This window comes from Planococcus sp. RAB007_Raresut (assembly GCF_057369535.1).
In genome coordinates this window covers 1-57,671 of the sequence record NZ_JBXYIF010000004.1, presented here as the reverse complement: position 1 = coordinate 57,671, position 57,671 = coordinate 1, and the positions used below count along the sequence as shown (strand labels likewise).

Sequence of the window (57,671 nt, the reverse complement as noted above, 5' to 3'; positions counted from 1 at the left end):
GCCCGTGGATGATGAGTTGCTGGATGTTTTAGGTGAGTGGCTGGAGCGGTTTAAGAAGTGAAATGGATTTTGGCGGGGTTAGGGTGAACGTTGATATAAATTTTTGAACGGCGATATATTTTGCTGAGCGTTGATATAATTTTTTGAACGGCGATATATTTCGCTGAACGTCGATATAATTTCCTGAGCGTTGATATCCGCTATTATCAGGGCAGTCGACGGGGAAAAAGCAGGCGGAAACAGGGAGTTCACATGGATTAAGTCCACTCTTTGTTGAAAGAATAAGATCAAAACCCCAATTACATGCTTTTCGCAGGCGAAAAGCGAAAAAGACTAGAAGAAATCAGCGGGAAATTGGCGAACGCGGATATAATCGTTTGAACACGGATATAATTTTTCGAACGCGGATATAAATCGCTGAACACGGATATAATTTCTTGAGCGCGGATATCCGCTTCCAACACGACATCTGACTAAGAATAAGCGCTCAGAAAAACGAGTATTAACTTCTAAAGAGACACACATACTAAAAAAGTTAAATTCAAAAGACAAAATGCATGCTTTTCGCAGGCGAAAAGCGAAAAAAGCAGAAAAAATAGTGAAAAGCCGGTCGCTAGCTGACTGGCTTTTCTTTTTTTATATAAATAGTTATATTTACTCGTCTCGCTGTCAGCAATTTGTAATTTCTTAACAAATTTCAATTCGATGTTCCATATTCTGTTTAAGCCCTAATTCCTGCGGGAAGAATTTCTTATCGTACATATTTGAGGGGGAAGTATTTTGGATCGTTTTTTGCAGGGAATCGCTGATTTTTCAGCATGGTTATGGGGGATTCCGCTCATTACCATGTTATTGGCGGCGGGTCTTTATATGACTTTTAAGCTTGGCTTTTTTCAGTTTCGTTATTTCAGTTACATAGTGGGACAAACGTTTGGCAGCATGTTTAAGAAGCCGAAAGGCGAAGGGACGGTCACGCCGCTGCAGGCTTTGACATCCGCGCTGTCTTCTACGATCGGAGCGGCTAATATTGTCGGTGTGCCGGCGGCCATCATGTTTGGCGGACCCGGTGCTATTTTTTGGATGTGGGTCATTGCTTTGATCGGTATGGCTTTGAAGTTTTCTGAGAGCGTGCTTGCGGTAGAGTACCGCGAGATTAATGGGAACGGCGAGTACGTGGGCGGTCCCATGTATTACATGACGAAAGGCTTGGGGATGAAGTGGCTGGGGATCTGGTTTTCATTCGCGTTGATGATTGAACTGATCCCGAGCATCATGGTGCAGGGGAATTCGGTGGCCAATACGGTGGAAGCGTCGTTTAATATTCCGCCGCTATGGACAGGGATTGCCAGTGCGCTGCTGGTGTCGGTGGTTGTTTTCGGCGGCATCAAGCGGATCGGTAAGGTTACGGAAATTTTTGTGCCGTTTATGGCATTGATCTATGTCGGCGGGGCATTTGTGATTCTGTTGATGAATGTCAGTGCGGTTCCTGAATTCTTTATGCTGATTTTCAGCAACGCATTTTCTCCGGCGCCAGTCATGGGCGGTTTTGCCGGAGCGGCGATTGTGGAAGTGATTCGGTGGGGCTTTGCCCGCGGACTCTATTCCAATGAATCTGGACTCGGTACGGCACCGATCGCTCACGCGGCGGCAACGACAGATCATCCGGTGCGCCAAGGGTTCTGGGCGGTCATCGGAGTGGTGGTCGATACGCTGATCGTCTGTACGGCGACCGCGTTTGTTGTCTTGTCTTCAGGCGTTTGGATGGAAGAAGGGGCGATGGAGAATTCATCGGCGCTTACGACACTGGCGTTTGAATCGTATTTCGGTGAATTCGGCGGCATCCTGGTGACGATTGCGCTTATTTTCTTCGTGTTCTCTACTATTTTGGTCGTCATCTTTTATGGTGCGAAGCAGGCTGAGTTCCTGTTCGGCTTGAAAGCGTCATACGGAATTCAAGTTGTGTATGTTTTGGCAGTTGTATTAGGAGCTGTTGGTGCAGCTGAAGTGATCTGGGGCTTCCTGGACATCATGCTTGCGGCAATCCTCATTCCGAACTTAATCGCGATTCTGCTGCTGAGCAAAAAAGTGAAGCAGTTGAAAAACGAATTCTTCACATCGGACAAGTATTATAAGAAAGACATGAAAGAGAAAAGAGCAGCTAAAGCTAAATAAAATAGTTATTGAAGTATCTATAGAAAACTTCAAATATACAATAAAAATGCATGAAGATATGTTCGTTTCTTTTAATGGAATGAATCTTCATGCATTTTTATGCTTTATCGTAAATTGTCATAATTGGACTGTAAACAAACATTAATGTCAATTCTGAAGAATTTTTCGCGAAAAAAACTTTTCAAAAAACATTATATTATAGTTATTTTTTATGAGGAGCTGGCGAATTAGGCGATAAGGAAATATAGCAGGGAGCTATATATAACCTGCTATCAAGTTTTCTTGCGAGAAACAATATTAAAGACTGAAAGTATATGAGGAAAATGAAATTATTTCTGAATTATAAGAATTTTTCATAGGTACTTTACAGATTTTAGCTTGTAATATAGGTTAATGGTATCGGTATGAGAGATATTTGATTATACAAATTTGCTCTTTAATAATAATAGTTTATCATTCGGTGGGTTTGAAATTATTCGTTTTATGTGAAAGATAGGAAATTAGAAGGAGTGGACGAGATGGCTGGGACTGATTATCAGGCTATGACGGCAGACGACGAGAAGGGGTTTATTGGCACCGAGGTGGAGCTGGATAATAAGTTCTGGCAGCTGCACAAGAAGCGTTTGGTTAAAGTGCATAGGAATCCCTCGAAGCACAAGAGCCTGTCGGTGGATCTCGAAGTGCCTTTGAAAATTTTCCGCGATGAATCGGAAAGTGTAAATGAGGCGGAGGTTTTTCTATTGCCTGAAGAGCTGGCGGTTTTTACGAAGGCTTTTATCCAGCATTCCATTTTACTGCCGACCAGTTATTCGCAGCACCTTTCTATGGAGCGGGGGATGTATTGTCTGCGCTTGAAATCCCAGGAACCATATGAAGATTTTGCTGAACGCCTTTCCAAAGCATTCAGCAAGCTTGGCTAAGAGTAGAAGATTTTTGTATCCATTTTCACTAGCTTTTATCCATTATCATTTAGGTTTTACGCTTTACTGTCATATATGATCTGTCGCTGGAAGTGGGATATTCATTAATGGGAATGATGCTGGCCATGGGATCAATACATGTGGTGAACCAAACTGAGGAGGATGAATGACATGACTGTTATCGCGAATGAAGAGAAGAAAATGGATGAGGCTGTTAAGACTTATTTGGAAATGTATGAGGAGTATATTGATGGGTATAAGCAGTATAAACTGGAAAAGGCCACTGTGAGTATCAGTATAGGGGAAGCCCAAAATTTTGGTGAACTGACAAACTAAAATATTTACCTGAGAGTTCGGCTTGTTGCCGGACTCTTTTTTTGTTGCTGATAAAACATTTAATACATCCTAATACCTAACAACATTACAATTTTTTATTAATTTTATAGTGACACAGGGGAAAAGTCATGGTAACATAATCTTTATTTATTAGAATTTTCAGTAATTTTAAATCAATTGGTTAAGTGGAAGAAGTCCAAAGAAGGAGTGCGTAGAATGTTTTCAGTTTGCAAAAGAACCTTCGATGTTTTATTGTCCCTGACCGTTCTTGCCATATTGTCGCCTGTTTTTCTTCTCTTGAGCCTATTCATCAAACTGGATACACCTGGCCCGGTTTTATTCAGGCAAAAACGGATTGGCAGGGGGAAAAGCGAATTCCATATATTGAAGTTCAGGACGATGAAAATCGACGCGCCGAAAGATATGCCTACCCATTTACTGGATAAACCGGAGGCTTACATAACCCGAGCGGGCAAATTTCTGCGGAAGACGAGCCTGGATGAGCTGCCCCAGGTCTTTAATATTTTGAAAGGGGATATGAGCATGATAGGTCCCCGGCCGGCGCTGTGGAATCAATTTGATCTGATTGAGGAGCGAGACAAGTACAAAGCGAATGACGTACTTCCGGGTTTGACAGGTTTGGCGCAGATTAATGGCAGAGATGAGCTGCCGATTGAAGTGAAGGCGAAGATTGACGGGGGCTATGTGGATCATATGAGCCTGCTGCTGGATCTGAAGATATTGGTGTGGACGTTTGTATATGTTTTTAAAAGTGAAGGAGTTAAAGAGGGCGAGCGGGCACCGACTAAATTATAAAGGGATAATAAATAAGCAACAAACAAAATTTAAAATGAAATACGCAGTTAATAGTAGTGCATGAAGGACCCATAATATCCAGTAATGGAGAGGGTTGTTCGTGCATTTTTTTGTTTTGTGATGGGCGGCTTCAATGTTGCGAGTGGCTATCTGTCATCTCTATGGTATTTGACTATAATGTTGTTTTTCGGTATTCTTAACAACTATGTATCAAATAAATCGTTAACAGGAGGCAACATGAAGAAAGCTACAAAGGTTTTTTATATCACGTTTGCACTGGTAATTTTAACCGTCCTTTTCGGTGTTGTAGCACCTGCCGCGTTCGAAGAAGCGACAGGCAATATCAGATCGTTCATCAATACGGCCTTTGGCTGGTATTATCTTGTCATAATGGCTGTCCTATTAATCCTGGTGTTTGTTATTATCGTCAGCCCTTACGGTAAATTACGTCTCGGCAAAGACCGGGATCGACCCGAATTCTCCACAATCACCTGGATGGCCATGCTGTTTTCAGCTGGTATGGGGATTGGACTTGTCTTCTACGGAGCATCTGAACCTTTATCGCATTTCGCAAGTCAGCCTGCGACAGCAGAAGCTGGAACCGATGCCGCGTTTAAGGAATCTCTTCAGCGCACTTATTATCACTGGGGCATCCACGTTTGGGCAATGTACGGGATCATCGCGTTGTCTCTAGCCTTTTTCCAATTCCGTAAAGGTGAACCTGCGCTGATTTCATCTACATTGAAGCCGATTTTCGGTGACCGTATGAACGGCCCGCTCGGCACATTAGTCGATATCCTGGCTGTTTTCGCGACAGTTTTTGGTGTAGCGACCTCTCTGGGGTTAGGGGCAATTCAAATTAATGGCGGAATCGCTTATTTATTCGGCGTTCCGCAGACAGAATGGATGCAATTGCTGATCATCGGCGTTGTGACATTGCTGTTCATCATTTCCGCTTGGTCCGGATTGAATAAAGGAATCAAGTATTTGTCGAATACCAATATGGTTCTTGCCATTACATTATTGATTCTTGTATTGATACTCGGCCCAACGATTCTGATTTTGAATATGTACACTGAAACATTCGGGGGATATCTTCAAAATCTGATCAGTCTTAGTACACAATCTGCACCGCTTAATGCAGAGAACCGCAGCTGGCTCGATGGCTGGACGATTTTCTACTGGGCATGGTGGATTTCCTGGGCACCGTTTGTCAGTATGTTTATCGCTCGGGTTTCAAAAGGGCGCACAATCCGTGAATTCCTGATTGGCGTCGTGCTGGTGCCGACTATTTTCGGTTCATTCTGGTTTGCCGCTTTCGGTGTAACGGCAGTCGACTTCCAGAAAAACGGCGTAGATTTGACGTCTCTGCCGATCGACCAGACGCTTTTCGGCATGTTCAATGAAATGCCGATGGGAATGCTGCTGTCCATACTGGCAATTCTGCTGGTCAGCACCTTCTTTATCACTTCCGCCGATTCGGCGACTTTCGTATTGGGAATGCAGTCAACAAACGGTTCTTTGCTGCCGAGCAACCAGATCAAAATCTTGTGGGGCGTAGCACAGTCATTGGTTGCCGCGATCCTGTTATGGGTTGGGGGTTTGGAAGCTGTTCAGAATACGATCATTATAGCGGCGCTGCCATTTTCGTTTGTCATGATTCTGATGGTGATCGCATTGTTTAAAGCATTGAATTCAGAAATGGCTTCAATTAAGTTGAAAAAATAAAATGAATTTGAAAGAGCCGCATCCATTATTCTGGATGCGGTTTTTGTATTCTTATCGGGAACAGTTGGTTTATGTCAGAGATGAAATTTGCGAAATACGTATGTAAAGGTAATCGTGGATTGTTGAACGATGGTGAGAGGGATGTATGATTTGTCAGCGAAGTTCTACCCAGCCATTTTTTAAGGCTTGTACCACAACTTGCGTACGATCTTTGAGGCCCATTTTCCGTAAGATGGTGGAAACATGGTTTTTGACCGTCTTAATGCTGATATCTAAAGTTTCATTTAATGCTTTATTGCTGAGGCCGTCCGCAAGCAATTGGAGTACTTCTGCTTCTCTGGAAGTGAGGAGGTGATATGGAAGTTTGATTTCTGTTTGAACAAAGCTGCTTGTGCTTTCATCGAGTGCCAGCTTGTTAAACGCCGTCAAAAAATCCTTTGTGATTTTTGGATGGAGATAAATTCCGCCATTGATGGTCGTCCTTATGGCATCGGCAATGGCATTTGAGTCCATATCTTTCAGCAAATAGCCGGATGCACCTGCTTGGATTGCCTGGGAGACATGGGCGAAGTCATCTACAACAGTAATGGGCAGGACAACTGCCTGTGGAAAATGCTGGATAAGTTCGCGTGTTGCTTCGACTCCATTTTTTTGCGGAAGGTTCAACTCGATCAAGACAGCATCAGGCTGGTATTCCTTGTATAAAGGAAGAAGCTGTTCTCCATTTTCACCTTCAGCTGTAATCCTGATTCTGGAATCTGCTTCCAGCACACGCTTTAGCCCTTCACGAAAAAGAGGGTGTGGTTCGATGACTAATACATCGATTTGACGAATGATGGATTTATTCATTAGGTATAGGTTCTCCTTTAATTGTTTTTTAATTATATTCACATAATTGCCAATATAAGTATAGCATAAATAAATTTGTATAAATTTGTCTGTTTAATGGCGGGATAACAGGTATTTATAATGCATTTGTACATAATGATGAATAATTACAAAAACTATAAATTCTGTGGTGCCAAAAGCTTTAAAAAGAATAGCTAAAAATCGGGGAATACGGGTAATGGTAAGTAATAGTACTGTTGCTGATCCACCGCCCTGGAATCCATACTCAAAAATTGGCGGCAAGAAGGTGATGGGATGCCTGAAGATTTTATCGGGAGATGGCTGAAGAAGATAAAGCCGCAATGGAAGACGGCGTTTTACGCATCTGTACTTAATACTAGAGCGGATAAGCATATGTACGTTTTGATAATGGAGTGGAGAAGGACGTTTTTGAAGAATAGCATGTAGTATTTATTTTAACTGAATAATCAGATTTATTTATATCTATTTTAATAAATAAGGATTATGATAAAGGCGAAGAGATGAAAGGCAAGGGAGGAGGGAACACAATGGAAGCCACCTTCGGACTGATACCAATGCTGATCCTGTCCATCTTAGCGGTAGTTGGCATCTTGTCCTATTTTTTCATGCACCACTGGCCGAACTGAAGATGAAACGGCAAAAGCGGCACCGGAAACCTATGGATTCCGGTGCCGCTTTTTGTATTTAAATTGTCAGTCTTCAGTTAAAAAAAGACTAGTTTAAATTCTGTCATAAGGTTATAATCAACTAAAGATAAAATACAGAAAATTCAGTACACATTTAAAATCTGAGTGGAAAGTAGGATGATCGGTATGCATCCCTATCAGAACTACATCGAGAAGCTGGAAAAAGAATATAAGAAAAACGTAGATGAAGTGATACGCCAAATTTACATCGGACGAGATGAAGGGCCATCAGTAACAGCGAGGGAACTTGGCATTCCGCGGCAAGCCGTCCTGCATTTTATAAAAGAATTTGATCTGCGGGCAGAGAAACATGAATATCTAGCTAAGCACAATAAGCTTAAACAATAGCTTTACTAAAATGCTGCAACTTCAACAAGGCTGTTCCCGATTGTCATAATAGATGGCTGGTGGTGCGGCTTTTTAGTTTGTCCGGATGCAGCTGCTAATCTTGTTTGAAAATCGGTATGGCAAAACACTGAAGGAGCTGTCAGTACAATGGAAGAAACAATCAGTTTACAGGACTTGTTTAAAACGATCCGAAAGCGCCTTGGACTTATTGCATTGCTGACACTGCTGGCAGTTCTCATAGCAGGCGCCATCTCTTATTTTTTATTGACACCTGTCTACGAGACATCGACAGAGATTCTCGTCAATCAGAACCCGGCAGAGACGGGCCAATTAATCAATCAGAATATCCAGACCGATCTGCAATTGATCAATACATATTCAGGCATCATCAAAAGTCCTGCAATTTTGGATCAGGTCGTTGAAGAACTGAATCTCGATATGAACTCGGATCAGCTGGATAACAACATTACCGTCAGCAATGCTGAACAATCACAGATCGTAAACATCGCTGTACAGGACGAGGATCCGGCAAGAGCGGTGGATATCGCCAATACGACAGTGGATGTCTTCGAGAATGACATTCAGGAATTGATGAACGTCGACAATGTCTCCGTCTTGTCTAGAGCTATATTAAGAGAAAATCCGGAACCCGCGTCGCCGAACCCTGTGCTCAATATGGCAATCGCTGCGATCGTCGGACTGATGCTGGGGGTCGGAATCGCGTTTCTGCTGGAATATCTGGATACCACGATAAAAAATGAACAGGATATTGAAGAGGTTCTTGGCATTCCGGTGATTGGCGTTATTTCGCCTATCTCGGAAAAAGCTGAACTTGAGAAGGATGATAAACCTGTACGGAAGAAGAGGGAGGGATAGATGGAACTAAAGAGAGACCCGTCGGAAGGATGTCCGACGGGTCCCTTTCTGTTTAATTTCCAAATCCTAAACCGTCCAACGATCGTTAATAATCGCAACCAGCACCCAATCACCATTGCTGTTTTTCACGAATACCATGTTCAGGCTCTGCCAGTCCAGACCATCATATTGGTCTGTGCCTGGGAAATAGTATTCGACAATAGTCGCTTCGGGATAAAGCTGATGGATAAACTCCGTGGCTGTTGGATAATTCCGACCATAACGTTCTTTGGCGGTATAAGTGGCATCCATCAAATACTCATCGTAATACTCGGCAGGCGTCAAGTTGATCTCAAAACCGCTGCCGTCCTGATATCCCCAAAAATAATCATTCGGATCATTCATGAAGCCAGGAAGCTGAGCTTTCGTAAATGTGACTCCGCCATTGTCGACGCAGCCGCCGGCATATGGGCAGAACTGCAACCCATCGGAGGAGCTGACATAAGCGGCAACATCTTCAAAATCCTCAGCCTGCAGTTCTGCCAGAATTTCATTGGCAGTCATCAGCAAGTCCTGTTTCTCAGGAATAAAACTTGGTTCGATGGCTCGTGCCAGGAACGCTGCAAACTGGGCGCGTGTCACATCAATGTCCGGACGGAATGTGTTATCCGGATAACCGCGGGCAACGCCTTGGTACGCAAGTCTCGAGACGGCATCAAATGCGTAATGGTCTTCACGCATATCCCGAAAATTATTATCGGGTGCATCCGGGAAGTAAAGGGCGCGGTCTAGCATTGCTACCGTTTGGGCACGTGTCACTGTCCAATCGGGGCGGAAATAATTATTCGGGTATCCGAATATAATTTCCTGTTCTGCAGCTGAAGCAATATAACCGGAAAACTCGTGGCTGGCAGATACATCACGGAAATCTGGGTCACGCGGCGTGTCATCCAGATTCAATGCGCGTCCAATCATTGCGACGGCATGCGACCGGATTACCGGGGCATCAGGACGGAAGGTGCCATCGGGGTAACCATTGATGATTCCTTCTTCATGCAAAAACGCGATTTCCAGGGCAAACGGGTGATCACCGGGCACGTCGTCGAACAAAACGATCGCCTTGGCAGGAGACGAAAACGAACTGAACATCAGGATGGCAGCAGCGATTAAAGACATAACCGTCTTCATAATCTATCCCTCCCTGTTTGTTTTCAGTTTAACATATTTGTAATGAAAAAGTAATAATTTATTGTTATTAACAATAAAATATTGACATTTATAAATGCTGATTATCCGGATTGATTTTATACATGAAATTTAAGTGACCATGATAAAAGCTCGAAATCCATAGATTCCGAGCGGGTTTATTCTGAAATTTAAATTGAATTAATCCTTACAATGCTCCCATACCGCCATCGATGCGGTACTGGACGCCTGTGATAAAAGTGCTTTCATCAGAAGCGAGGAACAGCACGAGATTGGCGATGTCGTCGGATTCCCCGTAACGGCCAAGCGGAATCGATTGGGCGAGTGTCGCTTCATCGACTTCAAGTCCTGTTTCGAGCGAACGCATCATGCGGGTATTGACCGGCGACGGGTGGATGGAATTCACCCGGATATTATGCGCCGCATTTTCAACAGCGGCGGCTTTCGTCAAACCGACAACCGCATGTTTGGAGGTGATATAGGGCGACACGTTCGGTGAGCCGCCAAGACCTGCAACAGAAGAGGTATTGATGATGCTTCCGGATTTTTTCTCAATCATGACGGGGAGGACGTTCTGCAATCCCAGGAAGACACCGCGCACATTCACGGAAAGGACCTTATCGAAATCCTCGATTTTTTGCTCAGTGATCGGAGCCACTTTACCTTCAATGCCGGCATTATTAAAGAAGATATCAATCTTGCCGAATTGCTCCACAGTCTTAGCTACGTAATTCTTAACATCTTCTTCTTTCGAAACATCCGCCTGCACGGTCAGCACATTGTCGCCCAGTTCCTTTTTTGCCTCAGCAAGTGCATCTTCGAACAAATCCACTAATACGACTGAAGCACCTTCATCCAAAAACCGCTTCGCTGTGACTTTGCCAATTCCGCCGGCTCCACCTGTAATCACTGCCACTTTATCCTGTAATCTTCCCAAAAATGATTCCTCCTCATATAATCAGAATTTTTAAACTTTTAGACCTTTCACCCTTCATTTTATCAGTGGAGGTTTTGAAATCAACTAATAAATATATATCTAGTTAAAAAGTTTGAATTTACTGATAATGAGGTGAATAAACCGTCGGCAACTGTTAAACTGTAGGCAACAAATAAAGGGAACGGAGGAGATGATATGACGAAGAAGTTGACGAGTGCGCTGATTGTGTTGCTGGCTTTGCTTCTGGCGCTGCCTGCTGCCGCCGCCACGGATTTATCAGAAGACCATCAATTCTATGAAGAAATTACGTATTTGATGGACCGGGGAGTAATCGAGGGTTATCCAGATGGCACAGTTAGGCCTGATGCAGAAGTGACGCGGGCTGAAGCTGTGGTGACGATCGGCCGACTGATGGAATTGGACGGAGCAAGAAAAGCCACGCAGTTCAGTGATGTTCCATCTTGGCATTACGCCAGCGGCTATATTGCAGAAGCTGCGGAAGCGGGCTACGTGCTGGGTGTCGGGAATGATAAATTTGAACCTGAAGCTCCGATTATTCGAGGGGACATGGCGCTGATCATGGAGCGGGTGTTTGAGCTTGCCTTTACTATCGATGTGTCGTTCACGGATATACCGCAGAATGCTTATTACGCAGAAGCGATCAGTAAGATTTTAGCGGTCAACATCACGAACGGCTATCCGGACAACACATTCCGGCCTCAGGAAGAAGTGACACGCGGGCAATACGCGGCATTCCTGGCTCGTGCGTTGGAACCAAGATTTAAAAACGATGCGGTTATCGAAGGATCCCATCAAAAAGACAAAACCAAAGTCTACACTTACGAAATGGCGGACGGCTCAACAGCAGTGCACAGTTTTGAAGATGTGCCGGACCGCGGTGATCTGACTTACGGCTACATGTGGACAGTGGATATGGACGGCACAGCCAATGATTATGAATATCTCGAGCTTGAAAACTACGATTTCTTTGCAACCGGCTATCCGTATTCCGAACGTGATTTGAATCTCGTTTACCCGATTGAAGTAGGCAAAACCTTTACCATCGGGTTGGGCGATGAAGCCATCACTCTTGAAATCACCGACGTCAATGTTACCGTGGAAACCGAATATCAGACTTTCACCAATGCCACGGAAGTGACGAGCCAAGATGACGGCTCCATGTATTACATGGTCGAAGGCTTTGCATCAGTAAAATCCGTTAATGCTGATGGGGAAGTTTTAAGCGAATTGGTGAGTGTGGAGTAGAATAAATAAAAACAGCTCATCCAGTAATGGCTTTCGCCTACGCTGGATGAGCTGTTTTTAGTGATTTAGTAAATCTGCTTGTGACTATTAAACTGTAACTTTCGATTTCTCCAATTCTTCGCCGAGCAGCTTCGCCAGTTCCAGCATGCCGAACTTGCCGGCAGCCGCTTCCGCGTCCGAATTGTAATTCGTATTGGTGTTGACGTCATAAGTGAAAATCTCGCCCGCAGCATTGCGGATAAATTCGATCCCCGCTACAGCGATTTCGTTTTTGCGAAGGAACTCTTCGTACTTCGCGATGATCGGATCATCAAATTCTTCGACCACCTGGAATTTCGGTTTTTCTTCGGGCTGCTGCTCGCCGGCTGGGCAGAACAGGTCGTCGATGCGGCAGGCATCAGCAGGACATAACTCAAATCCTTCCGAAGTATCCACTTGCACCGCGTAGACGAATTTTCCGCCGACAAACTCGCAGCGCGTGATAAACGGCTCCGGCGCCTGGATGTATTCCTGGATCAGCGTGATGCCATCGATCGACGGATCAAACTCGCCGCCGTCGAGATATTCCTTCAACGCTTCGATGGAATGAAACAGGCGAACGCCAAGGCCTTTACCGGCGCGGTTATGCTTGGTGATGACCGACGGCGCGTCCAGTTTTTCAGCAGCCGCAATAATTTGCTCACGCCCATTTGCTGCAATCGTTTTCGGCGTACGGATGCCCGCAGCGTTCAGCGCCATGGACTGGTTCACTTTGCTGACTTCAAGGCGAAGCGCGCGCGTACCGTTGAAAACGGTGCGTCCGTGATGTTCTAGCCATGCCAACAGCGAATCCGCCATTTCCGGTGCATAACGGTGCCCGCGTGTATGCGAAGAAGCACTCATCCGGCTGTAAAAGACGCCTTCAGGTGGCGTGGCATTCAAATCGACCAATCCTTCATTGATAAACCAGTCTTCATAAGGCAATTGGAGTTCATCCAGCCGCTTAAATAAATGCGTCGTCCATTCTTCATTTTCGTGGATTACATATATTTTTTCAGTCATAGTAAATCTCCTTAGTTCGAAAGCGCTTGAAGCGCTTCGCGTTTTTGTTCAACCAATGGCATCACTCGTTTCGAAAAGCGTTCCATTTCTTCCAGCTGCGGTGAAAATTGCAACAGCAATAAATCCAGGCCAGCCGCTTCGTAAGCGAGGATGCGGTCGGCAATCTGTTCCGGCGTGCCGATAAGATTCGGACGCAAGCCGCGGTTGGAAACCGAATAATCCTCCAGCTTCACTTGCTGCTCGAGCTGTGACTTGCTGACGAAATCGTCATAGCCGACGTAACCGCTCGATTCTTTCATATCCACAATGCGTGCGTATTCCGCGGCGACTTCTTCTTCAGTATCGCGGCACACAACATAAGCGGCCATTCCGTATGATTGGAGCGGCATTTTGCCGGCCGCTTTCCGCAATGTTTTCATATCCTCAATCTTCGCCTGGATTTCTTCCACCGTTCCGCCGTGCATGACGTAGGCGTCGCAGCCTTCCACAATCGACTTCTTGCCGCGCGGGCTTTCGCCGCCCGCATACAGAATCGGATTCGGACGCTGAACCGGTTTAGGTGAAAGTCGCGCATTTTGTATGTCATAGTATTTCCCTTTGAACGAAAACTCGTCCTGCGTCCACATGCCTTTCATCACTTGAAGAAACTCATCCGTCCGTTCATACCGCTCGTCATGCTCGGTAAATTGCCCTCCGTATTGTCGCGCTTCTTCCGCCCACCAGGCTGACACGACATTCAGCGTGAATCGGCCATTCGAAATCCGGTCGATATTCGCCGCCATCTTCGCCGTCACCGCCGGGTTATGGAAAGCCGGGCGGATCGCCGCCATGATCTCGATCTTTTCCGTCACCGCCGCAAGCCCCGCCGCCGTCGACCACGCCTCCAGCGAATCAGCTTCCATCCCTTTGATATCATTCAAATTCAACTCAGCGATCAGCGTCGTATCATAACCCCATTGCTCCGCCGACTGCGTTACTTTTTTTGCATAGTCAAAAGTCGCCGGCATATTCTCGTCTTCCACATTGCGCAGCCATCCGCCGAATATCGGCAGCCAAAATCCATATTTCATCTATCTTCAATTCCTTCCGCAAAGAAATTTTAATCTCAAACAATTCACTCAATTAGAGCGTGAAATCATTATACAATAAAACCTTTTATTCTGACCAGTTAACTTGGTTATTAATTTTCGGATTAATGCGTGTAACTAATTTCCAAAGTTATCGTCTAAACAATAAAGGAGGAGAGGGTCTATGAAGAAGATTCTATTTGTTTTGCTATTGGCCGGCGCTTTATTATTAATTGCTGACCTCGTCTTCTCATCCAATGATTTCGAAGAAGTCCCGATCCAACTGGAAGTATCAGCTTACGACTATGCGAATGAAGAATTTAAGGAAGCGTTTTTAATAGATAATCAGGAAGAAATTGAGGATTTTATCCACTCACTTAATAAATCACGTCACGAAAATGGCTCATACGAAATCTCACGGCAGCCCGACTATAGTATCGTGCTGGTTTACAATAACGGATCCATTGACACGCTCAGGCTGTGGCTCGATTTCGGTGATGGCTTTGACCTGTTTAACACCGATAAGACAGACGGACATTACAGGCTGAAAAACGACGGCGAAAGAGAGGTTGTTCGTGAGATTTTGGAATAGGAAGATGAAATAACATTAGAGCGCTTAAGGGTTTTAGGCTCTTAATCGCTTTTCGCCTGCGAAAAGCTTGCGATTGTGGTTTGGTTGGGTGTGAGAGGGTGAGCTTGCTATAAATATGGGGATGAGTACTTTAAAGAAATAAAAGTGGAGAAGACTGATGCTTTTTTTGGGTTTTTTCCAGGTTTTAATCGCTTTTCGCCTGCGAAAAGCATCAAATTGTGGTTTTGGTTGGTGGTGAGGGGGGATTTGCAATGGGATTTAGAGAGTGTGTGAGATTTCCTTCAAATAAAATAAAAGTGGTGGGTAGAGATGAAGCTTGTAAGTGTTTTTTGAAGGTTTTAATCGCTTTTCGCCTGCGAAAAGCATCAAATTGTGGTTTTGGTTGGGTGTGAGAAGGAGATTTTGCTTGGGAAGGTGGGTTGGGGGATGTTTTTTGGGGAGGGAAAATAGCTGTGGGGAATATATCAACGTTCAAAAAAATATATCAACGTTCAGCAGATTATATCAACGTTCAGGAGATTATATCTCCGTTCAAAAATTTATATCAACGCTCAGGAGAATATATCAACGTTCAGCATAAAACGCATAAAAAAGCACCGCTTTTTCAAGCGGCGGTCAACCTTTCTTCTTAAGATGATATCGACGTGCTTTATTCTCCCCAGTAATAACAAGGTCATACTTCGTTAAAATCCTATTCGCTACTGCAGCATTCTCCAACAAACAAAACTCCCTAAACTCCTTATTCGTAACACTATCATCCACAAACGAAAAATACTCCTGCAGCGCAAAATGATGGGCAGCTGAATTTTTCGCCCCGCAACGGAGGCACACCCAATTCCTTTTCATGCGCACCACCTGGTAACCCTTGCAATCCGCACAATAGACGCCTTTTTGCAAGTCGCTATATGCGATTTGATACGTTTCACAAAGCGGCTTTCGCACATACGGCGAGTGATTGGCCTCGATTAATCTCTTGATTTTATTGATTTTCAAAGGTGTAGGATCTGGAGGAAGGGAATGTAGGATGTTGTATAGATAGTCGTTCATCTGATACGTTTTGCAAATCGGCGCGCCGGTCGGCTTCGAGTGGAACAGACACTGATTCGCCGTATACACAATCAGACCCTTCACACGGACATCAATTTTCCGCTTCCCAAGCCAAAGCCTCAAAAACTGTATATTCTTGTTCAGCTGAAACACCGGATTATCCAGAATCAGCCGCTGCCCCTTCGAATCCATGCGAATAAATTCACCCGTCTTCTCATCGAAATGGAGATCTTCGCTAACATTCTTCGAATCGAGGATGATTATGCTCTTTTCCGTCAGCACCAGCCCGTCAAACTGCGTCTTCCAATCGCCGTCTTCCAGGCCGATATCCCATAATGCCGTAAAATTCTCGTCCAGGTGAAACTCCCGGAATTTCTTCCGCATCTTATTTTCCCCGCGTTCGCCAGCAGTTTTGCGATGCAGCTGATTTTCCAGATAATCTTTCCGGGGGTGCTTTTCCGGCAGCCTTGCAATAAAATACTTAATGGCCTGTCCATGCGGCAAAAGTTCAACCGGATCCTTTATAATCGCCACCTCTTTCTTCAATGTGAATAAATTATAGCATTCAAAAACGTCATTATTTAAAAATTCTAAAAATATTTTAACGGAAGCAAAGTATGGCTTTTTCGCTTTTCGCCGGGGCGAAAAGCATCCGTTTAGCACTTTCTTTCAGCACTTGATCTAAGATTATCGCGAATAAAACCGATTTCCCTTCAAAAATGAGGGTTAGGAAGAGGTCAAAATGGGCTGCAAAAGATTATATCAACGCTCAGGAGAATATATCTCCGTTCAAAAAATTATATCAACGCTCAGGAGAATATATCTCCGTTAAAAAATTTATATCAACGCTCAGGAGAATATATCAACGTTCAGCAAAATATCCCCTCAAACCCCACAAAAAAATCCCCAAAAGCCGCAGCTTCCGGGGACACAATTATCAAACTCAAACTCAAACTCAAACTCACATACTCACATACTCACAACTCTCACAACTCCCCAACCCTAAAACAACCCAATAGCCTCGCCATCAGGACCAACATCCATTTTCAACGCCGCCGGCTGCTTCGGCAAGCCAGGCATCGTCATGATGTCGCCGGTCAAGCACACCAAAAAGCCAGCGCCAAGTTTCGGCATGATCTCGCGGATCGTCACCGTAAAGCCTTCCGGGCGGCCGAGCAGTTTCGGCTGGTCCGATAGCGAATACTGCGTCTTCGCCATGCAGATCGGCAACGCGTCCCAGCCGAATTTCTTCAGTTCGACCAGCTGCTTCTGCGCTTTATCCGTCAATTGTATATCAGCGCCGCCGTAAACTTTCTGCACAATCACCCGAAGCTTCTCTTCCACCGAATCGCTTTCGTCATACAACATCGAAAAGTCTTTCGGCCGCGCCAATTCTTCTTTCACAAGCTGCGCCAATTTCAAACCGCCGGCGCCGCCTTGCTCCCACACATTCGTCAACGCCACACTCACGCCGGAAGCTTCACACCACGATATAATCTCCGCAATTTCACCCTCACTATCACTAACAAAACGGTTCAACGCCACCACCGGCTCGACGCCGAATTGGCGAATCGTATCCACGTGTTTGGCCAGATTGACCATGCCGCGCCGCACTGCATCCGCATCCGCGTCACCCAGCAACGATTTCTCCACGCCGCCATGCATCTTCAACGCCCGCACCGTCGCCACGATCACGACCGCATCCGGGTGGAAGCCGCCTTTGCGCGATTTGATGTGCATGAATTTCTCGGCACCCAAGTCTGCGCCGAATCCAGCTTCGGTCACCACGATGTCCGCCAGCCGTCTCGCCGTGTTCGTCGCCATCAGCGAGTTGCAGCCGTGCGCGATGTTCGCGAATGGTCCGCCGTGGATGATCGCAGGCGTGCCTTCGATCGTCTGCACCAAGTTCGGTTTGAAAGCTTCCTTAAGCAATAAAGTCAGCGCCCCTTCAACACCGAGATCACGCACCATAACCGGCATTCTGTCATACGTATAGCCGACAACCATGCTCGCCAGCCGTTCTCGCAAATCTTCCAAAGATGTCGCGAGGCACAGAACCGCCATAATTTCAGATGCCACTGTAATATCGAAACCGTCCTGGCGAGGGATGCCGCCAGCCGGTCCACCGAGCCCGATCGTCACTTGGCGCAGCGCACGGTCGTTGATATCAAGTGCGCGTTTCCACGTGATTCGCCGAGGATCGATGTTCAGCGTATTGCCTTGGTGCAGGTGGTTATCAATAAACGCGGCCAGCGCATTATTCGCAGACGTGATGGCATGGATATCACCGGTGAAATGCAGATTGATATCTTCCATCGGCAGCACCTGTGCGAATCCGCCGCCCGTCGCGCCGCCTTTTACGCCCATGACGGGTCCAAGTGAAGGTTCACGCAAAGCCACAATTACCGATTCATCCATTCTATTGAATGCATCCGCCAACCCGACTGTCACCGTCGATTTGCCTTCACCCGCAGGTGTCGGGCTGATCGCCGTCACTAAAACGACTTTCCCTAAGCCAGCAGCCGGCGGCAAGGAATTGACATCTATTTTCGCTTTATATTTTCCGTATAACTCCAGCGCTTCATCCCGAACTCCGGCACGTTCGGCAATTTCCTGGATGGGCAGAATCTTAGCATCAGCAGCAATCGATAAATCCGTAAACGACATTCAATTTCCCACTTTCATTTTTTATTTATTATAACCATAATGCCATACGGAAAAGAACGCCAGCGCATTTACCCGAATTCAATGAAGAATGGAAATACCCGCGAACCGTTGGCTATTGCGGCCGGAAAACGGTATCATAAAATTATCTATAAAAGTTGCACTAATATGCTTTAGTAGTCGATATTCCGCAAAACAGCTCCGAAGACATTAGCCGAAGTATACGAGGCTAATTCTTTGCGACGAAGCAGCGCAGCGATGCAGGAGCACGGTTTTTACATCTAGCTGTGGCAGTATCTCACTAGAGTGGATCTTGCACTTCGTCGAAACGGAGTTGGAAAGCCAACTCCGTTTCTGTTCCCTTGGGAGTCTCTGCTGTTTTGCTCCATATCTCTTGAGACTTCTTTCATTGGAAGAAAGGAATATATGACTGCTATTTGTTGATGCAACTTTTTTATAATCTTGATTAGAAGGGGGCCCACCCATTGCCTTATCAATTACGCAAAAACTTCAAATTGTTCACCTTGAATTCCAACCCCGATCTGGCACAGGAAATTGCTGAGCTGCTCGACGTCAAACTGGGCAAAAGCTCCATCACGCGTTTCAGTGATGGGGAAGTCCAGATCAATATCGAAGAGAGTGTCCGCGGTGCGGATGTTTATCTCGTGCAGTCGACTTCGCAGCCTGGCAATGAACATGTGATGGAACTCCTCATCATGATTGACGCGTTGAAGCGGGCATCCGCCAATACGATCAATGTGGTTATCCCTTATTACGGCTATGCGCGCCAGGACCGGAAAGCGGCTTCCCGCGAACCGATTACGGCGAAGCTCGTGGCCAATATGCTTCAAAAAGCTGGCGCGACGCATATCATCACACTGGATTTCCACGCCCCTCAAATCCAGGGATTCTTCAATCTGCCGGTTGATCAGCTGCGCGGCGGCAAGATTCTCAAGAAACATTTTGCAGATAAGAATCTGGAAGATGCCATCGTGGTAGCACCTGACAACGGCGGTCTGGGCAGAGCCCGCAATCTGGCGGACCACCTGAACGTGCCGATCGGTTTCATCGATAAGCGTCAGGAAGAGCCGGGCGGACCTGAAACCGTGAACATCGTCGGTGATATCAAAGGCAAGAACGTCATCATCATCGTCGACATCGTCGATACAGCGACAACAATTGCACTCGCTGCTGATATGCTTGTCGAAAACGGCGCAAAAGCCGTTTACGCCTGCTGCACGCATCCGGTGCTGTCCGGCCGGTCGATCGAGCGCATCGAGAACTCGGCTTTGACCGAGCTTGTCGTCACGAACACGATCGATGTGCCGGAAGAAAAGCGCACGCCGAAAATCACGATTCTTTCGGTCGCGCCGTTATTAGCGGAAGCGATTGAACACGTGCATAACGAAAAGCCCGTCAGTCCTTTATTCGAATAAAATCAGAAAACACCCTCCGTTGAGCTGCCGGTATGTCGATACCAGCTTGTCAGCAGAGGGTGTTTTGTTATGCCTTTAATAGTTTTCGAGATTTGGGGCAATGCGTTTTTTGGAAGCCTGCTCGTAAGCATAAGCCAGTTCGATCAAACGCGCTTCGCTGAACGCCAACGCGCTGAACGTCACGCCGACGGGATGGCCGTTGCTTGTGTAGCCGGCTGGAACGGTGATGGACGGGTAACCCGCTTTTGCCGGCATGCCAGCGCCGCGATTGTCCTGGAATAACAAAGCATCCAGATTGTGTTTCGCCATGGCGGCGTCGATGCCTTCCGTTTTTGCGGTCCGCAAATCGGTTTCGCGATGTTCCAGGTATCGCGGGTCTGATGGGTCATCGCTCATCGACTGGGATTTTTCCAGTTCCGCTTGGCCGAATTTCATGCGGCGCTCGGGATCTTGTTTGTTGAACTCGATAACTTCTGCCACCGTTTTGACAGGAACGTCATCGGATGTGGTCTGCAGATAAGCATTGACGCCACGTTTGAATTCATACCAAAGGACATCTGACTGGAAAGGTTCGACGGGAATCTCCACTTCTTCGATGATTGCACCTTGTGCTTTCGTCACTTCGATGGCCTGATCGATGATGGCGCGTTCTTCCGGCTCTTCGTCGTTCAAAAACGAAACGTCGACGCCGATGCGGGCACCTTTTAATCCTTCAGCTTTCAGATGAGGCGTGTAATCGGTCAACGCTTTATCAGCGCTTGCCTGCGTGGCCGGGTCGCGTTCGTCGATTCCGGTCAGCGCACCGAGCATAATCGCCGCGTCAGTAACAGTGCGAGCCATCGGTCCAGCTGTATCCTGGCTTTCCGCAATCGGGATGATGCCGGTACGGCTGATGAGGCCGACGGTCGGCTTGATGCCGACAATCGAATTGGCGCTGGCCGGACTTAAAATCGAACCCGCTGTTTCCGTGCCGACGCCGACAACCGCGAAATTCGAGGCGATGGCAGCGCCCGTTCCTGAACTTGAACCACCGACATCACCGGCTTTGAATGTGCTGACGCCGTAGGGATTAAGGACCTGTCCGCCGAGGCCGCTGTAGCCGCTTGGACCTTCCTTCGACATGAAATAAGCCCATTCGCTCAAATTGACTTTGCCCAAAATGATGGCGCCAGCTTGCCGTAATTGGGCAGCGACAAACGAATCCTGGCGCGCGAAATTATTTTCAAGCGCGATGGCACCGGCTGTCGTCGGCATCGCATCAGTCGTTTCGATATTATCTTTCAGGAGGACAGGAATGCCGTATAACGGACCTTGTCCGTCCTGTCCGCGCATTTCATCCAGTTCGGCTGAAATTTTGAGCGCGTCAGGATTCAGTGACAGCACCGAATTGATTTTCGGGCCGTTCTTATCATATTGTTCAATCCGGTCGAGATAGCTTTGCACCAGTTCGACGGAAGTCAGTCTTTCTTCTTTGAACGCTTGCTGAATTTCATTGATTGTCGTTTCATTTATCGCGAATGTGGTCGTTTCCATCAGTGTGCTCCTTTGTGGGTTAATAAAATCCTAATGTTAGTGTACACTATTTGGGTTTTATTGAAGACAGGAAATTGTTTGTTTAAATAACAGCCTTAATTTATGGTGAAAAAGGGTAGTATATGGAGTATAGAAGAAATCCGTCATGGCTTATCAGCCGGCGGGCAAAAGGTGGTACATAGATGATTAAAGTGATAGGCATTACACACGACAATAAATTAGAGGCGGACATTCCGCTGGAAGAAGTGGATTTTTCGCGGTATCAATGGTTCTGGACGGATTTTGACCAGCCGACGGACGAGGAGCTCCAGCATTTGGCGTATACGTTCAAGTTCCACCCGCTGGCAATCGAGGACTGCATTCACCGGCTGCAGCGGCCGAAGCTGGATTATTACGATGACCACACGTTCTTCGTCACGCATAATGTGCGGGAAGAGGAGATGGAGCTGGTCAAAGAAGAATTGGATTTCTTTGTCGGCGATTCGTTCATCGTCACATTCCATTGGAGCGCTTCGAAAGAAGTGAATCAGGTATGGCAGCGGCTTTTGGCGCACCGGAACCTGGAGAAATGGAATCCGTTCTATGTGTTTTACGAAGTGCTCGACAAAATCGTCGATAATTATTTCCCGCTCGTTTACGAAATAGAAGAAAGCCTCGCGAAAATCGAAGACAATACACAGCAGAAATCGATGGACGTGCTCATGACGGAACTCTTCGATTCACGTTCGCTGCTGCTCAGTCTGCGGCAAACCGTCAACCCGATGCGCGATCTTTTATACCGCATGCTGAATTCGCATCATTTAAATGAAATCCAGGACCGGCGCGAATATTTCTCGGATATTTACGACCACCTGCTGAAACTGTCCGAAATGGTCATGTCGAACCGAGAACTGACGGCGGATATCCGCGACAGCTATCTTTCCTTGAATTCACATCAGACCAATAACGTCATGAAAGTCCTGACCATCATCACGTCGATTTTCGCGCCGCTGACATTCATCGCAGGAATCTACGGCATGAATTTCGAACACATGCCGGAGCTGACGTGGCAATATGGCTACTTTCTGACCTTGGTCGTGATGGTGGTTCTGGCGGTGGCGATGTTTGGCTGGTTCAGGAGGCTGGGCTGGTTTAAGTAGGGGACAGGTGTGTGGGTTTTAGGCTGGGAATATTATGCAATGAATAACTGGTGTAGCTTAGTCTTCGAGTTTACATTAATAGGAAGCAGTTTGAGCTGAAAATCTCTAATGGACAGTAAAGAGTGTCTAATGGACAGTAAATGTACTCTAATGGACAGTATTTGATCCATAACGGACAGTATTCCATTCGCAATGGACAGTAAGTCCAAATACTGGAAATAAGAGCGGCTACATGCTGCCTCAAACCCCTCCAAAACCCCAGAGCCAAAGACAAATGGATGCTTTTCGCAGGCGAAAAGCGAAAAACCAACAAAAACAACAAGGATGAAGCCCATTTCACCATACTTTATTCCATAAAAAATCCGGATGATCGCTCATCCGGATTTTTCCTATTATTATCGTACATTCATCTCATTAGGATGCGCGCCTTTGCGGCGGTCTTTATTTAAGGCATTGATCTGTTCCATCTCATCCGCTGTCAGCTCAAAATCGAAGACGTCGAAGTTTTCTTCGATGCGGGACGGCGTGACAGATTTCGGGATGGCGATTGTGCCGTTCTGCAGGTGCCAGCGAAGGACAGCTTGAGCTGGCGTTTTGCCGTGAGCTTCGGCAATCTTGTGGATTGTTTCATCCTGCAGCACTTCGCCGCCTTGTTCCAGCGGGCTCCATGCTTCCACATAAATATCATGCTTCGCGCAGAATTCCTTGAGCTCATTCTGTGCCAGGTATGGATGGCATTCCACTTGGTTCAATACTGGCGGCACGTCGCATTCCGCAAGCAAACGCTCCAGATGCTCGATTTCAAAATTGCAGACGCCGATCGCTTTGACGCGGCCATCTTTATACAATTTTTCCATCGCCTTATATGTATCGATGTACTCGTCGAATTCAGGCGTCGGCCAGTGGATCAGGTAAAGGTCCACATATTCAAGACCCAAACGATCAAGGCTTTCATCGAATGCCCGTAAGGTATTTTCATAGCCTTGGTCACTGTTCCAGACTTTAGTTGTGATAAACAACTCTTCGCGGGGCACTTTTGTTTCTTTCAATGCATTGCCCACACCGATTTCATTTTTATAGATCATAGCGGTATCGATGGAAGTGTATCCTGTTTCCAGCGCTTTCGCTACAGCTTTCGTTGCCTCTGCATCTTCTACTTGCCATACGCCGAAACCAAGTTGCGGCATTTTTAAGTTATTGTTCAATGTAACAAAGTTCATCAGGCATTGCTCCTTTTTCATTTAATCCTGCTACTGTAAAAATGTACCCTATAATTCTAAACGATAAGCTTTTTTCTGGCATTTAATTTGAATAAAGCCGAAATTTGGGGCTCCAAATTTTGTCAGGCAAAATGAAAGAATTCGTGAGTATTTTCCTGTATACTTGGATAGGTCTTATAGCATAGGTATACACGGTTTATTGCAATTATAAAAATTTTCTAGCCATGCTGATGATGTAGAGGAGGGGGATTAATATGAAAAAATTACTTCGAACGATTTTATTTTCAGTCATAGGATTGCTGGTGCTCGGCGGTGCAGGGTATTGGTTCGTCCAAGATTTTTTGGCAAGTGACGGTGGGGAAATCAGTAAAGTCGCTGAGGAAATCGACCAGCGCGAAGTGAGTGCAGAGACGACAGAAACGGCGCAGGCAAAGAAGTCTGTGGATAATGCGGATGTCGATATGGAAGAAGAACGTGTGCAGATTTATCTTCACCAGATGACGCACCAGAAAATCACCGCGGATAAGAAGCGCGGCGCTGTTGAGATGTCGGAAGAAAATATCGGCAACATGCTGAAAATCGTCAAAGAGAACTACGATTATTATGAGCACAGCGATTTTTACGAGCAAACGCTGATGGCTTGGCAGGACGGCGATTTCAGCAATTCGGTATCGGTTCATAATACAATCTGGAATTGGCATAACGGCACTGTGGGAAGGGCAACAGGTTTGATGTCTGCGGAGCAGGAAGCTGAATATGTGGAGGATCATTTTCGATAAGTAAGAATAGCTGCAGTTCAGGACCAGATTTGGTTCTGAACTGCAGCTATTTCTATGGGATGGAATGAAAGATTACATTCCTCTCAATTTACTTATGAGATATGTCGCAATTATCTCCCAGAGCGTTTATTCTTTTTCGACAGGGGAAAAAGATTATATCGAATAAAAAAATATGGAAAATATTACATAACTGAACGGAGGGAATACTGGATGGATATGCATCCTCTTCTTTTGATTGTCATCATTTTCAGTATCAGCCTCAGCTTCGTCACCCTGTCGACGATTCGCATGATCCTGACATTGAAAGGCTATCAATATTCAGCAGCCGGTTTGTCGGTGCTGGAAGTCATCATCAATTTACTGGGACTTGGAATGGTTCTTGATAATGTCGGGAATATCCAGAATTTATTGGCCTATGCGCTTGGCTTTGCGGCGGGCATCATTGTCGGTTCGAAAATCGAAGACAAGCTGAGCCTGGGATATGTTACAGCCAGCGTCATTTCGCAGGATAACAGCGGGGCGCTTGCGGTGCAGCTGCGGGAGCGGGGATACGGTGTGACAGATTGGGAGACGAACGGTTTTGAAGGCAAACGCAGTTCACTGCAGATCCTGATGCCGAAAAAGCAGGAAGTCAATCTCTATAAGACGGTAAAGGAATTGGATCCGAATGCATTTATCGTGGCTTATGACGCCAAAACGATATACGGAGGATTTTGGATTCGAGCGATTAAGAAACGGAGTATTGTGAGGTAACAGGAAGGGGAAATGGACGAGAGTGTTACTCGTCCATTTCCCCTATGTTATGCTAAAAAGAAAAAGCAGGTGTTAAGATGAAGGCGTATATCGTCAAGATTAAAATGCTGGAATTGGAGCCGGAGGTTTGGCGGCGCATCATATTGCCGGCAGGAGCAACGTTTCAGAAGCTGCATGCCATCATTCAGGAGTCCACAAATTTTCGCAGTTCTTATATGGAGATGACTTATCATTTTCATGAGTTCCGCTTGCCGGAGGAGAACTTGCTCGTGACGGATGAACCGATTATCTACGAGGAGTCGAAAGGGAAAAAGAAAGGCCGGCTGAAAGTACGCAAGCCGCAGACGTTGAAAATTGATGAGTTTTTGGAGAAATATCGCAAATTGTCCTATACATACGATTTTGGCGACAATTGGCAATTTCACATCGAGTTGGAACAAATCGTCGAAGACTACCATTTTGGCTATCCGACTTTATTGGACGGAGCTGGCGATGCTCCGCCGGAAGACGTGGGCGGCGTTCCCGGTTTTATTCATATGAAACAAGTGCTGGCCGATCCGCAGCATCCCGACCACGACCACCTGCTGTGGTGGAGCAAGGAACAGAATTTCCGGACCTATGACCGGAAATGGACCAATCAGATCCTGAAGCATTTTAAAATCCAGAAGACGGAATGGAATAAAATCGATCACGTGAATCACGCAATCATTTCAGATAAATACTTGGTGGAAGAGGAACAGGAACTCCCTGAGTTGCCTGATAGTTTGGATGAGGAGCTTTTCTACGATTATGTACGTGCCTGCACGAATCTGTACGGGATTGTACCAGACAAACAAGTCGTGGCTATTTTCAACAAACAAAATCCGCAGATGTATGTAAAGCTGAATACGTTTGTGAGCCTGATCACTTCCAAAGAATGGAGAGAAAAAACGAAAGGTTCTGTGGTGAGGGAAGGCATGAATTTCGTGCATCCGTTGCTGCAGGATATGGGTTCTCCAGAAAAAATTCAGCAGGAACAGGCAGGGAAAGACTGGTACGTGCCAGAAAAAGAAGAGCTTCTGAAATACAAAATTACTGGATACATTGAAAAGAATATTGCTTATGAGGAACTCAAAACGGCTTTGACACCGCATTTTTCGAAACTGCAACCGGTCGATGTGGATCAAGTTTTATGGAACTTCGCCATGGATCTGCAGATTGCAGACTCCTTCAATACGGCGATGACCGCCATGCTCTCGCACCTCCCGACTTTTGAAAACATGGAAGATGTCAATAAAGTCGCGCAGAAAGCAATAAATTTCTCCAACAACCAGCGACTGTGGGCCAATTGCGGCCACACGCCTCGTGAGATATCGCGACGTAATCCATCGGTGCCGTTGCCGAATGAGCTGCGCCCTTTAGGAGCTAGCGAACAAAAGACAGGTCGCAATGAGCCTTGTATTTGTGGCAGTGGAAAGAAGTATAAGAAGTGTTGTGGGCGAGGGGTTTAGAGTTAAGCAAATTTCAATTTAGAATTTTATAGAAAGATGCGCAAAGGCAACCGCCTTTGCGCATTTCTTTATTTCCTCACCTTCGAAACCGTCATCCCATCACCAATCGGCATGAGCAGCGACTCTAATTGCGGATGTTTCGCCACTATTTCATTGAACGACTTCATGATTTCAGTGTTTTGGCGCGGTTCGATTGATGAATCTGCGACACTGCCGCCTGCCAGCACATTATCTGCAACGATGATTGCACCGGGCTGTGCGAGTTTGATGCAGGCTTCGAGGTAATTTACATAATTGCCTTTGTCGGCGTCAATGAAGAAAAAGTCGAAGTTTGCACCTTCGTCAATCAGTTTTTCAAGGCTTTCGAGCGCAGGACCTGTCAGGTAATTGACCTGACTTTCAAAGCCCGCTTTCGACAAATTGCTTTTGGCGAGTTCTGCGTAACTCTCTTCCAGTTCAAGCGACGTCAATTTCCCTTTGGAACCGAAGCCTCTGGCCAGGCAGATGCCGCTGTAGCCTCCGAGTGCACCGATTTCCAGAATATTTTTCGCGCCGGAAATGGAAACGAGCATCGTCAACAGCTTCCCAGATGCCGGGGGCACAGAGATCTGGCGCATGCCGTGTTCTTCGATGGATCTGATGACGCCTTCAAGCACCTCATCCTCTTTAGTGAATACACTATTGATATACTTATTGATTTTTTCCATGCTATTCAACTCCTTTCTCTATATTCGACCATATCTTATCCACCTCTTTCAATTTCTTCATCTGTCACAATAAAACCTTTTTCTGGAGATGCATCTAATGAAAAAGCCAGGAAAGCGGGAAAGTCCGCAATCCTGGCTTTTGGCCAGTTATTTATTTTTTTTACTTTCATCCGGCGCTAACGGAGCAGTATTGTTTGCGGCAAATGGAACCGGAGAAGAAGTTTCGTCGCGCCGCTTTTCGTTATCATCAAATTCTTCCTGAATGTCCAGATTGGCTTGAGTGGCTTCCTCTTCGGAAAGCTTCTTTTTATTGTCTTTCATACGGATCTCTCCTTAAGGTATTTTAATTGTCGGCGCAGCCAGGGGAATGGCATATTTCACGTCGGCTTCAGTTCCGAGACGATGCGTATTAAGACTGAAATGGTCGATGGCGCAGCCGATGGTGTGTGCCTGCTGCCTAAGGTTTGGATCGACGAATGGCACGTAATCGATTGAAATCATCGCATCCGAAATATCGATGACCCGAACGGCCTGCTCATCAAGCACCGCTGCAATTTGCAGGAAAGTCCAATGTTCGCGCGCCGCAATCGAGTTGAAATGGTTATGGCCGTTAACATACAGGCCGGCGTTCTGTTTTTTATTCAATAAATCCCACATAGGAATGTCGGGTGAAATGGAACGTTTTTCTTTGCTGGAGTTTTTAGTGGTGCCGTAAACGGGATGGTGGCCAAAGACGAGCAGCGGGCGTGTGCCGGATTCTTCAATGACATCCGAGAGCCAGAATTGCTGCTCTAAATTTAAGGTTCCGCCCCAGTCTTCATAATTCTGCTCCTGTGCAGTGTCGAGAAAGGCCAACACCGCGGAGTCTGTCGACAGGGAATGAAAGCGGTCCTGCTTGGTAATCTTCAGAACCTCCTCGCGTGGCAGCGCATAGACATCATGATTTCCAAGGACATGGACAAACGGTTTCTGGTGCTGGTCAATGATGGAGTAAATGCCTTCGAGTTCATCTTGCGTGCCGAAGTTGGTCAAATCACCGATGGATACGTAGAGGTCAGCCGGTACCGAGAAAAAATGCGCCATAAAGCTTTCATAAAAAACTTGCCGTTCTCGCTGCGATAACGCGTATTCCTCTTTCACCGTCGGATAATGCAAGTCGCCAATCACTGCAATTTTCATGCTTTCTCCAGCTCCTTTCATTCTCTTGCCGGTTTCATTATCTCAATGGTACGTAAAGCGTATGAAACAAACGTGTTAAGAATTGTAAAGGACATTCTTTCAGCCGATTTCCACTCGGATTATTTTGCAGGTGATTGGGTAAATAAAGACTAAAAGCTCGCATGGGAGGAATTCACAATGACAAGAAAAGATACAGAAGGCAATGATTCATATATCGATAAAATCCTGGATAGCGTGAATGAAAAGGAAAATACTGAGGGCAAACACCACGAACAGAAGGAAAAGCATGTAATCGAAAATGAGCACGAGAACGCTCCGGATGAAGGGAAAGAAGACGTCCCGACTGAAGACAAAATCATTCGTGATCGGGAAACAGGTGAAGAAACTTTCATTAAAAACGACAATAAGAATTGGAAATTAAAATAGGATAAGATATACGCAGCTGCTTTCGGGAAGGATTCCGAAAGCGGCTTTTTGCAGGGCTGTGTTTAATTCCACCGGCTGACAGGAATGTGTATAGGAAGAGCAAACATGGGAGTGAAAGTGAATGGAAATTTACACGATTGGCCATTCGAGCCATTCAAAGGAATTTTTTGAGAAGATGCTTAAGGAACATTCAATTGAAGTGCTGGCGGATGTGCGGGCTTTTCCCGGCAGCCGCAAGTGGCCGCAGTTTTCAAAGGACGTTTTTCCAAAATGGCTGGAGGCCGAAAATATCACGTATCAACATTTTCCAAAGCTTGGCGGACGCCGCCGCAAGTCCAAGGAAATTGAAGACCACGTGAATGCGGGGTGGAATAACCGTTCTTTCCATAATTACGCCGATTATACGTTGACCGATGAATTTAAAGATGGCATCGATGAATTACTGGCGATTGCCGCGGAACGACGCGTCGCTTATTGCTGCTCGGAGCGGCATCCATCCCGCTGTCACCGGTTTCTGATCAGCAATTGGCTGGTTGCGAACGGGCATAAGGTGCATCACATCATTGACAGTAAAGATGAAAGCATCGAACTTGTCGAGCACGAAGTCGGCATGTGGGGCGCTGAGGCTGAGGTGAAAAAAGACGATGGTGCGGTCGTGGTCTATCCAGAAAATGAGCAGGATGAGGCAGGTGAATAAAACCTTGCACGCCGCAAACAGGACGGATTCTGATTTTCGGGTTTATTTGGCGTGGAATTAGAGAATACAAAGTAAGGAAGACATCCTACATATGGGTCAAAAAAGATGAATGGAAGGGGACATGAAACGATGAGTATGCAAAAAATCCAGACCAACGATTTGGTGAGAGATGAGTACGGCAACCATTACCTGGTGGTGGGGACGAATGAAGAGGAAGGCACATTGAAGAATATTCAAGTGTCGAACCTTTGGTACGAACAGGCTTTCCGCGAGAGTTTCACGGATGCGAGCGGCGGCAAGTCGGTCGGCATCCAGCTGCAGGAAAAGGTGAATGATTATATAGAAGAAACGGAGCGCAACGAGCGTCCAATCTATGGCATCCGCGACTTGATCGTCAATAAAATCGACGTGTATGCGGTGGATATCACGAAGCCGCATCCGAATAGCGTGTTATAAAAGATAAATTTTAGTTTTCAAGCCATTTCCGGCAGACTTTTGGGTCTGTTGGGGGTGGTTTTTCTTTTGTATGGGTTTTTGTGCGTGGGAGAGCTTAGTTTGTAATGGATGCATTTTGCCAAAACCAGGCGAAATGCGAAAAACGTCCAATCTTTAAAAGGAAGCTTTCGCGAACCGCGAAAGCTTTTTTCAACCTGCAGATTTTTTTTAGAGCTTCATAATATTAAGATAATCTCTATATAAGCAAAAAGCTGCATTAATCCCCTATTTTATTACTATTACCTTGCTATTTAACGACGATATTCATAAGATATAGGTAGAAGATGTAAATTCAGGGGGTGTATGGTGTGAAGCTGAATATTGAGCAACGACGGATAGTGGAACTGGAGCCAACAGGGCCGATGCTGGTAAAAGGGGTGGCGGGATCCGGTAAGACGACAGTGGCAATCCGGCGGATAAACTTTTTAAAGGATCATTATTGCCATGAAGAGGATGATAGGATTCTTTTGGTTACATATAATAAAACTTTGCTTCATTACATAAAACATCAATATGGCCGAATGGCGGATACCGATCAAATGGAAGCAACGCGCTTTTTCTCTTCAGATGCAGAAGTAGAAATTGCGACAATTGACAGTTTGTTGTTCAAGGAATTTAAGCGTTATGAAAAGCGTGTAGGCAAGCGATTTGAAATCGCGAAACAGGAACAAGCGAGAAAGACGATAATTTTGGCTATCCATGAAGCGAAGAAATCGTATCCTGACGTAAAATTGCTGTCACCAAAAAACAGCAAATTTTTAATGGATGAAGTGGAGTGGATCTTGGCTTGCTCTATGAATGATGTGGAAGCTTACCAGTCTGCTGACCGTGTAGGACGGGCGTCGGGTGACGGTGGAACACCACAAAAGCTGCTTAAGAATTCCCAGCTCCGAGCAGCAATTTTCGATGTTTCACAGCACTTTATGGAATTGTTGGCGAAAGACGGCCAGGTAACTTTCAAGCAAATGAATTTGATTGCGCTGGAAGAAGTACGTCGGGGAAACACCAACCGTTACACGCATATTATTATTGATGAAAGCCAGGACCTTACCCGTGTACAGCTCGAATTCCTGAACGAACTTTACCGTGAGAAAAGCCATTCCTCGCTTATGTTTGTTGCGGATAATACACAAAGCATCTATCCACAGTCATGGCTTGGAAAAGGGAGGCCGTATACAACGATCGGCTATGATATGAGCGGAAAGTCCAGAACGCTGAGCAAGAATTACCGGACCACAACTGAGATTTCAACTGCTGCGTTCAATCTGATTGAAGCAGACGAAAATATCCAATCGAATGTGGATTTCGTCAAGCCGGCTTTAATTGACAGACATGGCCATCCACCGATTTACAGGTTCTTCAATACACCAAAGCAGCAGGCGAAGTTTATCGCGGAAGAAATTGCTGTACTTCGCAATGATTATGCGCTGTCTGATATTTGTGTTGTGGCACGCGGCAATCGCCACATCGAGAGCGCAGCCGCAGACTTGGAACTTGCCGGCATTCCCTGTGAAATCTTGCAGAGCCAAAACCCTGATTTCGAATCTGATAAAGTGAAACTCGTTACGATGCACTCCATTAAAGGTCTGGAATTCAAGGTGATATTCTTGATTGACCTGAACAAAGGCTTGATTCCGCAAGAGCTGTATGAGGACGAAGAAGATCAAAAAACAGTTGAAACGGATGAACGCAAATTGCTTTACGTGGGCATGACCCGTGCTAATGAGCTCTTGTATATGTCGTCAGTGAAATTGCCTTCGAAATTCATTAAAGAAATTAACAGAAATCATATGCGAATGAAGAAAGATGCCTCTCTCCGCCATTTCGAGTCGATCAGCATGGCCAATTATCAAATGATGGAACAGTTGGTCGATCTTCATTCCAAAGAAGAAGTTGTCCGCCAATGGCTGATTCGGGAACTGCATGAAGTATACGGATATCCATATGATTTGTTGGAATTGGAGTATAAAGTGCAGCAATTTTCCAAAAAAGGCTATTGTGATGTCGCAGTGAATATTTACAGCGGTGGCGAAGCGCGACCGTATATTCTTGCGGAAGTAAAAAGTTTTGGAACCGGAATAGAAGATGCGCTTGTGCAGCTGAAATCTTATATGGAAGCGGAAAGCCGGGCCTTCTATGGAATTGCAACGGATGGTTTGGAAGTTAAAATCATCGACAGGCAGGGCGAAGAGGTTCAGGATTTACCAAAATGCCGCTCGCAGTTCCTGCCAGACACGAAAAATAAGCGCTTGTATATGAATCTGAAAAATGGCCGGCAATATGAGTATGCTGTGGAAAACGATGTAGCCGATGAAATCGTAATAAAAGAAGCTGGTGAGGATGTTTTGCTGCAGGTCCTCGAAACAATTGCAGTTCCGCTGATCGGTAATGTAGCAGCTGGTATGCCGGCACTCGCGTCTGAGGACTATGAGGCAATGAATTATTTCCCTCGTGATTGGGTGGTTTCGCCAGCAGATACATTTTCTCTTACGGTGACTGGCGACAGCATGACTGGAGCGGGAATCGAAAAAGGCGATATCGTCATCGTCCATCAGCAAAATACAGCATCCAACGGTGACATTGTCATTGCCGTAATTGATGAAGAAGCAACTATGAAAAAATACTCTTTAATGGGCAGCAATATATTATTGATGTCAGAAAATCCGGATTACGAGCCGATTATGATGAGAAGTGAAGATGTTCACATCAACGGCAGAGTAATAGGGGTTTTGAAGAAGTAAATGAAAATGAATTAACACAATAAAAGCCGTCCCTCAACCAACGAGGGACGGCTTTCCAATTTCACTTATTCTTTCTCCATACCCACTGCAAAACCAAGATACATCAACGCGTTGCGCGCTTTGAATGTGGTGGAGAGCGCCAGGCGTTCAAGTTCAGCCTGCGTCATCTGGTATTTGCGGAGCTCGCCTGTTTTTGCGATTTCTTCCTGTTTCGTGATGACCTGAACGAAACTGCGTTCCAATTGATCGCGAATTTGAAGTGAGCGGATCATAGCGAGATTTTGGGATTCAGAGCGCTCGTAGCCGTAAACTTCCTTAGATAACCAGTACAATGCCTTGAGGGCGCTGTTTTTGGTATTACGGATGAACGGCTTCAACGGATTTTTCGGATGTTCTTCTTCGAACCAGATACGCTGCATGACCGCGTGCTGATTTTTAATATCGAGTTTGTAATAATGGTTGATGAACTGAGCGGTTTTATTGAACATCGTGAACGATTCACGGTAAACGGTTTTCAATTGCTCATTGCGCATCGGGTCGGATTTGTCGAGCTCGAGCGCGTCGTATAATTTCTCACGGTGCGCCGTGAATTCGGCGATGAGCGAATCCATGAAAGCCTCGAGGAACACGCCGCGGTCTTTATCCTGGCCTTTATAGCGGTAGCGCAGCGTATCGAGTTTCATCGTGCCTTCCGGATCGACTTCGTTGTCGTGATTAAGCAATAAATGCTGCTTCGCGCACCAGTCGCGGTATTCTTTCTCGCGGCCTTCGAAAAAGTTCGGCTTATAATTCGCCGTGACATCGACCGGACCGATTTCATCCAGCATTTTCTGCGCCAGCTTGAGGCGGTCCGCGTAAAGCGCGCGGCCATTGGCGTCGGTGATTTTCTCAGCGCCCTGGCTCAATAATTCGCGCGATTTATGAAGCGCATCGGCTTTTTCTTCCTTGCCGGTGAGGAACGTGGAATAAAACAAGAGTCCCCAGCCGCGTTCCGCGTCTTTACGCTGATAGGACGGGTCATCGTTTTCATGTTCAACCATTTGTTCAAGTACGTGCATTCCATCCATTGAACGGCCGACGTAAATAAGTACTTCCGCATAGTTCAAGCAAATCTGATTCCAGATTGTCGGCGGCACTTTGCCGCGGAACTGGAAGAACAGACTTTCGAACAGGAAGAGCTGGCGTTGCTTCATTGGGCTGTTCCAGTCCTTCTGCAATTGATGTTGGATGCCCAGCTGGCTTGACTCCAGCAGGATCGCAAGCGGATACGCCGCTTGTCCTTCGAGGCGTTTCTTCAAGTGGCCAATTATATCTTGCAGCTTTTCAGGTTCCGTTTTCGTCTTTTGGAACTCCTGCAAAAGCATTTGAGTCGCTTGGTATAATTCTTTCAATTCGAATTGCCCGTAATCTTCGGATTGAGCAATTTCCTGTAAATTCGTCATCGGGAAGCCTCCTTGGGTGTATGGTCCTTAGTTTAAAGAGTTTCTTGGTGTCACGTTTTCACGTTCACTTACTATTGTAACGAAAAGGAAGGGGAAGGTCACCAACTATTATCAGAATTGTGTGGTATTTTATTTGGTTGGCTGTTGCCATGTCGCTAATTAAGGTATGATTAATATAAGTTCATAAGATTCAGGCATCTTATAAAAATTAAAAGCATACAGGGGGCAGCGACATGATTAACTTTCCAAAACCGACAGTGGAGCAATTTTTCCGTACATATACAATTTCCGATTTTGCGGTAAGCCGTGATGAGAAACGTTTGATTTTCAGTTCCAATCTAAATGGCAATGTGAATTTATGGGCGATGGATTTGCCGAATGGATTCCCGTATTTATTCGCGCAGCGGGATGAGTCTGTAAGTTTCATTAAAATCGATCCGGAAAATCGTTTTGTGCTGGCCGGCTACGATAAAGACGGCGACGAGAACCACCAGATTTATGCGTTGCCTTATGAAGGCGGGCTGCCGCAGCCGCTGATCACGGGCGAGCCGGACCAGAAGTATTTCTTTTCGCATTTGAGTGATGATGGCAAACGCCTATATTACATGACTTCGGAAGGAAATCCAACATACTTGAATACCCGCGTCCGGAATATTGAGGATGGTTCCGATACGCTTTTGCTTGAAGGAGAAGGGGGCGCTACGGAGCTTGCGGCCGTGTCGGACAATGAAGAAGCATTCGTTTATTCGCGTGCATTCGCCAACACTTACGTTACGTCATTTGTGAAGTTTGGCGATGAAACGCATAACCTGACGCCGGATGCGTCGCAGGTGCACATTGCGTCGGAACCGGTATTCACGGATGATAACACGATTTATTTCGTGACGAATTTTGACAGCGAGTATAATTATTTAGCGAAATTCGAAATTGATTCGAAACAGTTCTCACGCGTAATGTCGATTGAAAATGAAAGCGTGGAAAGTTTGAAGTGGCATAAAGAAAGTGAGACTTTTTATATCACAACGGAAAAAGGCGTCACCGATTACCTTTACCGTGCGGATCTGAAAATGGAGGATCCGGTGAAGTTGGAAGCACCCGCGGCCAGCATCGATAAAGTGGTGGTGACGAAGTCAGGTGCCGTGTATCTATTGGGCCGCAGCGCGACTGTACCGCATAATATTTTCCGCTTGGAAGACGGAACGGAATGGACACAATTAACGAAGAATAATGTGCTTGGCCTGGAGTCGGAAGACATGGTGGAGCCGGATGTGGTGACTTATAAATCATTTGACGGGATGGAAATCGAGGCTTTATTGTTCAGAGCCAAGCCTGAAAATGATAATGGACATACGATATTCTGGCCGCACGGCGGACCACAGGCGGCGGAGCGCAAAATTTTCCGGTCGATGTTCCAATGCTTCCTGAACCGGGGCTACTCGATATTCGCGCCGAACTTCCGCGGCAGCACGGGCTACGGCGCATCATTCGTCAAATTGGTGGAGCAGGACTGGGGCGAGGGACCGCGGCTCGACTGCCTCGCGGGAATCGAGTGGCTGTTTGAAGAAGGCATAAGCGACCGCGACAAATTATTCCTGGTCGGCGGAAGCTACGGCGGTTATATGGCACTGTTACTGCACGGCCGCCATCCGGAATATTTCAAAGCCGTCGTCGACATCTTCGGCGTATCCGACCTGTTCACGTTCTATAATTCGGTGCCGGAACATTGGAAGCCAATGATGGAACGCTGGATCGGCAACCCGGAACGTGACAAGGAGCGCTTCATCAAAGACACGCCAACGACGTATCTCGACGGCATGATCAAGCCGATGCTGGTCATCCAAGGGGCGAAGGATCCGCGTGTCGTCAAAGAAGAATCCGATCAGATTGTTGCTAAGCTGCAGGAAGCTGGCCGCGACGTGGAATATCTGGTATTGGATGACGAGGGGCATGGATTCTCGCGTAAAGAGAACGAAATTGAAGTTTATAGCCGGATGCTGGAGTTTTTGGAGAAGCATCAGGGGTAGAATGGTGAATAAACCGGTGGCGGCAGATGGAAATCTGCTGGGGCCGGTTTATTTTTGTTGTTTTTAGAGGGAGATAGGTGGAGAAAATCCATTTAAGGGGGAGATGATGACTTTTATGTGCGGTGGGGGAGATTTATGTGCGGTGGGGAGGATTTGTGTGCGGTGAGCGGGATTTATGTGCGGTGAGCAGGATTTATGTGCGCACAGCAAGATTTATGTGCGGAGCACTAAAAATATAAGTAAACAAATAAAAATTTGCGCTATCTCTCATTCCCACTCCCTCACTTCCGACTAACTTACTCTCAACTAAACCCCACCCACAAAAAAAGACCCCGCCTCAGCGGAGTCTTCATTCAACGTATCACCATATCCCAATTCCTAAAACGCACCCGATCCGCCGCCACCGCCGCCGACTCCTGTTCCGGATCCGGCAACGCCGCCGCTCGCGCTGGCACTGGTGGTAGTCCCCGCGGAGACGAAGATGGCCGTCATGAAGATTGGGTTCATGACGAAGCTTGAACCGTCCATCTGCGATTCGGCAGATGTGAAGACAGTCGCTTTGCGTTCAGCTGTTTTCTGGTCGCTGCCAAGCAGGTAGGCATAAGCCCGTTGCTTTTCATCTTTCGTCAAGCGGTTCCATTGTTCAGCAGGCATTTCTTGCATCGCGGCTTTTAATTTTCTCCAATTGCGTCGCACTTCATGTCCTTCGAAAGTGATCGGTGAATAGCTGATCGCGAAGCCGAACGCAAGCATTGCAAGCACGATGGAAGCGGCCATCCACGGGAAGATTTCATAGATGCCCATGTAGATGGCGAGTCCGATAAACAATACGCTCATAGCTCCAGCCGTCCAGCGCAGCGCCGGATGTTTCTCGCGAAAATCCTTTTCTTTCACTTCAGCGCTGATGCCTTTATTCCATTTATCGATCGCTTCGTTATAATCAGCGTGGTTATCCTCATTTTTCGTATATTCCTCGACTTGTTCAAGTGTGAACTCGCGTCCGTCACCAATCTGGTCGAACAGCAAACCGATCAAAGTCTCTTCATGCGGATGATCGGTATTCCGGTCGATCAGCTCGAAATGGTCTTCCGACAGCTGCCGGACATTGCCTTTTCGCATCAGTTCCATGATTGCCGCCGAAATGACGTTTGGCGACAGGTAGATGGAATTCGTGAAATGGAGCAGCGCCGGAATACTCATGGACTCTTTCGGAACGAAAAATTCATACGGGTAATTATTGATTTTCCGTTTCCGCTGAACGGCGCGCAGCCATGCGAATAAAATCCCGGCGAGCAACAGAGCGCCGGCTATCGCGATAGCTGGAATCCCGATATTTTTAGCGGTTTGCTGATTCTGGGCGAACAGCGCCGCTTCGTTTTCGAGTTGCTCGCGGTCAGCAGCCAAGTCATCCCGGATTGTTCCATCCTGCTGGCTCAATGCTGGGAACAGCTCCGGTTCAAAAATCGCGCGGACAGTGACATTTTCTTCATCGGGCACCTGCCCAAGTTCGAAAACAGCCGCGCCATCATTTGTAATCATTTCGGTGTTATAGGCTTCGTCGTAGCCAAGCGCCTCAGTGCTGTTGGCTTCAGCAGGCGGGAGGACAGTAATCATCATATCGCCGTATTCGCTCTCGTTGCTCTCGTCAATAAATGACCAGTAGAACTGGGCGCCATCTTCAAACTTCTCCATTGCACCGTCGATTCGGTAAGTCAATTCCACCTGGATGGTTTCATCATCTTCACCTGCCCGGTAAATTTTGTAGACGCCATCTTCCTTCTCGACTTTCAGCGGATTGTCATTTTCCGTAGCTGAGAAATTCTCAATGGTGGTGCCTGTCTGCTCAATCAAACCGCGGGTAATGCCTTCAAAATCATCTTCAAATTGATAAGTGAATTTTTCAGTAATATCTGCCGTGCCATCTTCATTTAATTGTGCATCAATCCGGACTTCTGTAATTTCAAAGTCGACAGCCAGTGCCTGTGTCGGTATCAGCAGTATCAGGAAGAACACCAGCAAAACAGGAAGTATTTTTCTGCCTCTCATGATTCATCACCTCTTGCATAGTAATACGGTTGACAGTAAGGAAGGTTTCAACGGAAATTTCCAGGATGGCAGCCACACTTAAAGTTCAAATAAATAATAAAAGTGATTAGTGAATTATGGAAATGCGATGGCTGCTGCTATATACTTCACTTAAAGCAATCCAATGACAGCCGAAAAGAGGAAAACGATCATGAAAAAGCAGACAATCTTCAAAAAAGTCGCTTTGTCACTGGCAGCAATTGTCTTAGTGACTCCGCTGCTTCCAGCAATCGGCCAGACAGAACTCACACCCAATAAAGCTGAAGCTGCCGTAACATTTCCGGACATAAAAGATTATAAAGCCGAAATCGATTATCTGACCGGATTGGAAATCATTCGCGGTTATCCCGATGGCACGTTCCGTCCGACAGCCAATATTACTCGGCTTGACGCGGTGCGAATGATTTTACGCGAAATGAAAATTGAGAACCCGACAGCCGCAAATCCGGGTTTCGCAGATATGAACTCCAATACGGAAGGTTATGCGGAAGTGGCAAAAGCGGTGGAAATCGGATTTATTAATGGAAAAACTACAAAAGAGGGCGCGAAGATTTTTGATCCTAAAGGTAAATTGACGCGTGCCGAAATGGCAAAAATCCTGACCGAGGCTTATGCGCTCGATTCCAATAATAAAGTGAAATTCGTCGACGTCAGCACGGGCCACTGGGCGAATGCGTATATCAGCCGTTTGGCTACCGCTAAAATCACGGACGGTTTTCCTGGCGGTTACTTTAAACCGGAAAGCAGCCTTGAACGCCAGCATTTCGCCGTGTTTATGGCGCGTCTATTGAATCCGGCGAAATTCCAGGCAGGGCCGGTCGTTATTCCGCCACCGCCGGAACCACCGAAATATCCGGCGCCGTCAACGAATACACCAGGCAAATACGCAGGCGGCATTCTGGTCGTCAATAAAGTCTACGCATTGCCGTCGACCTATAATCCGGAAATCATCCCGGTTGCGCAGCAGGGTGTCAACGCAATGGTGTCTGCCGCCAAAAATGATGGCGTCTCTTTAAGTGTCATCAGCGCATTCCGTTCATATTCTTACCAGAAGACGCTTTATGAGAATTACGTGAAGCGTGACGGACAGGCAGCGGCCGACCGGTACAGCGCGCGCCCTGGACACAGTGAGCACCAGTCAGGACTGGCGTTCAATTTCGGCGGAACGAATCAGTATCATTGGCTGAAATCCTCATTCGCCGATACAGCTGAAGGCAAATGGCTGGCAGCGAACGCGCATAAATATGGTTTCATCCTGCGCTATCCAAAAGGCAAGGAAAGCATCACCGGTTATATGTTCGAACCGTGGCATTTCCGCTATGTCGGTTCAGGAGAAGCTCCGAAGATCAAAGCCAGTGGAAAAACATTGGAAGAATATTTGAATGTGAGAGGGAACTAATTAAAAATTGAAAAGTTGCATTTAAAAGCGGCACCTCCTCCGAAAGGCGGATGCCGCTTTTGAATTGGCTGAAAAATAGTTGCTTCGATGCTGAACGCCTGAATAATTTCCTGAGCGCCCGATTATCACGCTGAACGCCCGATTACCGCACTGAACGCCCGATTCCACGGACACTGGGTGACTGCCAACTCCAAAAATGGTATACTAGCGGGAAAATGTCCTGTTTTTTAATACATATCTAGCATTAAAAATAAAGAAAAGAGTGTAGAGTTATCATGAAAATACCTAAACTTAACAAAACAGCCACTCGGATTTTGACTATTCTTTTCATGGTCGCTTTACCGATTGTGACATTAATAGCATCAGAACTGATTGTGCGCCAGGTCCTGACGCTGCCGATCGGGCAATGGTTCGCGGATTTTGACAAGCGCGTATTCGTTAACGTGTTCCTGGTATTGGCATTGTTCAATCTCTTTTATATCCTGCCGCGGCGCTGGTTTATGCTGTCGGGTGTCATACTCAGTATCCTGCTCATCGTTTTCGCGGTTGCAAACAAAATCAAAATGGAACTCCGCAGTTCGCCGGTTGCACTCGGTGACTTCTATCTTTTGGATGAACTCGGCGGTTTCGAGTTGCCGGTTGATTTTAATATTCCTTTATTGGTGTTGGCGGGAGTCGGTTTGTTATTGCTGCTCGCGGCAATTTTCCTGGTAATCCCTCGGGTAAAAGAAAACTGGCTGCTGAAGGCAGGCGTCTTTTTATTGTCAGCGCTATTCCTGTTCGCTCTATGGACGGATAAACCTTTTTCACCGATGAAGCAGGCTAACTTCCAGACGTCCTGGTGGAAACTTGAAATTGCGCTGATGCAAAACGGGGTACTCGGTAACTTCGTCATGCTTGCGAAAGAAGCTGAAGTCGAGCCGCCGGAAGGCTATTCGGTTGATAAGCTGGAAGAGATCGGCGCGGAATATGAGCCGGCTCCGGCTGAAGAAAATTCTGAAAAGCCGAATGTCATTTTCATCATGAGTGAGTCGTTCGCCGATCCATATTTCTTCGGTGAGCAGCATTTCAAGCAAGATCCAATTCCGAATTTCCGTAAGTATTATAATGAGTCGCTTCACGGTTCAATGTATTCGCCGGAGTTTGGCGGAGGGACTGCCAACGTGGAATTTGAAGCTTTGACCGGTTTCAGCATGCAATTCATGCGAGCGGATTTTGTTCCTTATCAGCTATTTGTCAAGAAGCCGCTGCCGTCAGCCGCTCACACTTTCCGTAAAGCGGGCTACGAAACCACAGCGATCCACACGTATTTCGGCTGGTTCTATCAACGTGAATCCGTGTATAAACAATTAGGGTTCGATCAATTCATTTCCGGTGACTTTATGGACCTTGACCGTCCGAACGATCCGTCGCAATCATTCCCGGAAGATAAGCACATCACCGATTCAACGCTTGAAACGCTGGATTATACGGAAGGTCCTGACTTTATCCATGCAGTGGCGGCTGAAGGCCACGTGCCGTATTGGCAAAAAGAGAAGTCCGATTTTCTGAAAGATGGCACCTTGCCGCCGGAAACCCAGCCGTATCTGAATTATTATACGGCTGTCGTCAACAATGTCGACAAAGAGCTCGGGCGTCTTATCGAAAATCTTGAACAGCGTGACGAACCATCGATTGTCGTATTCTTCGGCGACCATTTCCCGGCATTCCCGAACGGCAATGAATTATACGGTGAGAATGGCGCAGGTGTGGTGGACGACATGCTGAACGATTATGATGATTACCTCGCTACACATAAAGTTCCGTATTTCATTTGGCAGTCTGATGGCAACGAGTCGCGTGAACTTGATCTGTCACCGAATCAATTCGGTCCGATCACAATGGAAATGGCGGGAGTGGAAGGGAATGCGATTACCGCGATTCTTGACCGCATGCGCGATAAAGATGAAGCGGTCGTACCATATGCGCAGTGGCAATCCAAAATGGGCGGCAATACAAAAGAGATGGAAGACCTGAAAATTATCCAGTATGATTGGCTTCACGGTAAACGCCACACCGCTGATCTGCTTCCTGATCTTAAAGTTGAAGCGGCTCCTGAATATCATCTTGGGCTCTATCCTGATATGACCGTCCAAAAAGTAGCCGAAAAAGGCAATCTCTACGAAATCTTTGTAGAAGGCGCACCGAAGTATGCAAAACTTCTTGTCGACGGAGAGCCGATTGAAGAAATCGCCTGGCGCAAGGCGGAAGAAGGAGTAGCCGCCTTTTCCGTCAGCCAGGATCTCATCAGTGCAGGGGCGGATATCCAATTGGCTGTCCTAAATTCGCATGGTGCAGTGCTCAGCAAAACAGAGTTATTCAAAATGGAGACAGCTTTGCAGGAATAAGTTAATCGAGTTCACACGCATAATTTAACCCCCGATATCTCACGAGATATCGGGGGTTTTTTCATACGCTTATATTATTGTGAGGTTTCAATCTTCGCTATAAGCTCTTCTCCTGAGAAAGCGCCGTTCGCCGTGATGCGGTCCAGTTCGAAATGCGCGTCGGTGTCCCGGTTCACCAGGCCGGACTTGACGGTGAAGGCTATTTTATAACCGGCCACTTGCGCCAGGCGGATCGTATCCTCCGAGTAATGGCCATATGGATAGGCTAGAGTTACGACATCATACCCCATTTTTTCTTCAATGGTCTTCTTGCTTAGCAGAAGATCTTCGAAAACTCTTTTTTCAAATTCTTCTTGTGATTCGAAACCGGACTCATTCGGCATGGGCCCGGAGAGTACACCTTTCAATTCGTTGTGTTCATTCGTTTTCTGATGGTGTGAATCCCACGTGTGGGCCTGAACAATCATCGTCCCTTCCATCGAGCGGGCTTCTGGCCAAGTGAATTTTTCATATTCTTCCGGATGCAGGGCACTCGGCGTTTCAAAAATTCTGCTGGCTATGACATTTACTGTCGCTTTCATGTCGAGCTCTTCCAAAACAGGAAATGCTTCTGTATAAACACTTTTATAGCCGTCATCAAAGGTTATGAGAATAGGCTTATCAGGCAGCTTTGTTTTATTCATCAAATGATCAGCCAGCTGGTAATCCGTTATGGTCGTAAACCCGGCTTCTTTGATCGCTGACATCTGTTCTCTGAATCGAAGTGGGTCGACACTGATTACATCGTTCCGTTCTTCCAATAAAATATGGTACATCAGTACAGGAATCGACGGGGTTGCTGATATCTCTGCAGCCATTTCAGCTTGCACTTCAGGAACGGGTTCTATAGTAACCGCGACAGGAGCGGTGGTGGCAGGTATTTGTTTGGATACTGCAGTCTCTTCTATGTCATTCTCAGAATTCATATGTATCGGCAAAAGGATCAAACCCAATAAAACCAGGACTAAGCAGCCGGAAACATAATATTTTCTCAAATTTTATCCCCCTATAGCAGAAAATTAAAAACTTCTTAGGCGGATTATAACTTTAGTCTTAGTATAATGTAAACAGTCTTATTGATATATTTGGAATAAGTTTGAACTTTTTACACGAGTGTATATCATGTAATAGTATGAATGTGTATAAAATAGATGCAGATTCGCTGTTTTTCCTGTGATGATGTGGAAACACGAAAAAACCGACCGGCTATTTGCCCGGTCGGCTCCATTGTTTATAGATCTTCTGGTTCATAAATTGCGGTAATCAATTGTTTGGAAGAGCGTCCGTTTGAAAACGTGTTCCAGTGGCTGCAAAACTGTTCGATTTTCTTCTGATCAATATGCGGATCTAGAATGTGCTCGATGACTTCAGCCGTACCGGTAACCATCGGACCTGGGAAGAACAAGTCATTGACCTGCCAAATTCCTTGCGTGCGGTTGTATTCCTCGATGTCGTAAGTGAAGAAAATCATCTTTTTACCAAGCATTGAGAATTCAACAGGAATTGAAGAGTAGTCAGAAACCAGGACATCACTTGCCAGCAACAATTCATTGATATGCGGATAATCGCTAGCCAGGATAACCCGCGGGTGATCTGGAACTTTAGCCGCAGCATGTACAGAAGGGTGCAGTCGAACCAAAAGCACGTAATCCTCGTCCAAAGTCTCTAGAAACAACTGGATATCAAAAGCAACAGCCATGCGCTGCAATTCGTCTTTGCGGAAAGTCGGCGCATACAATACGACTTTCTTGCCTTTGATCGAAGGATACGCATCCATTACATTTTTCAGTCCGTCAGCTTTCAGCTCTTCATCATAATAAAAATCTGTTTGCGGAACACCTGTATAAAGAAAATGGCTCATATCGACCTGGAATGCTTCTGAGAAAATTTCCGCCATTTGGCGTGAGCCGACAGGGATGTACTGGAATCGGTCGTACACTTCCTGGAAACGCACTTTCGCGCGCATGCTTCTGGCATCCGTTTCAGGGTCGCGCCAGCCGAATTGTTTAATGGCGCCGGCCGCATGCCATAATTGAATGCATTTGACTTCTTTGCGGAACTCGATGACCGACAGGACACCGGCATAATTATCTACAAAGACATATTTGGATGTCGCCAGATGGTAGATGGAAAAAATGGTATCTACTATATTAAGTGATTCGAATGTATAGATTTTTTTATTGGCAGTGGGAATTGTTGAAAAATCCATTTTGCACCGGGTCTGATTAACAAAAACCAGACGGTGGTTTCCGGAGGATGCCAATTCATTGGCGATGAAAAAAGCGTTATCGCCGAATGAGGATAGGAATACCGTTTTATTTTTCAAAGGCAGCAGGTTGAAAAGGGAAAAAGCGATTTTAAAGAAAAACAGGTATATGGAAATGATCAGTTCGCTTTTCATTGTTTGTTCAAGAGATCCGTTTTGATTTTGGAAGTCGAGATGCCTTCAGTTCTCGGCAAGTACACGACTTCGCAATAGTCTTTCAGTTCATCGAATTTGCCTTCCCAATCAGAGCCCATTACAAAAACCTGTACATCGTTCTGCTGGATGTCATCCACTTTCTGACCCCAATTTGTTTCTGGTATCACTTCATCTACGTATTTTATGGATTCAAGGATCAATTTCCGTTCTTCATAGGAGTGGTACGCGGCTTTACCTTTAATATCATTGAATTCGTCAGAAGATAAGCCGACGATCAAGTAGTCGCCGAACTCTTTTGCGCGCTTCAGGATATTAATATGCCCGTGATGAATCAAATCAAATGTACCGTATGTTATGACTTTTTTCATGTTTTCTACACTCCACATCTCGTATATGTTTTGCCGCTTAAAGTATAGTATCATCATTCGTCTGCAAAGAAAATATTCCCGCGGCAAATACGATCTTACTCTTATCTGTTGATGGCCTTATTTGCCATCATCCGTTCACAAATTCCGTCCGTGAATTCAGCCTATTCGCTATTGTATCACACGGCTTGGAAGATGAACTGTTTTAAACGCGAATCGTCTGGCGGCTTTTAATAACACTTATAATAGAAAAAAGATTGTTGTTTCATTATGTTAAATATATGGAATCTTTATGGACATATGATTCTATTCCCTTATGCTTAAGAAAATGATAAGATGTTTTATTGTTAGCAAAAAATCTTTTAGAAATTTTCTTTGGCTATACTGATTTAGTTTCCTATATATATACTGCTGAAACATTATTTACACCCTTAGACGAAAATAGGCTGGTTTAGTTTCAATTTCACCGTATTTCTTCAATATTATGAAGGCTTCGTCTATGGAGCGGAATCCCATGTTTGCAGGAATACAGCGGAAATCTGTTTAATACCGATGAAATGAAGGAATATCCAATAAGACGTACTTTAATTTGAAATTTTTATCCAGAATCGAGGACTGGCAGTGATTAGACGTTTAAAGAACAATGCACTGGTTTTGAAACTATTTCGGATCATTTTCGTCCTTCTCGGTGGCCTGCCGAAAAAGGGCAATTTGGTCATATTCGAAAGTTTCCATGCCAAACAATACAGTGATAGCCCACGGGCAATTTACGAATATATGAAGGAACATTATCCGGATTTCCAGCTTGTCTGGAGTGTGGATAAGCAGGCAATACCATTATTCGAAAGTTTCGGCGTGCCATATATCCGGCGCTTCTCGCTGCGATGGTTCCTGGAATTTCCGCGCGCGAAGTATTGGGTTAATAATGTGCGTCTGCCGAATTGGATGCCGAAGCCGGATAAGACGGTTTATATCCAGACATGGCACGGAACGCCATTAAAAAAACTTGGCACAGACATTGAAGAAATCCATATGCCTGGAACGGATACGGAGAATTATAAACGGAACTTCGTATTGGAAGCCGGCAAATGGGATTATCTTGTTTCGCCGAATGCTTATTCAACGGAGATTTTCACCCGCGCATTTGAATATGGAGGCAAAGTCATTGAATCCGGCTATCCCCGGAATGATGTGCTGTCCAATTATTCGGATACGCTGCTCAGCAGCATTAAAAAAGATTTGGGTATTCCGGAAGAAAAGAAAGTCATGCTTTATGCACCAACCTGGCGGGACAATGAATTTTACCAAAAAGGGAAATACAGATTCGAATTCCAATTCGATCTGGAGCGGTGGAAGCGGGAATTCGGCGATGAATGGGTCTTGCTGTCAAGAATGCATTACCTGGTAGCCGAGAATTTCGATTTTACGGCTCACGAGGGCATTGTATATGACGTTTCGACTTATCCTGATATCCGGGATCTGTATTTGGTGTCAGATCTTTTGATCACTGACTATTCGTCAGTGTTCTTCGATTACGCAATCCTGAATCGTCCGATCGTGTTCTTCATGTATGATCTTGAAAATTACCGCGATCAATTACGCGGCTTTTATATCGATATCGAGAACGATGCACCTGGTCCGATTGTCCAGACTGAAGCTGATTTATTCGCGGCCATCAATGAATTACAGGACACTGACATACGGAGCCACCCAAAATTCGATGCGTTCCGAAACAAATTTTCCTCATTGGAAGACGGTCATGCTGCTCAGCGAGTGGTAGAAGCCTTCCTCGAGTAGTATGATAAAATATAAGTAGGTGAGGAATTTTTATGAAATCAGTTTTTAAAGTATTGCAGGAACAAATTCAATACTTCTATTTAGTCAGAAGACTTTCCATATATGAACTGCGCAGCATGGCTAGCGGAAATTACCTGGGCATGGCATGGGAAATTATCAATCCAGCCATCCAAATCGCCATTTATTGGTTCGTCTTCGGTTTCGGTATTCGACAGCGCGAACCTGTCGGCGATATACCCTATCTGCAATGGATGTTTGCCGGAATACTCGCTTGGTTCTTTATCACACAATCCGTGATGAAAGGCTCGAAGTCGATATTCAGCAAAATAAAGATGCTTGCAAAGATGAATTTCCCGATGAGTGTCATTCCGAGTTATGTTATTTTTGCGCAATTCTACCCCCACTTGATTCTGCTGGGATTGGGTATGCTTTTCCTGCAGTTTATCGGTTATCCGATTTCAATTTACTATCTGCAATTGCCGCTGTACATGATAGGGCTCCTAGCGTTCCTGTTTAGTCTCGTGTTGATCACCTCGACTTTGACGACGATCATCCGTGACGTTCAGATGCTGTTGCAGTCAGTAATGCGCATGCTGCTCTATCTGTCACCTATTCTATGGCCGCCGACGATATTACCGGAATCTGTGCAGCCTTATATGATGCTAAATCCTTTTTATTATGTTATCGAAGGATACCGATACTCATTACTTGGAGAAGGATGGTATTTCCTTGAAAGTCCGATTTACACACTCTATTTCTGTGGAGTCATCTTAATCACATTTATTGTTGGCGCTTATCTGCACGTGAAATTCAGAAGTCAATTTATTGATTTCCTATAAAATGGGAAGTGAGTCATATGCCTAATTCGGTCGAAGTTCAAAATGTTTCCAAACGATATAAATTATATAAGAAAAGCTCTGAACGGCTGCTCGATTTGCTGATTCCCCATAAGGAATACGGCGAAGCCTTCTATGCGCTGCAGGATGTTTCCTTCGAAGTGGAGGAGGGGTCGATTGTCGGCCTGGTCGGCATCAACGGCTCAGGTAAATCCACCTTGGCCAACATCATTGCTGGCGTAATTCCACCAACGGCGGGGAAAGTCGTGAGCAACGGCAATGTCTCGCTGATTGCGGTCAACGCCGGTCTGGACAATAAACTCACCGGACGCGAAAATATTGAATTGAAGCTTCTTATGCTTGGTTTTTCAAAAACAGAAATCAATGCAATGGAAGAAGAAATCATCGAGTTCGCGGAACTGGAGAAATTTATCGATCAGCCCGTCAAAACTTATTCAAGCGGGATGAAGTCGCGTCTTGGGTTTTCGATTTCAGTGCGCGTCAATCCTGATATCCTGATTATCGACGAAGCTTTGTCGGTAGGGGATAAAGCTTTTGCTGAAAAAAGCCTGAACAAAATGATGGAGTTTAAAGAACAAGGAAAAACGATGTTCTTTGTCAGCCACTCCATTTCCCAGATGAAAAAGTTCTGTGAAAAAATACTTTGGCTGGAGTTTGGCATTGTAAAAGAATACGGTCCTGCTTCTGAAGTATTGGCGCATTACGAAGAATTCCTTGAAGAATTCAAGAATATGTCCAAAAAAGAGAAGAAGAAATACCGTCAGAACGCACTCGACAGACAATCAAAAATTGCATCCAAAGCTTAATCGAACCGGCTCCCGAATGGGGGCCGTTTTTTTTATCTTATTTAACAAAAAGACACTAAAACTGTAAAGAATGCTTAAATATCTTAAAATTCAGAAATTTAATTGACATTTAGTAATTTTCTTGTTAATTTAATAGTTATTAAGATGTGCAGCCACATTTTTTTTATTTTTGTCATTTATCGTTTTAGGACTATATAACTTATTTCTGGAAAATTAAAGGGATTAAGTGAAGTTTTATCGAATGTAGGCTAGTGAAATCAAGGAGGTCTGGGAAATGACGAAGGTTGACCAGAAGAAGATTCTTGTACTCGGTGGAACAAAACATATGATCAATGTGGTGGAAACTGCTAAACGGATAGGCATGTCGCCGATTGTTGTCGACAATGTCATCGGTTCGCCGGCTAAAAGCTATGCCGACAAATCTTATAACACGAGCACTGCCGATATTGAAGGCTTGGCAAAGATCGTCCGGGAAGAAAAAGTGGACGGTGTATTCACTGCCTTTGAAGATATAAATACATGGAATGCTGTTGCCCTGTGCAAAAAAATGGGCTTGCCGTTTTATGCGACAGAAGAGCAATTAGGCATTACATCAAATAAAGATAAATTCAAGGAAATTTGCCGACGTTTTGATGTTCCCGTTATCGAAGAAAGGGAATTGGCGGGAGAACTCGAAGAAACAGCCGTTGCATCCTGGGAATTTCCGGTCATCATCAAGCCGGTTGACAGCTATGCCAGCAAAGGGATAACTGTTTGTTATGATATTGAAGAAGTAAAACAGGGGTTCGCTAAAGCAATGGATTTTTCTAATTCGAAAAAAGCGATAGCCGAACGGTTCATCGATAATTCCTACGGTGTCCAAATGTTCTACACTATACAAAACAGCAATATCGTCCTCACCGCGGTTTGTGACCGTTATGTCTATAAACATTCAAAAGAACATCCGCCATTGCCGACCGCAATGGTGTTTCCTTCCAAACATCAGGATACGTTCATCGAAACGCTGGATTGGAAAATCCGCGATATGATCAATGGCATCGGCATAGAAAATGGCACTGTTTTCATCCAATCCCTTTATGAGGACGGCAATTTCTATATTTATGAAATGGGCTTCCGGCTCAGCGGGGAACAGCATTATCACATCATCAAAAAGCAGACGGACATCGATATTCTTGAGATGATGCTCGATTTCGCCGTCAGCAATCCAATCGACAAATACGATTTACGGGAATTCGACAACGGCCATATGCCTTTGCCGTCCTGTAATCTGCCGATTCTGCTCGAAGCTGGGATCATTGGGGAAATCCGCGGTCTGGATGAAGTCAAAGCGATGCCGCAAGTCATTTCCTGCGTCATCAATGTGGATCAAGGGGACGAAATCATAGTCACCGGTTCCTATACGCAAATGTTCGGGCGTTTCAATATCGTCACGAACACTGCAGAAGAACTGTATGAAACGATTGAAAAGATATACAATACACTTCTAATCACCAATCAGGAAGGCGAAGATATGCTGATGACGAAATTTGTGCCGGATCCAATGGCAATTGGTAAGAATTAAAATCGAAATGGCAGGAAGCGGTGACTATGCCGCTTCTTTTTTCATGGATTTTTATTGGTCAAGCAGCTGTCCCATTCGAACAGAGCCTTTTGTTTTCCGTGATGATATAATGGGAAACAGCTGTTTAATTGAATAAGAAAAGGATGTACATAGATGAAAAATAAAAAAATAGCATGGGGTATGGCAATCGGCTGGATGAGCCTGATTTTTATCCTGTCCCATCAGCCGGCGTCTGTTTCAAGCGGCCTCAGCTCAGGCATCACCGAATTTCTTCTTGGCATCATCACTGATGTATTCCCGGGCAGTGACGCGCGCGTCGAACAATTCCATACATTGGTGCGGAAAAATGCGCATTTCATCGCTTATCTGGTGTTAGGCGTCTTATTGGTGAATGCGCTTGGAAGATGGGGACGATTAGGGGGACGCACACTTGTGGCGGCTTTCACGATTGCCGTTTTGTATGCGGCCTCGGATGAATTCCATCAGCTTTTCATCGAAGGAAGAAGCGGGGAAGTGCGGGATGTACTGATCGACAGTGCCGGCGCAGCGGCTGGGATTGCAATATGCTGGCTGATCGATTATCTGCTCCGTAAGAGAAAGTTGAAGGATTGATCGGCTATAAATACACAGGAAATAATGTTGCTGGGATTTAACCTTTACTTAACCTGCTGAGAATATTGTGTTGTTACAGCTAATCACCAACACGATCTCTCAGAAGGGGGCAGTTTAAATTGATCGATATATACTTTGATCCGAAATACGGAAAGCTATATGAAAAAGTGGAAAAAGGTCATTTTGAGATTTTCGACTTTGATCATCTGTTCGGAAAAGTTCAGCATATGTATATTAAACGTGAGATTTCCGAAAAAATTGATGACAGGGTTTATTACGATATAGTCACACCTTATGGTTATGGCGGACCGGTCATTACAGAATACCAAACTGAAACCCGGAAGGAATTAGTGCGCGAATTTCATAAGGCGTTTGCCCGGCATTGCACACATCAGAGGATCGTAAGTGAATTCATCCGTTTTCACCCTTTGCTGGATAATGCCAGAGATTTCAAGCATATGTATGATGTCCAATATATGCGGCCCACGGTTGGCACCAATCTTCTGGCACACGAAGATCCAATTGCGGAGGAACTTTCGAAAACACCACGTAAAAATATACGCCGGGCACTGAGGGAAGGCGTAAAATACAGAGTGATTGAAAACCCGGATAATCTTGAGGCTTTTAAAAGTATCTATTACGCCACGATGGAACGCAAAAACGCGGATGATTATTATTTTTTCGGTGACGATTATTTCGACGAACTGGCAAGTACGCTCGGAGGCCATCTTTTAGTCACGGAAGCTTGGTATCACGGGGAAATCATCGGTATGACGCTGACTTTTAAATACAATAAAATCCTTCATACCCACCTTTCAGGAACGTATGAAGAATATCATCATCTTTATCCTGTCTATATTATGCAATATGCCACTACCCTGTGGGGGAAAGAGAATGGATATCATCTGCTCCACGGAGGCGGCGGCCTGACCAACAGCCTTGATGACAGCTTATATCAGTTTAAAAAGCAATTCGGCAAACATCACTCTTTCGGTTTTCAAGCTGGCAAAAAAATTTGGAACCCGGAAATCTATAAGAAATTATACGAAGCCGCAGATGTGGCAATGGAAGAAGATTTCTTCCCCGCCTATCGAGCGAAAGCCAGATGCAAAGTTTAGCGGCGGAATAACCCGAAAGCCCGTACAGAAAATCCTGTACGGGCTTTTAGATTTACTTTAGATCAGCGCTTTTTTATCTTACGTAAGTTGTCACATAGGAGGGGCGCGGGAAAATATTTGGAACTTTATCGATGCCTTCTGCTGTTCCGCGTTTGGCGTGCGCGCTGCCATAAGCATTCGACTGCTGCCAGTCTTTGAAGGAATTTTCATCTTCCCATAGCGTGAGGATCACATAAGTATCCGAATTCAACGGACGCAGCACGCGAATCGCTTTGAATCCAGGTTCGTCTTCGATTTTGCGGGCGCGGTTCCGGAATCTTTCTTCAAACCGTTCCTTGCCTTCTTCTGTCACCGGTATATTATTGAAAACCGCAAAGAATCCTGCATTAATGTCTCCGCTTGCATCGAGAATCTCATAGGTATCCACATCCGGCAACAGTGCTGCACCTTCCGTTTCGTATAACAGGACTGCATCCTGCCCGTTCATCAGGTAAATCAGCCGTGCATTCGGCAAACTGGCAACAAAGCCCATCGCCTGGTCAATATGGCCGCTCCATTTATGTAATTCCATGTCAAAAACCTCCTGCCTTCATTTCCTACCATAATCTTATCGTTTTTATTTTCCTTTAGCCAATTTTTTTACCTTAGTTTAACCATAGGTGTTTAAAATCGGAATCTAAGCATAGTTCAAGCAGCGATCAATCCGAATAGGCGAGGTGAAAAAATGAAGGATATTTATTTCAATAAAGATTATGGAATGCTGTATGAAAAAATCGAGAATGGAAAATGTGAAGTCTATGAATTTCGAAATGCGCTGGGGTCCGTTCGCCATCTGTTCATCAAACGGGAAATTCCAATCCGGCTTCCGGACGGCGAGATGTACTACGATCTGACGACGCCATACGGCTATGGCGGGCCAGTCATGCGTCCTGCTGACGGTGTGGACAAGGAGGAACTCGCCCAGGCGTTTATAATGGACTTTGAACAATATTGTATGAGGGAAAATATCGTCAGTGAATTTATCCGTTTCCATCCGGTGCTGAAAAACGCTGCAGACTTTGGTGATTTCTATGACACTGCCTTCATGCGCAACACGATCCAAACCCGTCTTCAAGCTACTAAAGATCCATTGATGAGCGAATATTCGCCTTCGGTCAGGCGATATATACGGAAAGCTCTGAAGCAGGGTGTCGAGTACCGGGTCTATGTAAATCCGGACAGTCTTGATGAATTTCGCGAGCTTTACCTGCAGACCATGGAACGCAATCAAGCGGATGATTATTATTATTTCGATGAGGAGTATTTTACTCAATGTGTCAGCCTGCTGCGTCCGCAGCTGGTGATCGTCGAAGTGAGCTGGAAACAGACGGTCATCGCCATGAGCCTGAATTTTGCAAGCGATGGTGTGCTGCATGTTCACCTGACAGGCAGCCTTGAAGAATACCACGACTTATATGCGCCGAATATTCTGCAGTATGCGCTGCTCAGATGGGGCATGGAAAATAATATCAAATTGATCCATCACGGCGGCGGGCGGACGAATGATCCGGATGATAAATTATATCTTTATAAGAAGAAATACGGCCGCGCCCAGGAACTCGAGTTTCATGTCGGCAGGAAAATCTGGAACAGGGAAATCTACGATCAGCTGTGCTGTGAAACCGATGCAGAAGCCGGAAGTTCTTTCTTTCCAGCCTACCGGGAAAACTTGAGGGTCAAAGAAGAAATTAAGTGAAGATAAGGCGGCCAAACAGAAAACAGCATTCGAGTCTATTGCAGATAGACTCGAATGCTGTTTTTCATTTGTGGAAGCGGCTATCCCCGATAAATCGGGAAATGGCCGGTATTTGTGTCCGGTTTGGCCGCGACTTTCGCGCGTGAAATTCTTTCATAGACAGCGGCATTCCGAATTTTTTTGCCGGTCAGGATATCGAGCGGCTCTGTTTTTGTGAATCCGCTCTTGAACCGATGCAGCGGTTCTGTACTGGCTCCGCCAAGGTGCAATTGCTTCTTGCCGTTGTCGACGCCCCAGCGGCAGGCTTCGGACAGCACCAGGCTGTTGGCGGCGAATTTGAAATAAGCCGGATCATTGGCCGCAAGGTGGTAGTGGAGGTAATCGCCATGATGAACCATCAAGGCTGTTGATATCCGTTTGCCTTCATGTACTGCGTTAATGATAAATTGCTTGCCTGCAAGCGTGCGGAAACTGTCTTCAAGAAATTTTCTGCTGAACACATAATATTCCGGGATGCTGTTCCTTTGAGCCATCAGTTCATAGATACGGCAAAAATCATCCAGCGTTTCACCGGTGAAATCATATTCGATGGTGACGCTATTCTTTAAGGCGCGGCGCACTTGCTGGCGCGTTCCGGATTTGAATTCATCCATAAAATAGTCCTCGGTCGACAAATCGACATACATGGCAATGCCGCGTTTGTCGATCCCGTAGAATTCACCGAAATGCTCGATATTGCCGATCCATGGATTGAAACGGATATATTCCGCGATAATCCGGCTGTCGTGGCAATATTGCTGGAAAGCTTCATCAAATGCAGCTGCCAGTTCCTGTTCACGGCCGGCCTCACATTCGGCAATGAGCGGCCCATTCAGCCCGAAAGGCGTGATTGTATCAAAGTACCCTGTGGTGCCTGGTACGGTGCGTTTGATGAAAGTGTAATGAACGCGTCCGAGGCTGTGTTCGAATTCAAACACCTGCGCCACTCCGCCGTCCTGGCTTTCGTATGCGCTCGCCCATTGGGGCAAAAAGAAAACGTCGGGTAATCCTGTTTTTATGCTCACACTCAAAATTCTCTCTCCCTTCACGTTGTTTACTAATCACTTTCAATGCTAATAAAAGCGGGTTAAATCTGGGTTAAACGGCTCCTGATGAATAAAATAAAATCCATTGTCCCCATTTAACTCAGTTTTAACCTGATTATTGGATGATATTCAAAACAGTTTGGAAAATACACTGCGAAAAGAGGTCTTGATTATGTCGGAACTATTCTTTACACAGGATTACGGCAAGCTCTATGAAAAAATGGAAAAAGGAGTTTGTGAAGTATTCAAATTCAGCCATCCTCTTGGCATTGTGCATCATTTGTTCATCAAACGGGAAATCCCGTTCACTTTGGCGGGGCAGAAATATTATGACGCGATCACACCATATGGCTACGGAGGTCCAGTCATCAAAAATTGTAAAAAAGGGGGAAGGAGGGAGCTGGTCCGACAATTCCATCAGGCGTTTGAAAGTTATTGCGAAAAACAGAACATCGTTTCCGAATTCATTCGTTTTCATCCGATCCTGAAAAATGTCGAAGACTTCCGTGAATTCTACGAAACGGCGTATCTGCGTGAAACGACGGGTACGACTTTAAAAGATTACGAAGACCCGATCGCATCCGAATTTTCCAAATCTGCCAGAAAAGCCATCCGGAAAGCGCTGAAGGCAGGCGTCGAATACCGCGTCACTGTTAATCCTGAATCGCTGGACAGTTTCAAGGAAGTCTATTACGCGACGATGAAACGCCTCAATGCGGAATCTTATTATTATTTCGATGATAAATATTTCAGTAATTGCCTCAAATATTTTGGCGACAGGATTGTTCTGGTGGAAGCCCTGTACGAGGGAGAGGTCATTGGAGCGGAAGTGCATTTTGTTTGTGGAAGCTTCATGCACACCCATCTGTCGGGAACAGTTGAAAACTGCAACCACCTTTCACCGGTCTATGTGATGACCTATGCGGTTGCCATGTGGGGCAAAGAAAATGGCATCGATCTGATTCATGCCGGAGGAGGCGTCACCAATAATCCGGAGGACACCCTGTATCTGTTCAAAAAGAAATTCGGCCAAAATACGAATTTCCAATTCCATATAGGCAAAAAAATCTGGAATCCGGAAATTTACCGGCTGCTGTGCGAGGAGGGGGAAGTCGGCGGCGATGAAGACTTTTTCCCGGCGTACCGTGCTAAAGCATCGAAACTCTTTCCCCAGGAAGATGGCATATTGATCGAGCAGTAAGAAAAGGATCTATATAGGCGACAAGAGCTGTGGCAACAGAAAATCCAGCTCTTTTTTGCATTTTTAGGGAAATAAAACAGAAATAATGGATATCCATTATTTGAGTTATTTTTTGATGGAAATTATTTTATTGCGGAAAAGAGGATTGTCCAAGGAGTTTTTGAGGTATAGAATAAGAACGAATGTTCTTATTCAGAGGAGGTTGCGATATGAAGATGAAGGAATTGCCCGAACGGACCATTGCCTGCCTTGATATGCGCAGCTTTTATGCCAGTTGTGCCGCTATCCAGGAAGGGCTCGATCCGCTTGCGGCCCATATCGCTGTTGTCGGCAATCAGGAACGGAAAGGAAGTGTTGTGCTGGCGGCGTCGCCACGGATGAAGAAAGACTTTGGCGTCAAAACCGGCACACGGCTGTTCGAGATTCCGGACGATCCGCGGATCCGCCTGATCGAACCAAAAATGGAATTCTTTCTGCGGGTCTCTATGGCTATCACCGAACTCATTACGGAATTCGTGCCGAAAAAAGCCGTCCATGTCTACAGTGTCGATGAAAGTTTTATTGATTTTACCGATGTCGGCACGCTATGGGGCGATACCGAAGCGCTCATTGCCCACATTCAGGACGCTTTGCTGCGCCAATTCGGCTTGCCTTCCGCGGTTGGTGTCGGCCCCAATATGCTGCTCGCTAAGCTGGCGCTGGATCAGGAAGGCAAAAAAGTCGGCTTTGCCAAATGGACATATGACGATGTCCCGGAGAAATTGTGGCCGCTTGCGCCGCTCAGCGAAATGTGGGGAATCGGTTCCCGGACTGAAAACACCCTCAACAGCATGGGCATTTTTTCGGTGGGCGACCTCGCCTGTACGGATGTCAAAACACTGGAAGAGCGTTTCGGTATACTCGGCCACCAGCTTTATCAGCACGCCAACGGCATTGATCTGTCAGATCTTGGTTCGCCGCTCGTGAGCGGACAGGTCAGCTACGGGAAAGGGCAAATTCTGTACCGCGATTACATAGAAGTGGAAGACATCATGACCATCATCCTCGAAATGTGCGAAGACATCGCTATGCGAACCCGTCAGGCCAGAAGGGCGGGACGCACCATCCACCTCAGCGTCGGCTACAGCAAATCCGCATTCGGCGGCGGGTTTTCCCGTTCGCGGTCTTTGGAGGAAGCCACCAATGATACCCTTCAAATCTACAAAGTCTGCCAAATAATTTTCGATGAACATTTTCAGAAGAAGCCCGTGCGCCAGATTTCAATTTCCATCGGCAATCTGGAAGAGGAATCTTCGATGCAATTAAGTCTTTTTGAAGCGCGCAAGTGGGAAAAGCGCCGCCTCGGGGCAGCGATGGATCAAATCCGCAACAAATATGGCTATTCGGCCATTTACCGCGCAGTTTCCGGAACAGAAGCCGGCACCGCCATCGCCCGGACCCGGCTGATTGGCGGGCATCAGAAGTAAGGGCCTACCAAAAAATTATTGTTGAACATAAAAAGCCAGTAAGGGAATAGACTGACATAGCGATATGAGACACATATAAAACACCTTCATTAGGCTGCTTGCGCCCCAAATTCTTTGGGTGCCA

51 protein-coding genes (1 of these 51 running past the window's edge) are annotated in these 57,671 nt (G+C 45.8%); 32 read left to right on the top strand and 19 right to left on the bottom strand.

The window, feature by feature from the left end; genetic code table 11:
* The 6 genes from AC2Q9J_RS09215 to AC2Q9J_RS09190 form a co-directional block, all read left to right on the top strand.
* Nucleotides 1-61 carry the end of an alpha/beta hydrolase family protein gene (locus AC2Q9J_RS09215; protein WP_499039233.1) on the top strand. Its footprint begins 881 nt before the window's first position, so 61 of the gene's 942 nt are visible here — the last part of the coding sequence; its start codon lies beyond the left edge, outside the window; its stop codon occupies nt 59-61.
* A gap of 719 nt (nt 62-780) precedes the next feature.
* The gene (locus AC2Q9J_RS09210; RefSeq protein WP_499039232.1) at nt 781-2,172 is read left to right on the top strand and encodes an alanine/glycine:cation symporter family protein; all 1,392 of its coding nucleotides are present in this window, start codon (nt 781-783) and stop codon (nt 2,170-2,172) included.
* 518 nt (nt 2,173-2,690) lie between these two features.
* A complete protein-coding gene (locus AC2Q9J_RS09205; protein ID WP_499039230.1) occupies nt 2,691-3,092 on the top strand; it encodes a hypothetical protein in 402 nt (133 codons plus the stop codon).
* Nucleotides 3,093-3,263: 171 nt separating this feature from the next.
* Nucleotides 3,264-3,428, top strand: a complete 165-nt coding sequence (locus AC2Q9J_RS09200; protein WP_499039228.1) for a hypothetical protein — start codon at nt 3,264-3,266, stop codon at nt 3,426-3,428.
* 216 nt (nt 3,429-3,644) lie between these two features.
* Nucleotides 3,645-4,244 carry a sugar transferase gene (locus AC2Q9J_RS09195; protein WP_499039227.1) on the top strand — a complete coding sequence of 200 codons (600 nt, stop codon included), beginning with the start codon at nt 3,645-3,647 and terminating at the stop codon, nt 4,242-4,244.
* A gap of 237 nt (nt 4,245-4,481) precedes the next feature.
* The gene (locus AC2Q9J_RS09190; protein ID WP_499039225.1) at nt 4,482-5,972 is read left to right on the top strand and encodes a glycine betaine uptake BCCT transporter; all 1,491 of its coding nucleotides are present in this window, start codon (nt 4,482-4,484) and stop codon (nt 5,970-5,972) included.
* A gap of 153 nt (nt 5,973-6,125) precedes the next feature.
* Here the strand turns inward: AC2Q9J_RS09190 and AC2Q9J_RS09185 are convergent, their stop codons facing one another.
* A complete protein-coding gene (locus tag AC2Q9J_RS09185) occupies nt 6,126-6,821 on the bottom strand; it encodes a response regulator (protein ID WP_499039223.1) in 696 nt (231 codons plus the stop codon).
* An 824-nt stretch (nt 6,822-7,645) separates the two neighbouring features.
* Here AC2Q9J_RS09185 and AC2Q9J_RS09180 point away from each other — a divergent pair.
* Together AC2Q9J_RS09180 and AC2Q9J_RS09175 are read left to right on the top strand one after the other, a co-directional pair.
* Nucleotides 7,646-7,876: a hypothetical protein gene (locus tag AC2Q9J_RS09180; protein WP_499039221.1), complete on the top strand. Its 231-nt coding sequence runs from the start codon at nt 7,646-7,648 to the stop codon at nt 7,874-7,876.
* A gap of 147 nt (nt 7,877-8,023) precedes the next feature.
* Complete coding sequence (locus AC2Q9J_RS09175) at nt 8,024-8,752, top strand: YveK family protein (protein WP_499039219.1); 729 nt, start codon at nt 8,024-8,026, stop codon at nt 8,750-8,752.
* A 66-nt stretch (nt 8,753-8,818) separates the two neighbouring features.
* On the opposite strand, the gene AC2Q9J_RS09170 is transcribed toward AC2Q9J_RS09175, so the two are convergent.
* Together AC2Q9J_RS09170 and AC2Q9J_RS09165 are read right to left on the bottom strand one after the other, a co-directional pair.
* Entirely contained in the window at nt 8,819-9,919 is a 1,101-nt protein-coding gene (locus AC2Q9J_RS09170; RefSeq protein ID WP_499039218.1) for an S-layer homology domain-containing protein, read from the bottom strand.
* A gap of 205 nt (nt 9,920-10,124) precedes the next feature.
* Nucleotides 10,125-10,874 (bottom strand): SDR family NAD(P)-dependent oxidoreductase, encoded by a 750-nt coding sequence (locus tag AC2Q9J_RS09165; protein WP_499039217.1) that lies wholly within the window; start codon nt 10,872-10,874, stop codon nt 10,125-10,127.
* A 195-nt stretch (nt 10,875-11,069) separates the two neighbouring features.
* Here AC2Q9J_RS09165 and AC2Q9J_RS09160 point away from each other — a divergent pair, with 195 nt between their 5' ends.
* Nucleotides 11,070-12,140, top strand: coding sequence for an S-layer homology domain-containing protein (locus AC2Q9J_RS09160; protein ID WP_499039215.1), 1,071 nt, complete (start codon nt 11,070-11,072; stop codon nt 12,138-12,140).
* An 87-nt stretch (nt 12,141-12,227) separates the two neighbouring features.
* Here AC2Q9J_RS09160 and AC2Q9J_RS09155 read toward each other — a convergent pair whose 3' ends face one another.
* Nucleotides 12,228-13,181, bottom strand: a complete 954-nt coding sequence (locus tag AC2Q9J_RS09155; RefSeq protein WP_499039214.1) for an ATP-grasp domain-containing protein — start codon at nt 13,179-13,181, stop codon at nt 12,228-12,230.
* 11 nt (nt 13,182-13,192) lie between these two features.
* Entirely contained in the window at nt 13,193-14,251 is a 1,059-nt protein-coding gene (locus AC2Q9J_RS09150) for an LLM class flavin-dependent oxidoreductase (RefSeq protein ID WP_499039212.1), read from the bottom strand.
* 181 nt (nt 14,252-14,432) lie between these two features.
* Between AC2Q9J_RS09150 and AC2Q9J_RS09145 the strand changes: the two genes are divergently transcribed.
* Both AC2Q9J_RS09145 and AC2Q9J_RS09140 read left to right on the top strand, forming a co-directional pair.
* Entirely contained in the window at nt 14,433-14,840 is a 408-nt protein-coding gene (locus AC2Q9J_RS09145) for a YhfM domain-containing protein (RefSeq protein ID WP_499039210.1), read from the top strand.
* Nucleotides 14,841-15,259: 419 nt separating this feature from the next.
* Complete coding sequence (locus AC2Q9J_RS09140; protein WP_499039208.1) at nt 15,260-15,472, top strand: hypothetical protein; 213 nt, start codon at nt 15,260-15,262, stop codon at nt 15,470-15,472.
* On the opposite strand, the gene AC2Q9J_RS09135 is transcribed toward AC2Q9J_RS09140, so the two are convergent.
* Together AC2Q9J_RS09135 and AC2Q9J_RS09130 are read right to left on the bottom strand one after the other, a co-directional pair.
* Nucleotides 15,456-16,421, bottom strand: coding sequence for a nuclease-related domain-containing protein (locus AC2Q9J_RS09135; protein WP_499039206.1), 966 nt, complete (start codon nt 16,419-16,421; stop codon nt 15,456-15,458). The two genes, AC2Q9J_RS09140 and AC2Q9J_RS09135, sit on opposite strands and share 17 nt — an antisense overlap.
* Before the next feature lie 468 nt (nt 16,422-16,889).
* Nucleotides 16,890-18,554, bottom strand: a complete 1,665-nt coding sequence (locus tag AC2Q9J_RS09130; protein ID WP_499039204.1) for a formate--tetrahydrofolate ligase — start codon at nt 18,552-18,554, stop codon at nt 16,890-16,892.
* 482 nt (nt 18,555-19,036) lie between these two features.
* Between AC2Q9J_RS09130 and AC2Q9J_RS09125 the strand changes: the two genes are divergently transcribed.
* A complete protein-coding gene (locus AC2Q9J_RS09125; protein ID WP_499039202.1) occupies nt 19,037-19,987 on the top strand; it encodes a ribose-phosphate diphosphokinase in 951 nt (316 codons plus the stop codon).
* A gap of 75 nt (nt 19,988-20,062) precedes the next feature.
* On the opposite strand, the gene AC2Q9J_RS09120 is transcribed toward AC2Q9J_RS09125, so the two are convergent.
* Nucleotides 20,063-21,520 (bottom strand): amidase family protein, encoded by a 1,458-nt coding sequence (locus tag AC2Q9J_RS09120; RefSeq protein WP_499039200.1) that lies wholly within the window; start codon nt 21,518-21,520, stop codon nt 20,063-20,065.
* 182 nt (nt 21,521-21,702) lie between these two features.
* Between AC2Q9J_RS09120 and corA the strand changes: the two genes are divergently transcribed.
* Nucleotides 21,703-22,659 carry a magnesium/cobalt transporter CorA gene (corA, locus tag AC2Q9J_RS09115; RefSeq protein WP_499039198.1) on the top strand — a complete coding sequence of 319 codons (957 nt, stop codon included), beginning with the start codon at nt 21,703-21,705 and terminating at the stop codon, nt 22,657-22,659.
* Nucleotides 22,660-23,054: 395 nt separating this feature from the next.
* On the opposite strand, the gene AC2Q9J_RS09110 is transcribed toward corA, so the two are convergent.
* On the bottom strand, nt 23,055-23,879 hold the full coding sequence (locus AC2Q9J_RS09110) for an aldo/keto reductase (RefSeq protein WP_499039196.1): 825 nt from the start codon (nt 23,877-23,879) through the stop codon (nt 23,055-23,057).
* A 254-nt stretch (nt 23,880-24,133) separates the two neighbouring features.
* Here AC2Q9J_RS09110 and AC2Q9J_RS09105 point away from each other — a divergent pair, with 254 nt between their 5' ends.
* The 3 genes from AC2Q9J_RS09105 to AC2Q9J_RS09095 all read left to right on the top strand — a co-directional run bounded on the left by AC2Q9J_RS09105 (nt 24,134) and on the right by AC2Q9J_RS09095 (nt 26,901).
* Entirely contained in the window at nt 24,134-24,658 is a 525-nt protein-coding gene (locus AC2Q9J_RS09105) for a DUF6241 domain-containing protein (protein WP_499039194.1), read from the top strand.
* Nucleotides 24,659-24,868: 210 nt separating this feature from the next.
* Nucleotides 24,869-25,411, top strand: coding sequence for a DUF2179 domain-containing protein (locus tag AC2Q9J_RS09100; protein WP_499039192.1), 543 nt, complete (start codon nt 24,869-24,871; stop codon nt 25,409-25,411).
* A 77-nt stretch (nt 25,412-25,488) separates the two neighbouring features.
* Nucleotides 25,489-26,901: an IS1096 element passenger TnpR family protein gene (locus AC2Q9J_RS09095; protein WP_499039191.1), complete on the top strand. Its 1,413-nt coding sequence runs from the start codon at nt 25,489-25,491 to the stop codon at nt 26,899-26,901.
* Between the two features lie 68 nt (nt 26,902-26,969).
* Here the strand turns inward: AC2Q9J_RS09095 and AC2Q9J_RS09090 are convergent, their stop codons facing one another.
* From AC2Q9J_RS09090 to AC2Q9J_RS09080, 3 genes are all read right to left on the bottom strand, one after another.
* Nucleotides 26,970-27,608: an O-methyltransferase gene (locus AC2Q9J_RS09090; RefSeq protein WP_499039189.1), complete on the bottom strand. Its 639-nt coding sequence runs from the start codon at nt 27,606-27,608 to the stop codon at nt 26,970-26,972.
* Between the two features lie 147 nt (nt 27,609-27,755).
* Nucleotides 27,756-27,929 (bottom strand): hypothetical protein, encoded by a 174-nt coding sequence (locus AC2Q9J_RS09085; protein WP_499039187.1) that lies wholly within the window; start codon nt 27,927-27,929, stop codon nt 27,756-27,758.
* A 12-nt stretch (nt 27,930-27,941) separates the two neighbouring features.
* Nucleotides 27,942-28,787 (bottom strand): metallophosphoesterase family protein, encoded by an 846-nt coding sequence (locus AC2Q9J_RS09080; RefSeq protein WP_499039185.1) that lies wholly within the window; start codon nt 28,785-28,787, stop codon nt 27,942-27,944.
* Between the two features lie 177 nt (nt 28,788-28,964).
* Between AC2Q9J_RS09080 and AC2Q9J_RS09075 the strand changes: the two genes are divergently transcribed.
* The 4 genes from AC2Q9J_RS09075 (at nt 28,965) to lexA (ending at nt 33,146) form a co-directional block, all read left to right on the top strand.
* Nucleotides 28,965-29,213, top strand: a complete 249-nt coding sequence (locus AC2Q9J_RS09075; RefSeq protein ID WP_499039183.1) for a hypothetical protein — start codon at nt 28,965-28,967, stop codon at nt 29,211-29,213.
* Between the two features lie 121 nt (nt 29,214-29,334).
* The gene (locus AC2Q9J_RS09070; RefSeq protein ID WP_499039181.1) at nt 29,335-29,910 is read left to right on the top strand and encodes a DUF488 domain-containing protein; all 576 of its coding nucleotides are present in this window, start codon (nt 29,335-29,337) and stop codon (nt 29,908-29,910) included.
* Nucleotides 29,911-30,039: 129 nt separating this feature from the next.
* The gene (locus AC2Q9J_RS09065; protein ID WP_499039180.1) at nt 30,040-30,366 is read left to right on the top strand and encodes a hypothetical protein; all 327 of its coding nucleotides are present in this window, start codon (nt 30,040-30,042) and stop codon (nt 30,364-30,366) included.
* A 347-nt stretch (nt 30,367-30,713) separates the two neighbouring features.
* Nucleotides 30,714-33,146 (top strand): transcriptional repressor LexA, encoded by a 2,433-nt coding sequence (gene lexA, locus AC2Q9J_RS09060; protein ID WP_499039178.1) that lies wholly within the window; start codon nt 30,714-30,716, stop codon nt 33,144-33,146.
* Between the two features lie 65 nt (nt 33,147-33,211).
* On the opposite strand, the gene AC2Q9J_RS09055 is transcribed toward lexA, so the two are convergent.
* Nucleotides 33,212-34,588, bottom strand: a complete 1,377-nt coding sequence (locus tag AC2Q9J_RS09055) for an LA2681 family HEPN domain-containing protein (protein WP_499039176.1) — start codon at nt 34,586-34,588, stop codon at nt 33,212-33,214.
* A gap of 233 nt (nt 34,589-34,821) precedes the next feature.
* Here AC2Q9J_RS09055 and AC2Q9J_RS09050 point away from each other — a divergent pair, with 233 nt between their 5' ends.
* Nucleotides 34,822-36,612: a S9 family peptidase gene (locus AC2Q9J_RS09050; protein WP_499039174.1), complete on the top strand. Its 1,791-nt coding sequence runs from the start codon at nt 34,822-34,824 to the stop codon at nt 36,610-36,612.
* Between the two features lie 378 nt (nt 36,613-36,990).
* Here the strand turns inward: AC2Q9J_RS09050 and AC2Q9J_RS09045 are convergent, their stop codons facing one another.
* The gene (locus tag AC2Q9J_RS09045; protein WP_499039173.1) at nt 36,991-38,658 is read right to left on the bottom strand and encodes a DUF2207 domain-containing protein; all 1,668 of its coding nucleotides are present in this window, start codon (nt 38,656-38,658) and stop codon (nt 36,991-36,993) included.
* 190 nt (nt 38,659-38,848) lie between these two features.
* On the opposite strand from AC2Q9J_RS09045, the gene AC2Q9J_RS09040 reads away from it, so the two are divergent.
* Both AC2Q9J_RS09040 and AC2Q9J_RS09035 read left to right on the top strand, forming a co-directional pair.
* Complete coding sequence (locus tag AC2Q9J_RS09040; RefSeq protein WP_499039171.1) at nt 38,849-40,096, top strand: D-alanyl-D-alanine carboxypeptidase family protein; 1,248 nt, start codon at nt 38,849-38,851, stop codon at nt 40,094-40,096.
* Between the two features lie 275 nt (nt 40,097-40,371).
* On the top strand, nt 40,372-42,483 hold the full coding sequence (locus tag AC2Q9J_RS09035) for an LTA synthase family protein (protein WP_499039169.1): 2,112 nt from the start codon (nt 40,372-40,374) through the stop codon (nt 42,481-42,483).
* Between the two features lie 74 nt (nt 42,484-42,557).
* On the opposite strand, the gene AC2Q9J_RS09030 is transcribed toward AC2Q9J_RS09035, so the two are convergent.
* The 3 genes from AC2Q9J_RS09030 to tagD all read right to left on the bottom strand — a co-directional run bounded on the left by AC2Q9J_RS09030 (nt 42,558) and on the right by tagD (nt 45,312).
* Nucleotides 42,558-43,517, bottom strand: a complete 960-nt coding sequence (locus tag AC2Q9J_RS09030; RefSeq protein ID WP_499039167.1) for a polysaccharide deacetylase family protein — start codon at nt 43,515-43,517, stop codon at nt 42,558-42,560.
* 236 nt (nt 43,518-43,753) lie between these two features.
* A complete protein-coding gene (locus AC2Q9J_RS09025; RefSeq protein WP_499039165.1) occupies nt 43,754-44,923 on the bottom strand; it encodes a CDP-glycerol glycerophosphotransferase family protein in 1,170 nt (389 codons plus the stop codon).
* The gene (tagD, locus tag AC2Q9J_RS09020) at nt 44,920-45,312 is read right to left on the bottom strand and encodes a glycerol-3-phosphate cytidylyltransferase (protein ID WP_499039163.1); all 393 of its coding nucleotides are present in this window, start codon (nt 45,310-45,312) and stop codon (nt 44,920-44,922) included. The genes AC2Q9J_RS09025 and tagD overlap by 4 nt, the downstream gene beginning before the upstream one ends.
* Before the next feature lie 618 nt (nt 45,313-45,930).
* On the opposite strand from tagD, the gene AC2Q9J_RS09015 reads away from it, so the two are divergent.
* The 6 genes from AC2Q9J_RS09015 to AC2Q9J_RS08990 all read left to right on the top strand — a co-directional run bounded on the left by AC2Q9J_RS09015 (nt 45,931) and on the right by AC2Q9J_RS08990 (nt 52,060).
* Nucleotides 45,931-47,106, top strand: coding sequence for a CDP-glycerol glycerophosphotransferase family protein (locus AC2Q9J_RS09015; RefSeq protein WP_499039161.1), 1,176 nt, complete (start codon nt 45,931-45,933; stop codon nt 47,104-47,106).
* Between the two features lie 32 nt (nt 47,107-47,138).
* A complete protein-coding gene (locus AC2Q9J_RS09010; RefSeq protein WP_499039159.1) occupies nt 47,139-47,945 on the top strand; it encodes an ABC transporter permease in 807 nt (268 codons plus the stop codon).
* 17 nt (nt 47,946-47,962) lie between these two features.
* Nucleotides 47,963-48,769 carry a teichoic acids export ABC transporter ATP-binding subunit TagH gene (gene tagH / locus AC2Q9J_RS09005; protein ID WP_499039157.1) on the top strand — a complete coding sequence of 269 codons (807 nt, stop codon included), beginning with the start codon at nt 47,963-47,965 and terminating at the stop codon, nt 48,767-48,769.
* A 274-nt stretch (nt 48,770-49,043) separates the two neighbouring features.
* The gene (locus AC2Q9J_RS09000; RefSeq protein ID WP_499039155.1) at nt 49,044-50,330 is read left to right on the top strand and encodes an ATP-binding protein; all 1,287 of its coding nucleotides are present in this window, start codon (nt 49,044-49,046) and stop codon (nt 50,328-50,330) included.
* A gap of 153 nt (nt 50,331-50,483) precedes the next feature.
* Nucleotides 50,484-50,942: a VanZ family protein gene (locus AC2Q9J_RS08995; protein WP_499039153.1), complete on the top strand. Its 459-nt coding sequence runs from the start codon at nt 50,484-50,486 to the stop codon at nt 50,940-50,942.
* A 119-nt stretch (nt 50,943-51,061) separates the two neighbouring features.
* Nucleotides 51,062-52,060 (top strand): peptidoglycan bridge formation glycyltransferase FemA/FemB family protein, encoded by a 999-nt coding sequence (locus AC2Q9J_RS08990; RefSeq protein ID WP_499039151.1) that lies wholly within the window; start codon nt 51,062-51,064, stop codon nt 52,058-52,060.
* Nucleotides 52,061-52,133: 73 nt separating this feature from the next.
* Here AC2Q9J_RS08990 and AC2Q9J_RS08985 read toward each other — a convergent pair whose 3' ends face one another.
* Nucleotides 52,134-52,631 (bottom strand): antibiotic biosynthesis monooxygenase family protein, encoded by a 498-nt coding sequence (locus AC2Q9J_RS08985; RefSeq protein WP_499039149.1) that lies wholly within the window; start codon nt 52,629-52,631, stop codon nt 52,134-52,136.
* A 153-nt stretch (nt 52,632-52,784) separates the two neighbouring features.
* On the opposite strand from AC2Q9J_RS08985, the gene AC2Q9J_RS08980 reads away from it, so the two are divergent.
* Complete coding sequence (locus AC2Q9J_RS08980) at nt 52,785-53,795, top strand: GNAT family N-acetyltransferase (protein WP_499039147.1); 1,011 nt, start codon at nt 52,785-52,787, stop codon at nt 53,793-53,795.
* 80 nt (nt 53,796-53,875) lie between these two features.
* On the opposite strand, the gene AC2Q9J_RS08975 is transcribed toward AC2Q9J_RS08980, so the two are convergent.
* Nucleotides 53,876-54,859 carry a GNAT family N-acetyltransferase gene (locus AC2Q9J_RS08975; RefSeq protein ID WP_499039730.1) on the bottom strand — a complete coding sequence of 328 codons (984 nt, stop codon included), beginning with the start codon at nt 54,857-54,859 and terminating at the stop codon, nt 53,876-53,878.
* Between the two features lie 193 nt (nt 54,860-55,052).
* On the opposite strand from AC2Q9J_RS08975, the gene AC2Q9J_RS08970 reads away from it, so the two are divergent.
* Both AC2Q9J_RS08970 and AC2Q9J_RS08965 read left to right on the top strand, forming a co-directional pair.
* On the top strand, nt 55,053-56,081 hold the full coding sequence (locus AC2Q9J_RS08970) for a GNAT family N-acetyltransferase (protein ID WP_499039145.1): 1,029 nt from the start codon (nt 55,053-55,055) through the stop codon (nt 56,079-56,081).
* A 209-nt stretch (nt 56,082-56,290) separates the two neighbouring features.
* Entirely contained in the window at nt 56,291-57,547 is a 1,257-nt protein-coding gene (locus AC2Q9J_RS08965; RefSeq protein WP_499039143.1) for a Y-family DNA polymerase, read from the top strand.
* Nucleotides 57,548-57,671 lie beyond the last annotated feature (124 nt).

What these genes read in the sequence shown, in the direction of transcription:
- AC2Q9J_RS09155 (WP_499039214.1), bottom strand. Translation starts at nt 13,181, where the DNA reads ATGACTGAAAAAATATATGTAATCCACGAAAATGAAGAATGGACGACG.
- AC2Q9J_RS08970 (WP_499039145.1), top strand. Translation starts at nt 55,053, where the DNA reads ATGTCGGAACTATTCTTTACACAGGATTACGGCAAGCTCTATGAAAAA.
- AC2Q9J_RS08985 (WP_499039149.1), bottom strand. Translation starts at nt 52,631, where the DNA reads ATGGAATTACATAAATGGAGCGGCCATATTGACCAGGCGATGGGCTTT.
- AC2Q9J_RS09120 (WP_499039200.1), bottom strand. Translation starts at nt 21,520, where the DNA reads ATGGAAACGACCACATTCGCGATAAATGAAACGACAATCAATGAAATT.
- AC2Q9J_RS09095 (WP_499039191.1), top strand. Translation starts at nt 25,489, where the DNA reads ATGAAGGCGTATATCGTCAAGATTAAAATGCTGGAATTGGAGCCGGAG.
- AC2Q9J_RS09045 (WP_499039173.1), bottom strand. Translation starts at nt 38,658, where the DNA reads ATGAGAGGCAGAAAAATACTTCCTGTTTTGCTGGTGTTCTTCCTGATA.
- AC2Q9J_RS09150 (WP_499039212.1), bottom strand. Translation starts at nt 14,251, where the DNA reads ATGAAATATGGATTTTGGCTGCCGATATTCGGCGGATGGCTGCGCAAT.
- AC2Q9J_RS09110 (WP_499039196.1), bottom strand. Translation starts at nt 23,879, where the DNA reads ATGAACTTTGTTACATTGAACAATAACTTAAAAATGCCGCAACTTGGT.
- AC2Q9J_RS09205 (WP_499039230.1), top strand. Translation starts at nt 2,691, where the DNA reads ATGGCTGGGACTGATTATCAGGCTATGACGGCAGACGACGAGAAGGGG.
- AC2Q9J_RS09010 (WP_499039159.1), top strand. Translation starts at nt 47,139, where the DNA reads ATGAAATCAGTTTTTAAAGTATTGCAGGAACAAATTCAATACTTCTAT.
- AC2Q9J_RS09200 (WP_499039228.1), top strand. Translation starts at nt 3,264, where the DNA reads ATGACTGTTATCGCGAATGAAGAGAAGAAAATGGATGAGGCTGTTAAG.
- AC2Q9J_RS09170 (WP_499039218.1), bottom strand. Translation starts at nt 9,919, where the DNA reads ATGAAGACGGTTATGTCTTTAATCGCTGCTGCCATCCTGATGTTCAGT.
- AC2Q9J_RS09145 (WP_499039210.1), top strand. Translation starts at nt 14,433, where the DNA reads ATGAAGAAGATTCTATTTGTTTTGCTATTGGCCGGCGCTTTATTATTA.
- AC2Q9J_RS09080 (WP_499039185.1), bottom strand. Translation starts at nt 28,787, where the DNA reads ATGAAAATTGCAGTGATTGGCGACTTGCATTATCCGACGGTGAAAGAG.
- AC2Q9J_RS09130 (WP_499039204.1), bottom strand. Translation starts at nt 18,554, where the DNA reads ATGTCGTTTACGGATTTATCGATTGCTGCTGATGCTAAGATTCTGCCC.
- AC2Q9J_RS09100 (WP_499039192.1), top strand. Translation starts at nt 24,869, where the DNA reads ATGGATATGCATCCTCTTCTTTTGATTGTCATCATTTTCAGTATCAGC.
- AC2Q9J_RS09000 (WP_499039155.1), top strand. Translation starts at nt 49,044, where the DNA reads ATGACGAAGGTTGACCAGAAGAAGATTCTTGTACTCGGTGGAACAAAA.
- AC2Q9J_RS09190 (WP_499039225.1), top strand. Translation starts at nt 4,482, where the DNA reads ATGAAGAAAGCTACAAAGGTTTTTTATATCACGTTTGCACTGGTAATT.
- AC2Q9J_RS09025 (WP_499039165.1), bottom strand. Translation starts at nt 44,923, where the DNA reads ATGAAAAGCGAACTGATCATTTCCATATACCTGTTTTTCTTTAAAATC.
- AC2Q9J_RS09185 (WP_499039223.1), bottom strand. Translation starts at nt 6,821, where the DNA reads ATGAATAAATCCATCATTCGTCAAATCGATGTATTAGTCATCGAACCA.
- AC2Q9J_RS09090 (WP_499039189.1), bottom strand. Translation starts at nt 27,608, where the DNA reads ATGGAAAAAATCAATAAGTATATCAATAGTGTATTCACTAAAGAGGAT.
- AC2Q9J_RS08965 (WP_499039143.1), top strand. Translation starts at nt 56,291, where the DNA reads ATGAAGATGAAGGAATTGCCCGAACGGACCATTGCCTGCCTTGATATG.
- AC2Q9J_RS09035 (WP_499039169.1), top strand. Translation starts at nt 40,372, where the DNA reads ATGAAAATACCTAAACTTAACAAAACAGCCACTCGGATTTTGACTATT.
- AC2Q9J_RS09070 (WP_499039181.1), top strand. Translation starts at nt 29,335, where the DNA reads ATGGAAATTTACACGATTGGCCATTCGAGCCATTCAAAGGAATTTTTT.
- AC2Q9J_RS09105 (WP_499039194.1), top strand. Translation starts at nt 24,134, where the DNA reads ATGAAAAAATTACTTCGAACGATTTTATTTTCAGTCATAGGATTGCTG.
- AC2Q9J_RS09075 (WP_499039183.1), top strand. Translation starts at nt 28,965, where the DNA reads ATGACAAGAAAAGATACAGAAGGCAATGATTCATATATCGATAAAATC.
- AC2Q9J_RS09180 (WP_499039221.1), top strand. Translation starts at nt 7,646, where the DNA reads ATGATCGGTATGCATCCCTATCAGAACTACATCGAGAAGCTGGAAAAA.
- AC2Q9J_RS09085 (WP_499039187.1), bottom strand. Translation starts at nt 27,929, where the DNA reads ATGAAAGACAATAAAAAGAAGCTTTCCGAAGAGGAAGCCACTCAAGCC.
- AC2Q9J_RS09195 (WP_499039227.1), top strand. Translation starts at nt 3,645, where the DNA reads ATGTTTTCAGTTTGCAAAAGAACCTTCGATGTTTTATTGTCCCTGACC.
- tagH (WP_499039157.1), top strand. Translation starts at nt 47,963, where the DNA reads ATGCCTAATTCGGTCGAAGTTCAAAATGTTTCCAAACGATATAAATTA.
- AC2Q9J_RS09050 (WP_499039174.1), top strand. Translation starts at nt 34,822, where the DNA reads ATGATTAACTTTCCAAAACCGACAGTGGAGCAATTTTTCCGTACATAT.
- tagD (WP_499039163.1), bottom strand. Translation starts at nt 45,312, where the DNA reads ATGAAAAAAGTCATAACATACGGTACATTTGATTTGATTCATCACGGG.
- AC2Q9J_RS09065 (WP_499039180.1), top strand. Translation starts at nt 30,040, where the DNA reads ATGAGTATGCAAAAAATCCAGACCAACGATTTGGTGAGAGATGAGTAC.
- AC2Q9J_RS09175 (WP_499039219.1), top strand. Translation starts at nt 8,024, where the DNA reads ATGGAAGAAACAATCAGTTTACAGGACTTGTTTAAAACGATCCGAAAG.
- AC2Q9J_RS09160 (WP_499039215.1), top strand. Translation starts at nt 11,070, where the DNA reads ATGACGAAGAAGTTGACGAGTGCGCTGATTGTGTTGCTGGCTTTGCTT.
- corA (WP_499039198.1), top strand. Translation starts at nt 21,703, where the DNA reads ATGATTAAAGTGATAGGCATTACACACGACAATAAATTAGAGGCGGAC.
- AC2Q9J_RS09040 (WP_499039171.1), top strand. Translation starts at nt 38,849, where the DNA reads ATGAAAAAGCAGACAATCTTCAAAAAAGTCGCTTTGTCACTGGCAGCA.
- AC2Q9J_RS09055 (WP_499039176.1), bottom strand. Translation starts at nt 34,588, where the DNA reads ATGACGAATTTACAGGAAATTGCTCAATCCGAAGATTACGGGCAATTC.
- AC2Q9J_RS08995 (WP_499039153.1), top strand. Translation starts at nt 50,484, where the DNA reads ATGAAAAATAAAAAAATAGCATGGGGTATGGCAATCGGCTGGATGAGC.
- AC2Q9J_RS08980 (WP_499039147.1), top strand. Translation starts at nt 52,785, where the DNA reads ATGAAGGATATTTATTTCAATAAAGATTATGGAATGCTGTATGAAAAA.